Genomic DNA, 55514 nt, shown 5'->3' with positions numbered 1-55514 from the left:
GCCGTGACTGCTTACATGTAATGTGTTTGTCATCGCTTACTTTTTGGCGTTATATGATGGATAATGCCGGGATACAGAGAGACCCGACTCTTTTAATCTTTCAAGGAGCAAAGAATGCTGATTCTGACTCGTCGAGTTGGTGAGACCCTCATGATTGGAGATGAGGTCACCGTGACAGTTTTAGGGGTGAAGGGCAACCAGGTACGCATCGGCGTAAACGCCCCGAAAGAAGTTTCTGTCCATCGTGAAGAGATCTACCAGCGTATCCAGGCTGAAAAATCCCAGCAGTCCAGTTACTAAGGTTTCCGCGTCTCACCTGACCGGGTGAGGCGCAACCTGACGTCTTCGTAAATCCCTCTCTTTTTCGTTATGTTGTGACTCTTTTTCCCGTTCCGCGTCACTCTCCTGCAGTCGTAGGGCTTTTTCATTGTGGTAGTCAGTAGCCCCAGAGACCAATTTATCTGTTGATAAAACACTCTTTTTGCCGTTTTTGCAGACTAATTGAACGTGAAGTGTGCAAACGATAAAAGCTCAGGAAAAATTGTTTGACTTATAAGTCCCAGAAAGTAATATGTGCGCCACGCAGCGACGATGAGCAGAAACAAGTTCTTCGAAGCACTCGTAAGAGGCGTGTGGTGAGGTGGCCGAGAGGCTGAAGGCGCTCCCCTGCTAAGGGAGTATGCGGTCAAAAGCTGCATCCGGGGTTCGAATCCCCGCCTCACCGCCATTTGCATCCGTAGCTCAGCTGGATAGAGTACTCGGCTACGAACCGAGCGGTCGGAGGTTCGAATCCTCCCGGATGCACCATCTCTTACTTGATACGGCTTTAGTCGCGGTATCAAAATCTGCAGTAAAGTAAGTTTCCCGATGCATCCGTAGCTCAGCTGGATAGAGTACTCGGCTACGAACCGAGCGGTCGGAGGTTCGAATCCTCCCGGATGCACCATCTCTTACTTGATACCGCTTTTATGCAGTATCAATATCGGCAGTAAAATACGTTTTCCGATGCATCCGTAGCTCAGCTGGATAGAGTACTCGGCTACGAACCGAGCGGTCGGAGGTTCGAATCCTCCCGGATGCACCATCTATTACTCAGTATGGCGTTAACGCGATACTTGATATCAGCAGTAAATCAGCAAGTCCCGATGCATCCGTAGCTCAGCTGGATAGAGTACTCGGCTACGAACCGAGCGGTCGGAGGTTCGAATCCTCCCGGATGCACCATCTTCTCTCTTTATCCCCTCTGCATTAACACCCTGAACAATCCTCAGCATCGTCGTCAGCGACAAAATCCAGCAATTACGATAAAGTAACGTCTGTTTATTTGCCGGGTGAGAGTGCTATGTACGAACGTTATGCGGGTCTGATTTTCGATATGGATGGTACCCTTCTGGATACTGAACCGACGCACCGTAAGGCGTGGGTTGAAGTATTAGGTCGTTACGGTATGCACTTTGATCTTCAGGCGATGATTGCCCTTAACGGCTCAGCCACATGGCGGATTGCGCAGTCCATCATTGAGCTGAATCATGCGGATCTCGATCCCCACGCGTTAGCCCGTGAAAAAACCGACGCGGTAAAAATCATGCTCCTCGACAGCGTCGAGCCGCTGCCGCTGATTGAGGTGGTGAAAGCGTGGCATGGTCGTCGCCCGATGTCCGTCGGAACCGGCAGCGAAAGCGCGATCGCAGAGGCGCTGCTGGCCCATCTGGGGCTACGTCGCTATTTTGATGCCGTCGTTGCCGCCGATCATGTTCAGCACCATAAACCTGCGCCAGATACTTTCCTGCTCTGTGCAGAACGTATGGGTGTGCCCCCGGCGCAGTGCGTGGTATTCGAAGATGCTGATTTTGGTATCCAGGCCGCACGCGCCGCCGGAATGGATGCGGTGGACGTTCGACACTTGTGAGTGACGGACTGTCGCTCCTTTCATTGTTCGCCAGCAGTTTTCTCAGCGCTACGCTGTTGCCCGGCAACTCGGAAATCGTTTTGGTTGCCATGTTACTGGCCGGGCTCAGCCATCCCTGGGTCTTAGTCTTAACAGCAACAATGGGTAATAGCCTTGGAGGGTTAACTAACGTTATCCTTGGGCGTTTCTTTCCGCTGCGCAAGACATCGCGCTGGCAGGAGAAAGCCGCAGGCTGGCTTAAACGCTATGGTGCGGTCACACTATTATTAAGCTGGATGCCGGTTGTGGGTGATTTACTGTGCCTGTTAGCGGGATGGATGCGCCTCTCGTGGGGGCCGGTACTCTTTTTTTTATGCCTTGGTAAAGCGCTGCGCTATATTGTTGTCGCGGCGGCTACCGTTCAGGGCATTACCTGGTGGCACTAATTGTGCCTGGGGATTAGCCTTTAGGGTAACCACTACAATTATGCTAATTAATACGATTTTGACAGGCGGGAGGTCGATTTGATCCCGGACGTATCACAGGCACTGGCCTGGCTGGAAAAGCATCCTCAGGCATTACAGGGGATTCAGCGCGGGCTGGAGCGCGAAACATTGCGCGTGAATGCGGATGGCACGTTGGCGACAACGGGGCATCCTGAAGCGTTAGGCTCAGCGCTGACGCATAAATGGATAACCACGGATTTCGCTGAAGCGCTGCTGGAGTTTATTACGCCAGTAGACGGCGATATCCAGCATATGTTGACCTTCATGCGTGACCTGCATCGTTATACTGCCAGAAATATGGGCGATGAACGTATGTGGCCGCTGAGTATGCCTTGCTATATTGCTGAAGGTCAGGACATTGAACTGGCGCAATACGGCACCTCGAATATTGGTCGCATGAAAACGCTGTACCGTGAAGGGTTGAAAAACCGTTACGGTGCGCTGATGCAAACCATCTCCGGCGTACACTATAACTTCTCTCTGCCGATGGCATTCTGGCAGGCGAAGTGCGGCATTGTGGAAGGCGAAGAGGCAAAAGAGAAAATCTCTGCCGGCTATTTCCGCCTGATCCGCAACTATTACCGCTTCGGTTGGGTCATTCCTTATTTGTTTGGCGCGTCCCCGGCGATTTGCTCTTCCTTCCTGCAGGGTAAACCGACCACGCTGCCATTTGAGAAAACCGACTGTGGGATGTACTACCTGCCGTACGCGACCTCGTTGCGTCTGAGCGATCTGGGTTATACCAATAAGTCGCAAAGCAATCTCGGTATTACGTTTAACGATCTCTACGAATATGTGGCAGGATTGAAGCGGGCGATTAAAACGCCTTCTGAAGAGTATGCGGCGGTCGGGCTGGAAAAAGACGGTAAGCGTTTGCAAATCAACAGCAACGTGCTGCAGATTGAAAATGAGCTGTACGCGCCAATTCGTCCGAAACGTGTTACGCGTAGCGGTGAGTCGCCTTCAGATGCGCTTCTGCGCGGCGGTATCGAGTACATCGAAGTCCGCTCGCTGGATATCAACCCGTTCTCGCCAATCGGCGTGGACGAGCAGCAGGTGCGCTTCCTTGACCTGTTTATGGTCTGGTGCGTGCTGGCCGATGCGCCGGAAATGAGCAGCAGCGAGCTATTGTGTACGCGTACCAACTGGAATCGAGTGATTCTGGAAGGGCGTAAGCCGGGTCTGACGTTAGGCATCGGTTGTGAAACCGCGCAGTTCCCGTTGCCTGAAGTGGGCAAAGATTTGTTCCGCGATCTGAAACGCGTGGCGCAAACGCTGGACAGTATCCACGGGGGAGAGGATTATCAGAAAGTCTGCGACGAACTGGTCGCCTGTTTTGATAATCCGGAATTGACGTTCTCTGCACGTATTCTGCGGTCTATGCTTGATACAGGCATTGGCGGTACGGGCAAGGCGCTGGGCGAAGCTTATCGCAATCTGTTGCGTGAAGAGCCGCTGGAAATATTGCAGGAAGAAGACTTTGTGGCTGAATGTGACGCTTCAAAACGTCGCCAGCGTGAGGTTGAAGCAGCGGACACCGAGCCGTTTGACCGCTGGCTGGAAAAACAGGCCTGACAGAAAAGAAAAAGGCCACTCGTGAGTGGCCAAAATTTCATCTCTGAAAACAGGGATGATGATAACAAATGCGCGTCTTTCATATACTCAGACTCGCACCGGAACGAAGAGTTCAGTTTATTTTAAAAAAATTATCGGAGGTGGCTAAATGCCGTTGTTAGATAGCTTCACTGTCGATCATACCCGGATGGAAGCACCTGCAGTGCGCGTGGCGAAAACGATGAACACCCCGCATGGCGACGCCATTACCGTGTTTGATCTGCGTTTCTGCATTCCAAACAAAGAAGTGATGCCGGAAAAAGGGATTCACACGCTGGAGCATCTGTTCGCAGGCTTTATGCGTAATCACCTCAACGGCAATGGTGTCGAGATTATCGATATCTCCCCAATGGGTTGCCGTACCGGTTTCTATATGAGCCTGATTGGGACGCCTGACGAGCAGCGTGTAGCCGATGCCTGGAAAGCGGCGATGGCTGACGTGCTAAAAGTTCAGGACCAGAATCAGATCCCGGAACTGAACGTCTACCAGTGCGGCACTTATCAGATGCACTCACTGAGCGAAGCACAGGACATTGCGCGTCATATCCTGGAACACGACGTTCGCGTCAACAGCAATGAAGAGCTGGCGCTGCCGAAAGAGAAGTTGCAGGAACTGCACATTTAGTTGTGTGATGACTGACAAAAAAAGCCCGTTCAGTTGAACGGGCTTTTTTATCACTATTACCTAGTGCGCGCCACCGCCGCCGCCACCCGCACCAAACGGGGGTTTAGCGAACCAGACCAGACCGAGCAGTACGAGGAAGATCCCCGCCGACATCCAGAAGATCTCGTTAGCCGAAATAATCAGCCCCTGATTGGTGATCTGCTGGGCTATCCAGCCTGACGCCTGCTGCTGCGTCATGCCCAGTCCCTGTAGCTGATCGTACATTGCCTGCGCGTTCGGGTTATACGGATTCACCGACTCGGTTAACTGCGCGTGGTGCATCGACTCCCGGTTGGTCCACATGGTGGTCGTAATCGATGTCCCGATTGACCCCGCCAGCGTTCGTGTAAAGTTAGACAAGCTCGATGCTGCCGCCAGGCGTTCAGGCGGTAAGCCAGACAGCGTGATGGTCGTCAGCGGCATAAAGAAGCACGCCACCGCAAAGCCCTGAATAAACTGCGGCCAGGCAGACGCGCCGAAGTCCATTCCCGGTTCAAACGTCCACGCACGCCAGTAAAAGCAGACGGCGTACATAATAAAGCTGAACGTCACCAGCCTGCGCATATCCAGCTTATGGGCAAAGCGGCCAATAATCGGCGACAGGATCACCGGAATGATCCCCACCGGTGCGGACGCCAGACCTGCCCACGTCGCGGTATAGCCGTAGACCTCCTGCAAGAGCTGCGGCAGCAGAACAATCGCCCCGAAGTACAGCATATAGGCCAGACTGATACACAAACAGCCGATGGTAAAGTTTCGCGACTTAAAGAGCGAGAGATCGACAATGGGGTTGTCGTCGGTGAGCTCCCAGACAATCAGGAAGCTAATGGCGACCACCGCCACCACGGTCAGAATGACGATTTCCTGCGAGGCGAACCAGTCCAGCTCTTTCCCCCGGTCGAGCATAATCTGCAAGCTACCAATACCAATCACCAGCAGCGCCAGCCCGATGGCATCAATCCGTCGCTGTTCGGTACGCGTTTCGCGACCGCGCAGGGTTTGCAGCGTCATCAAAACCACCACAATACCGATCGGCACGTTGATAAAGAAGATCCAGCCCCAGTGATAGTTATCGCTGATATAGCCGCCCAGAATCGGGCCGCAAATCGGCGCGACGATCACCGTCATTGACCACAGCGCCAGCGCAATGGAGCGCTTCGCGGGCGGGTAGTTATTGAGCAGCAGACTTTGCGAAAGCGGGATCAGCGGCCCGGCGACCACCCCCTGAACGACACGGAAGAAGATCAGCATGTTCAGGCTGTTGGAGACGCCGCACGCCCATGAGGCAATGGCAAACGCCACCGTTGACCACATGAACAGCTTCACTTCCCCGACGCGCTTTGCCAGCCAACCGGTGATGGGAATCGAGATGGCGTTCGCCACCCCGAAAGAGGTGATCACCCACGTCCCCTGGCTCAGCGATGAGCCGAGGTTCCCGGCGATAGTGGGGATCGCCACGTTAGCAATGGTGGAGTCCAGCACCTGCATGAATGTCGCCAGCGACAGCGCAATCGTCATAATGACGAGCTGCGCGCCCTCCAGCGGTTTTTGCTGTTGCATCACACGCACCTCAGATTAGCCTGCGTTGGCCTGCACAATCTCTTCGATCAGCTTGTTGACCGGGGCAAGGCTGATTTCACGGGCGTTACTCTCAGACACCGGCGTGGTGCGAACCTGGCTGGCCAGCACCTGACCGTCGCGATTCGCAGTATCGACGGTGACGAGCGTCGATAAACCAATCCGCAGCGGATGCTGCGCCAACTGCTGGGCGTCCAGTTCGATACGCACGGGCAGTCGCTGAACCACTTTGATCCAGTTACCGGTCGCGTTCTGTGCGGGCAGCAGGGAGAAGGCGCTGCCGGTCCCCATATCAAGACCCACCACTTTACCGGTGTATTTAACGTCATCGCCGTAGATATCACTGATGACCGTGGCCGGTTGGCCGATACGCATATGGGCAAGCTGCGTCTCTTTGAAGTTGGCATCAACCCACAGATTGGTGGCCGGAACCACGGCCATCAGCGGCGTCGTGGGGCTGATCTGTGCGCCAGGCTGCACGGCGCGACGAGAAACGTAGCCGGTCATCGGACTGACGATTTTGGTTCGTTCCAGCGCCAGCCAGGCGTTACGCACTTCGGTGGCGGCCTGTTGGACGGCAGGCTGATCTTCGAGTTTGCTGTCCAGAATCATCGCCTGATTCGCGTTGTATTGCTGAATGGCAACATCAAGCTGTGCCTGCGCGCTGGCCACGGCATCACGCGCGTGTTGCAGTTCTTCGCGGCCGATCAGGTTAGCGTTGCCGAGCGGTACGCGACGGTTAAAATCGCTTTGCGCCTGGGCGAGGGCAGTTTTCTGCACCTCAATGTTCGCCTGCAACTGTTTGCTGTTGATCATTAACTGATGCGTCTGACGAACGCTGGAGGCCAGCGCGGTCTTCGCTTTTTCAAATGCCTGTCTGGCATCCGTCTGATCGAGCGTGACGAGAACGTCACCCTGTTTAACAAAGTCAGTGTTATCCGCCCAGACTTTCGTCACGCTGCCGGATACCTGTGCCATGATTTGAACCTGGTTCCCTGCCACGTACGCATCATCGGTCTCTTCGACATGACGCAGTACCAAAAACCAATAGATCCCATATGCCACGGCAATAATGATAAAGAGCAAGGTCAGGAGGAGTAGCGTACTTTTACGTTTGCTTTTCTTCTTAACCGGTTGCTGCGGGGTTTGAGTCTCCGCATTTGCGCTCATGTTGTTCTCCACGATCTTATTTTTTCGTCGGCTGGGCCGAGCTGTTTACCAGAAAGGCCAGCACGTTCAGGTGCTGGCCAGTCAGTTTTCTTTCTTAATCTGGATTATTGAGCGAGTCGACGCGTTAGCTCAGCGCCTCAAGGATAGCACCATCCTGGTCCATCTGATCGAGACGCGTCAGAAGCTTACGGGTGATGTGCTCAAGCTGTTCTTTTTCTGCAGTGCTAAGAGAGGACCACAGTTGATGCAGGCAGTTATGCTGCGGCGGTAATACCTCGCGCAAAAAAGCATGGCCTTTATCGGTTAACTGCAGATGCAGGCAACGACGATCGTTGTCGCTTTCACGGCGCTCGATCCAACCGCGCTTTTCCAGCTCATCAGCGATACGTGTCGCGTTAGTACGCGATGACCCCAGGGCACAGCTCAGTTCAGAAGGCTGAATGCTGTGGTTTTCCTGAGACTCCAGCGTAATCAACGCCATAAACAACGTCTCGTTAATCCCTTGAGCTTTCAGCATTTTATTGCGATTATCCAGCAGCTTTCCTTGCATATGCATGCAAAGACGAGTCAGCAGAATTTCCTGATAAGGAAAATCCTCGTGGCGGCTGGCGCGAAATTTTAGCATTTGTTCAATGGGCGTAAACGAACTATCCATTTGGGCATGACCTCATTAATTTCAGCCGATATAGTAACGACAGTGACAAATAAAGTAAATGTATTATTAAATTAAAATGATTCTTGTATCCTATAAAACCGCCAACATTTTCCACGCTAATCCATAGGCCAGAGCACTTAATAGCGTGGGAACAATGATGCTGCGCGTTTTATAAAAACTTGCACCCAGTACAGCAAAACCCGCGAGCGTCGGCACGAAGCGACTGGCGTCGTGCATTACCTCAGGGGCGGTTGACACAACCAGCAGGGCGCAAATTGATGCTATGCCGATGGTGTCGAGTAGTACGCCGGTTGCGCCTCGCTTGCCCGGACGAGTATTTCCCATCTTCAGACGCAGCGGTAAATAGCGAAACCCATAATTCACACAGCCGACCAGCAACCCGAGTAGCAGTACCTCATAGCGCATCGGGAACCCCTTGCCAGAAAGCCTGGATCAGCGCGGTCAGACAGCCGCACACAATCCCCGCAAGAATCGCGGCGGGGATGGAAAATAGCGTCACGCCCGCCAGTGCGCCAGCGAGTGCGGCGGTCACGCACAGGGACTGTTTGCGCTGGAATGACGCCAGCAGAAAACTCATAAACAGCGCGGGCAGCATAAACCCGAGCGCCGCTTCGACCGCCGGGAATCCTTTCAATAAACCGCTGCCGGAAAAGGCACCGATTACTGTTCCCAGCACCCATGAAGCCCAGGAGCAAAATGCAATGCCGATCATCCAGTTTTCGCTCCAGCGACGGTTATCCCGTACCAGCTTTGCGGTGGCCGCGGCAAAGACTTCGTCAGTGAGGCCAAAAGCCCATAAGGCGGTTTTCGGTTTACTGAGTTTTTGGGCGATACGACTGCGCAGGGAAGGGCCGTATAAGACATGGCGTACATCCATCGCCATGACGGTCAGGGCGGCAACCCATAATGTGCTGCCTGCGGCGAGCATGGTTGTGATAACGAACTGACTGGCACCAGCATAAATAATGCAGGAAAAAAATACGCTTTCAAGCGGGCTAAACCCGAGACGGGTGGCATTGAGACCAAATGCAAAGGCAACAGGAATATAACTGATGACGATGGGTAAACTGTCTTTGAATCCTTCCGCACAGGTCGCCGGAGGGGTATTGGGCAGAGAAGCGGGCCTTTCCATAGAATTTTGCGCGTTATCACCAATGTTAAAATTATCAGGGCTAATAATCCCTATCACCTTAACAGACTGGGGGGCTCCTTAACACCCTCAGGAGCCCAAACGAGCGCAAACGCTTGCTGAGCGTTTAAATTGCGGCTTCTTGTCGGTGAAATCCTCGCCACCAGACCAGCAGGTTCAGTACGGCAACGGTCGACCCTGCCAGACAAACGCCCAGCCATCCGGCATGCTGCCAGGCCGAGGCGGAGATTAACGACCCTGCGGCCCCGCCGATAAAGTAACTGGTCATATACCCTGCGGTCAGGCGGTTTCGCGCCTGCGGATAAAGACGATAAATCACCGTCTGGTTAGTGATGTGAACCCCCTGAACGGTAAGGTCCAGTACCAGGATCCCGACAATCAGCGCCAGTACCGAGGCGTGTCCCAACCAGATAGCTAACCAGGAGAGCAGTAGCAGCAGCAGGCCCCAGGTCGTGGTGAGATGAGAATGCCCTTTATCCGCAAGACCGCCAGCCGGACGTGCGCCGAGCGCGCCAGCGGCACCCGCCAGCCCAAACAGGCCAATCATCCCTTCGGAATAGTTAAACGGCGGGGCGGCGAGTAAAAAGGCCATTGAGGTCCAGAGAATGCTGAAGTTGGCGAAGGTCAGGCAGCCCAGTAGCGCACGTGTGCGCAGCAGTTTATCGCGGGTAAACAGACTGAATACGGAACCCAGCAGTTGCGGGTAGTTCAGATGGGTGTCGGACTTCACCTTTGGCAAGCCGCGCCACAGGGCGATAGCCATCAGCGCCATCAATATGGAGGCGACCCAAAAGACGGTACGCCAGCCGCCGAGATTCGCCAGCAGGCCCGCCACGGTACGCGCCAGTAGAATGCCCAGCAGCAGTCCGCTCATGATGGTTCCGACCACTTTGCCGCGTTTATCGGGTGTGGCAAGCGTCGCCGCCAGCGGCACCAGTATCTGTGCTACCACGGAAAAGAGCCCGGTCAGCGCCGTGCCGAGGAGCATCATCGCCAGCGACTGACTGCTGGCGGTAATGAGCATCCCGCCCGCCGCCAGCAGCGTCATGGAGACGATCAGCGTCCGGCGTTCAAACATATCGCCAAGTGGAACCAGCAACAGCAAACCGGCGGCGTAGCCCAGTTGCGCTGCGGTGACGATAAACCCGGCCGAGCTGGCGGAAAGCGAGAAGTTGCGTGCGATGGTATCGAGCAGCGGTTGTGCATAGTAGTTGCTGGCGACGGCCAGACCGGTTGCCACAGACATAAGAACGATCAGTGCTGGGCTCAGCCCGTGAGAGGTTTTTGTCATTATGTTCGCAATCGTGAGTCAGGTGATGATTTCTTAGGGAATCAATCATAGCGGACATTTATGAATGCGGGGGATTTGTTGCGTGCCGGATTGTGCGGTCAAGTGGGAGTAGGGAGTAGGGAGTAGGGAGTAGGGAGTAGGGAGTAGGGAGTAGGCCGGATAAGCGCATCGCGCGCCATCCGGCATTCAGGAGGGGATTACTTCTGCGCAGCCAGCGCGTCGTTCACCCAACCGTCGAACTGCTGCTGGTGGGCTTTGATCCAGCCGTCAACGTGACCCTGTACGTCAGCTTCCGACGCTTTACCGTCATGCATCATCGCGTTCTGCGCGTTGATATCCGCCAGCGGCAGTTTCATGATGGCAAACAGTTTCGCCGCCGCCGGGTTTTTCTCAGCCCAGGCTTTGTTGGCAACGATGTGCATGGTGTTTACCGGGAAGCCATAGTTCGCGCCATTCGGCAGTTTGGTATCGATATCTTTCTGTTCGCCCGGCAGCGAGGAGAACGGCACCTGCAACCAGACCACATCTTTGCCCGGCTTCATCACGTCGCTCACCCAGTAAGGCGTCCAGGTGTAATAGAGGATTGGTTTGCCTTCTTTAAAGCGGGTGATGGTATCGGCCATCATCGCTGCATAGTTACCGTGGCTGACGTCGACGGTTTTTTCCAGATCAAACGCTTTGTTCTGGTGGTTAATCACCGCTTCACAACCCCATCCCGGCGAGCAGCCCATCATATCCGCTTTACCGTCGCCATTGGTGTCGAAGATTTTGGCGATTTTGGGGTCTTTCAACTGGGCGATATTGGTGATTTTGTACTGCTCAGCGGTTTTCTTATCGATCAGATAACCTTGCGCGGCGCCGGTGACAAACGTGCCTTCGCGCCAGAACTTTTTGTCCCCGCCTGCCGCAGAATACATATCATCGTGCAGCGGCTGCCAGTTCACGGCGGTAAAGGTGGCATCGCCGGAAGCAATAGAGGTGTAGCCCACGTTATAATCGACTTCGCTCGGTTTGTTTACGGTATAACCCAGTTTCTCCAGTGCGCGGCTCACCAGCAGCGTCTGGAAGGTTTCTTCGGTGATGGTGCTCTGTACCGGTTGGACGGTAATGCCTTTGCCTGGCAGGTCGGCAGCGAAAGCGCTGGTAGAGACAAGGGTGGCAAACGCTGTGGCAATAATCATCTTCTGTCGCATCGTTGTTCCTTATTACACTTCATCCTTCAGGTTGCTTCTTTGTTGGCTGCACTCATGCACCCCAGTCACGTACTGCGTGTACGTTCCTGGGGATACCTTCGTTTGCCGCCTCGATGCAACATGAATGATTTTGTGTAAGTTCATGAGTGTAGGCCCGGTAAGCGCAGCGCCACCGGGCAACAGGTGAATTATTTAGTGAAAGGGCGCGTGATGAGCCCAATGGGGCCGGTGGTGTACCAGCGACGATTACCCCGACTACGGGAGTCGCGACCCACGGCCTGAGTCAGACGGTCCAGAATGATAGCGAGGATCACAATGCCGACCCCACCAACGGTAGCCAGTCCCATGTCGAGACGACCGATACCGCGCAATACCATCTGGCCCAGGCCACCGACGGCAATCATGGAGGCGATCACGACCATCGAGAGGGCAAGCATGAGTGTCTGGTTGACCCCTGCCATAATGGTTGGCATCGCCAGCGGTAGCTGAACTTTGAACAGCATTTGACGCGGGCTGGCCCCGAACGAACGTGACGCTTCGATCAGATCGGCTGGAACCTGGTTAATCCCGAGGATCGTCAGACGCACAATCGGCGGTAGCGCAAAGATGATCGTCACGACTACTCCCGGCACGTTACCGATGCCGAACAGCATCACAATCGGTACCAGATAGACGAACGCTGGCGTCGTCTGCATGGCGTCGAGCAGCGGACGAACGATCTTCGCCGCCCGTGGACTGCGTGCCAGCCAGATCCCCATCGGCAAACCGATCACCACGCAAAACAGCAGGGCGGTCAACACCAGTGCCAGCGTAATCATCGCCTGCGACCAGGCACCGATAGCGCCGATTGCAATCAGGGAAATCAGCGTCGCTACGCCCATTCCGACGCCGGAAATCTGCCAGGCGATCAGCGCGAAAATGAGAATCGCCACCGGAGCCGGCATTCCCAGCAGCAGTTGCTGGAAACCGTTAAGGATGTAATCCACCGGCACACGAATGCCCTGGAAGAGGGGACGAAAATGGGTGACTACCCAGTCAATTCCTTCGGTAACCCAACTGTCGAGCGGGATCAGCGTTTTATGGAACGGATCCATAATATTGAAATGCTCTGGTGCAGGCGCTGGCGCGCTGGTCAGCCAGTCTGCGCTGCCGCTATCGGCAGGCGTCCCTGACGGCGTGCCCCAGGCGTCAGCGGATTGTGCGGCGCTATCGGCCGCCGGTGCGGTATCCCACGGATTGGATTGATCAGCCATTGTTTGTCCCCTCGCGATCTAAAGCCTGTAGCAGCATGCGTTTTGAAATAATGCCGACATACTGTTGTTCCTCATCGACAACCGGCACCGCGCACGGCGCCTGTCCGACATGAGAGAGCAACTCGCTAAGCGGGGTTTGCGCATCCACGGCCAATGGCTCGTCGATCAGCGCCCCTTCCATGCCCTGGGCCTGGGCTAATGCCGCCTTTAATGAGTCGATGGAGACCACACCAACAAACTTATTGCCGCGTTCGATGACGTAACCGTATTCCCGGTCTTCATCCTGCAATAATTTCAGGGCAGAACGGGGGCCAAAGCCCGGCGTTTTACGAATCAGTCCGACCGGGCTACGGCGGGCAATATCTTTCGCGCTAAAGACCTGGCTAATATCGACGCCACGGAAGAAGGTGCGGACATAATCGTTCGCCGGATTATTCAAAATTTCATCCGGTGTACCGACCTGAACCACTTCACCATTCTGCATAATGGCAATTCGGTCGCCAATACGCATCGCTTCATCGAGATCGTGGGAAATAAAGACCACGGTTCGCTGATGTTTTGCCTGCAGTTTTACCAGTTCATCCTGCATCTCGGTACGAATTAAGGGATCAAGCGCGGAGAAGGCTTCATCCATTAATAAGATGTCAGGGTTAATGGCTAATGCACGGGCGAGCCCGACACGCTGACGCATCCCGCCGGAAAGTTCATCCGGATAGCCGTGGGCGTAATTCTCAAGTCCCACCTGACGCAGGGCGTCCAGCGCTTTTTCGCGACGTTCCTCAGCGCTTACGCCGGCTAATTCCATGCCGAATGCCGTATTGTCCAGAACGGTCATGTGCGGCATGAGCGCAAATGACTGGAAAACCATCGCAATCTTTTTTCTGCGCACCTCGCGGAGTTCGGCATCCGATATTTTTGCGATATCAACGCCGTCGATCAGTACCTGTCCACGGGTGGGTTCAATCAGGCGATTGAGAAGGCGTACCATTGTGGATTTACCCGAACCGGATAATCCCATGATGACAAATATCTCGCCTTCTTCAATGGCCAGACTGGCGTCTTTAACGCCAAGCGATAGCCCTGTTTTTTCCAGAATTTGTTCTTTTGAAAGTCCTTTTTCAATATATTTGAAGGCGCGCTGCGGATGCTCTCCAAATACTTTATATAGATTCTTAACTTCTAATTTAATTGCCATGCAATAGAAAGATTCCTGTTATTTATATATGTCGATATGTTACCTGATAGAAATAGTCACCTTTTTCTACCCTAACATACTGAGAATCTGAGACAACCCTGAATGTGAAATGAGGCTAAATAGGGTAGAAGGCAAATTGCCGGGACTTCCCATGATATAAGGGCTGAGAGCAAACCACGGCCGGTGAATATTTTTTGTAAGGACCACTGGAAAGGCGCCTGAATTTAGAAAATTCAGGCGAATATGGCAACAGCTATTGAGTGTAGATCACCCTGAAATAGTTGGGTGATAAAAACGTGATCTGCTTAAAATATTAACTTCATTATTGTAGTGATATTCCCCATATTAATTTGCGTTAAAAATTCCAGTCTTCGTCTTCCGTTTCGACGGCTTTACCCATCACGTATGACGACCCCGAGCCAGAGAAAAAGTCGTGGTTTTCGTCGGCATTGGGCGAAAGCGCAGCCAGGATCGCCGGGTTCACCTCCGCCATTTCCGCCGGGAACAGCGCCTCGTAGCCCAGGTTCATTAACGCCTTGTTGGCGTTGTAACAGAGGAACGCGTTAACATCCTCAGCCCAACCGGTGTTGGCATACAGTTCTTCGGTATAACGGACTTCGTTATCGTACAGCTCCATCAGCAGTTCGAGAGTAAAATCCTTCAGCTCATCACGCCTGGATTGAGACAATTTTTCCAGTCCTTTCTGGTACTTATAACCAATGTAATAACCATGAACCGCTTCATCACGAATGATCAACCGGATCAGATCGGCGGTGTTGGTGAGCTTGCCACGGCTGGAGAAATACATCGGCAGCCAGAAACCGGAATAAAACAGGAAGGATTCCAGAAACACGCTGGCAATCTTTTTCTTTAAGGGGTCGTCGCTGGCGTAATGTGCGAGGATAATTTGTGCCTTCTGCTGTAACGGCGCATTTTCCTCACTCCAGGCGTAGGCGGCGTCGACATCTTTAGTCTGGCACAGCGTAGAGAAGATGGAACTGTAGGAACGGGCGTGCACCGCTTCCATAAAACAGATGTTCGACAGCACCGCCTCCTCGTGCGGCGTCAGCGAATCCGCCATCAGCGACGGAGCGCCGGCGATGTTCTGGATGGTGTCGAGCAGCGTCAACCCGGTAAAGACGCGGATGGTAAGCTGCTGCTCGGCGGTGCTCAGGCCTTGCCACGCCGGAATATCGTTAGACAACGGCACTTTTTCCGGCAGCCAGAAGTTGCTGGTCAGGCGGTTCCATACTTCCAGATCCTTGTCATCCTGAATCTTATTCCAGTTGATGGCGCTCACGCGTGATAATGTCATACCGCTCTCCTTACAGTGCGCACGAGACGCAGCCTTCAATTTCAGTGCCTTCCAGCGCCAGTTGGCGCAACCGAATGTAATACAGCGACTTAATGCCTTTTCGCCAGGCGTAGATCTGCGCCTTGTTGATATCGCGGGTGGTGGCGGTATCGGGGAAAAACAGCGTCAGCGACAGGCCCTGATCGACGTGTTTAGTGGCTTCAGCGTAGGTATCAATGATTTTCTCCGCGCCGATTTCGTAGGCGTCCTGGTATATGTCCAGATTCTCATTGGTCATGAACGGGGCAGGATAATAGACGCGCCCGGTCTTGCCCTCTTTGCGAATCTCCACTTTCGAGACAATCGGGTGAATGCTCGATGTCGCATGATTGATATAAGAGATTGAACCCGTCGGCGGCACCGCCTGTAAATTCTGGTTGTAGATGCCATAGCGCATCACCTCATCGCGCAGGTACAGCCACATTTCGCGCGTCGGCAGCGTGATGCCGCTACGGGCAAATAGCGCACGGACTTTCTCGGTTTTCGGCGTCCAGCTCTGTTCCAGATACTGCGTGAAAAACTCGCCGCTGGCGTAGCGAGACTGCGCAAATCCGTCAAAGGTCTGCCCACGCTCACGCGCCAGCCGCATCGACGTATGCAGTGCATGCCAGGTAATGGTGTAAAAGTAGAGATTGGTGAAATCCAGTCCTTCTGGCGAACCATAAGCGATGCCTTCACGCGCCAGATAGCCGTGCAGGTTCATTTGTCCCAGCCCGATGGCGTGAGAGGCGGCATTGCCGGCGGCAATCGACGGGACGCTGCGAATGTGGCTCATGTCCGACACCGCCGTCAGCCCACGAATCGCCGTTTCCACCGTCCGACCAAAGTCCGGGGAATCCATGGTGTGGGCAATATTCAGCGAGCCGAGATTGCAGGAGATATCCTGTCCGGTCTGCGCGTAGTCAAGGTTCTCATCGTAGGTGGAGGCGCTGTTGACCTGCAAAATTTCCGAACACAGGTTGCTCATATTGATGCGGCCTGCAATGGGGTTGGCGCGATTCACCGTATCCTCATACATGATATAGGGATAGCCGGATTCGAACTGAATTTCTGCCAGCGTCTGGAAAAAGTCGCGGGCGTTAATGTATTTTTTGCGCACCCGCTCGTCGGCAACCAGTTCGTCGTACCGTTCGCTTATCGCGATATCGCCAAAGGGTTTACCGTAAAGACGCTCGACGTCATAGGGCGAAAACAGCGCCATCTGCGCATTCTCTTTGGCCAGACGGAAAGTGACGTCCGGGATCACCACGCCCAGGGAGAGCGTCTTGATGCGGATCTTTTCGTCGGCGTTTTCGCGTTTGGTATCGAGAAAGCGCAGAATATCCGGATGGTGCGCGTGCAAATAAACCGCCCCCGCTCCCTGACGCGCGCCAAGTTGGTTAGCATAGGAAAAGGCATCTTCCAGCATCTTCATCACCGGGATCACCCCGGAGGACTGGTTTTCGATGCGCTTGATAGGCGCGCCCGCTTCGCGCAGGTTAGAGAGTAAAAACGCCACGCCGCCGCCGCGTTTAGAAAGCTGAAGCGCGGAGTTCACCGCCCGGCCAATCGACTCCATGTTGTCTTCAATACGCAGCAGAAAACAGGAAACAAGTTCGCCGCGCTGCTGTTTTCCGCAGTTTAAGAAGGTGGGCGTGGCGGGCTGGAAACGCCCCGAGAGCATCTCATCGGTCAACTGTGACGCCAACACTTCATCGCCCTGCGCGAGCGTCAGCGCCACCATCACCACCCGGTCTTCAAAGTGTTCCAGGTAGCGTTTACCGTCAAAGGTTTTCAGCGTGTAGCTGGTGTAAAACTTCCAGGCACCGAGGAAGGTCTGGAAACGAAAACCGCTGGCGTGGGCGCGGGCAAACAGCGTCACCACGAAAGCGCGATCGTAGCGAGTCAGAACGCTTTCGTCGTAATACCCTTCGCGCATCAGCGTTTGCAGGCGTTCCTCCTGACTGCTAAACGTGACGGAGTGAGGGTGAACGTGAGCGGTAAAAAAGGCGTCAACTGCCTGCCTGTCTTTATCAAACTGAATACGACCTGCTTTATCGTACAGATTCAGCATGGCGTTCAGCGCATGGTAATCCAGCGATTCCTGCATTACGCGTTCTGCGGTTGTCGTTGCCAAAATTCGCTTACTCCTTTTCGAACGTTGTCGATGTCGGCGGGTGTTCCCATCAGCTCAAAACGATAGAGCCAGGGCACGGCGCATTTTTGGGCGATCACTTCTCCTGCGCGACCGTACGCCTCGCCGAAGTTACGATTGCCAGAGGCAATAACGCCGCGAATTAACGCCCGGTTGTGGGCATCATTTAAAAAGCGAATCACCTGTCGCGGGACCGCGCCAGCCGTGCCCCCGCCCCCGTAAGAGGGCACCACCAGAATGTAAGGTTCGTCTACCCGGATCCGTTCGCGTTCATTCAGCGGAATGCGAACGGCGGGCAGCCCCAGACGCTGCATAAAACGGTGCGTATTTTCGGAGCTGCTGGAGAAGTAGACGAGCGGGTTCATGCGCTGGCCACCCGGGATTCAGGATGCAGGCGGTTGATCATATCCGGCCGAAACCCAGACCAACTGGTCTCACCGGCAATGACGACCGGCAATTGACGAAAACCTTGTGCACGCAGGATATCCGCCGCGTCGGGCACCAGATCGACGTTCACCATCTCAAATTCAAATCCACGGCTTTCCATCGCCCGTTTGGTGGCGTGGCATTGAACACAATCATTTCGAGTGTAAATAGTAATGCGCATGATTCGTATTTCCATTTAAAATGAGAGAACGGCGCGATAAGTCGCGTCGGGTTGGGTGTGTACTGATAGAGAGAATACTAGATGTAGTTGAAAAAAGTTTCAACCATACAAGATATGGGAATTATAGATTGATTACTCCCCACCGATGAGCCCGGCGGGGAGCGGGAATTTATGGTGATAAATCGTCAGATTACATCCGCATTCCAACGGCCAGGCGGTTAAAGCAGTTCATCAGGCCGACAGCAAAGGTCAGGTCGCTAATTTCGCGAGCGCTAAAATGCGCGAGCAGCGGCAGATAAACATCATCTTCGGCATGGGTTCTGGCGATGTCGGTCACCGATTCCGCCCATGCCAGCGCCGCGTGCTCCTGCTCGCTGAAATGATGGCTGACCCGCCAACCGGCCAGCGCGTCCAGTTTACTTTGCGCGACGCCCGATTTACGCAGCGCCTTGCTGTGCATCTCCAGACAAAACGCGCAGCCGTTGATCTGCGAAATACGCAGGTAAATCAACTCCATTAGCGTGGTATCCAGCGCGCTGTTTTCCAGTGCCGTTTTCGCCTGTACCAGGGCGTTATAGACTTCAGGGCTGAGTTCATAGTAGGGCTGGCGTAACGTCGTCATTGTGCATCTCCTCGTGTTGATGGCCGGCAATGTAGCACTATAATGGACTGCATAAGAGAGCCATATTTTTATGAAAAAAGCAGACCATATGCCGCGCTATAAGCAAATTGCCCGCCAGTTAAAAATCGCCATTGAACGTGGGGAACTCAAGCCCGGTGCCAGACTGCCATCCAGCCGTACCTGGTCGCAGGAGCTGGGCATTTCGCGTTCGACGGTGGAAAACGCCTATACGGAGCTGGTGGCGCAGGGCTGGCTCGAGCGGAGAGGGCAGGCGGGAACGTTTGTCAGCGCACAGCTGCAGCCAGAACAGGCGCTTAGTGAACCGGTGGTATTTGCCGGGGAAAGTACGGTCCCTCAACCTTTTCAGATGGGGCTTCCCGCGCTGGATCTCTTTCCGCGAGACGTCTGGGCGCGGGTGATGGGGCGACGATTGCGCACACAGACGCGTTTTGATCTGGCGCTCGGTGACGTGTGCGGTGAAGCCGCGTTGCGCCAGGCGATCGTGGACTATCTGCGCGTGTCGCGCAGTATTGAATGTCTGCCTGAGCAGATTTTCATCACTTCCGGCTATGCGGCTTCAATGACCCTCATCCTGCGTTCGCTGGCTACACCGGGCGATGGCATGTGGATTGAAGATCCCGGCTTCCCGCTGATCCGTCCGGTCATTGAGCAGGAAAATGTCGCGCTGCTGCCGGTTCCGGTCGATGACGACGGGCTGAATGTGGCGGTTGGGATCCGCGACTATCCGGATGCGCGTTTTGCGCTGCTCACTCCGGCTCATCAAAGTCCGCTTGGCGTCGCGCTGTCGCTATCCCGGCGTCATCAACTCCTTGAGTGGGCATCACAGTCTCAGGCGTGGATCGTTGAGGATGATTACGACAGTGAGTTTCGTTACCACGGCAAACCGCTGCCGCCGCTGAAAAGTCTTGATGCGCCACAGCGGGTGATTTACGCCGGTACGTTCAGCAAGTCGTTGTTCCCCGCATTGCGCTGTGCGTGGCTGGTGGTGCCGATAAACCAGGTGGGATGCTTTCGTCAGCAGGCGATACGGATGGCCTGTAGCGTGCCGCTACTCTGGCAGCAAACGCTGGGGGATTTTATCCGCGATGGTCATTTCTGGCGGCACCTGAAAAAAATGCGTCAGCACTATGCGCAGCGAAGACAATGGATTGAACAGGCGCTCGGCGAACAGGGGTTTCAGGTTGTGCCCCAACAGGGCGGGATACAACTGGTGATTGCGGTTGACGGTGATGATACTGCGCCGGTGCGCAAAGCCAACGAGGCGGGTCTGGCGGTTCAGGCCTTAAGCCGCTGGCGGGTGAAATCAGCCGGGCAGGGAGGGATGCTGCTGTCGTTCACAAATATCGCTTCTGCAGAAATGGCGAGTCAGGTAGCAACGCGGTTACGGCGGGCAATTCAGGCCGATCTTTAGACGGGCATTGGTGTGCCGGATAAGCATGAGCGCCATCCGGCACGCGCTTCACAATTAGCGACGAAGGCTCAGCAGCGCGCCGACGAAGATCCCCACCGCCGCCGCCGTACCGATGCTACACCAGGGCTTGTCGCGTACAAACGTATCGGCGCAGCCTACGGCATCCCGGGCGGCTTGCTGCACGCGCGTGCGGCCATGCATTTTTGCCCGCGTCTCTTTCAGCAGCGCCTGCGCTTTACGCCGTGCGGCATCCGCTTCATCCTTCGCATCGCTGCCCCATGACTTCAGGACGGCTTCCAGACTATCGGCCAATTGATTGACGTCATTGTGAATATCCTGCACGCCATCATCTACATCGTTTCGGTTCGGTCTGTTAAACATATGATCCTCCAGTGATTTCGATGTGACTTTCAGTTTAGTCGATATTTTTAACTTCTGAGGCAGTTCACGGCGTTATTGCGCGTTTATGGACTTTTCTGAAAGCGTTGCTAATGCTGAATCAGGTAAGGTAAGCCCGCAGTAAAAGATAACGAGGAAAAAATATGTATTTACGACCTGACGAGGTAGCGCGCGTACTTGAAAAAGTGGGGTTTACCGTCGATGTGGTGACACAGAAAACGTACGGTTATCGACGTGGAGAGAATTACGTCTATGTTAATCGTGAAGCGCGTATGGGACGCACTGCGCTGGTGATCCATCCGACATTAAAAGAGCGCAGTTCATCGCTGGCAGAACCGGCAACTGATATTAAAACCTGCGACCATTATCAGCATTTTCCGCTTTATTTAGCCGGGGAAACGCACGAACACTATGGTATTCCCCACGGCTTTAGTTCGCGTATTGCGCTTGAGCGCTATTTGAATGGACTGTTTGGCGAAGCGAATTAATTAAGCGACTGGCATCGCCAGTCGCGGAGTGATTTCAGACTTTGACCTGCTGGTAGCGGCTCACTCTGAACAGGCGGCGGCAGTAATCCAGGAAATAGCCATATACCGCCCCCATTAGCATTGATATCACAATATTAGAACTGACTGCGGCGGTAATTTGATGCCAGTCAGCGCCTACCGTTAGCAGAATTGCGACATAAACCGGGGACTGGAAGGTGACATAAGCCAGCACGTCCGCCAGGTTTTTCACCCATCCCGCAGAACCCACTTTACGCGACGCCTTCATAAAGAGATCGCGATACATTCCGTAGGGCCAGGCGATCAGAATGTTGACCGGAATGGCGACCAGTCTGGAAGAAAGCGATTGCTCAAAGCTCATTCCGGAGAGGAATATCTCGATCAACATGTTCACGACAGAACAATAAACAACCATCGCGAACGTGTCTGCTACAGCATGACGCAAGCGTGACTGTGGTGAGAACATGCTAATGCTCCTTGTGAAAAGGGATAAAGTCGCCGTTAAATGAGTTTAACTTAGTGATTTAGCGTGGTGTTTTTGCTTGATGATAGAGTATATTGCTGCATTGTTACTATCAACTAGTGAAATGTTTTTATTTTTACGCTTTTTGTCGATAAAATACTCTGTAACCGCCTGATTTTTGTGCTGCATAGAGTTTTTGTTGCTGATGTAATTTAAGTGATTAAAAATCAATGTGTTATGTTTACTCGCTGGTTGGAGAACTTCCCGGTGTGGTAAGAACCTCCACTCAATGCTCAACGAACCGACATGAAGGTTATTTAGAGGGGAATGAAAAATGAGTCTGGATATTATTCAGGATTAAGTAAACTATATTCTTGCCGCAGGATGTCGGTATTCTCCTGGTTATATCACAGGGTCTGGAAAACGCTCTAATAATAGAATACACTACCCGGTGTAATACTTTTTTTTTAGCGTTAAAGGGTTTTAATTACTATGAATTTGATGTTACAGAACTTAAATAATATCCGTTCACTACGCGCCATGGCTCGCGAATTCTCCATTGACGTTCTTGAAGAAATGCTGGAGAAATTCAGGGTCGTCACTAAAGAAAGACGTGAAGAAGAAGAACGGTTACAGCGTCAGCGCGCTGAACAGCAGGAGAAAATTAATACCTTGCTGGAGATGATGAAGGCTGACGGAATTAGTCCGGAAGAGTTATTCGGTGGTGAAGTCGCGACCACGCGGACGGGTAAAAAACGCCAACCGCGTCCGGCAAAATATCGTTATACCGATCTTAATGGGGAAAGCAAAACCTGGACCGGTCAGGGGCGTACACCTAAAGCGATTGCTCAGGCACTGGCGGCTGGTAAATCTCTGGACGATTTTCTGATCTAATTATCCGGGCGGTGAGGTTGCCCTCACCGCTTATTTCCCATGGTGTTTCCCGCTTTATTGAGGACGACGGTTCCACGGCATTTTGTCGAGCAGTCGCGCCATTCCACAAAAACCTGTCAGTCCGGCAAACAGGAGTCCCGCACCCACGAACCCACTGAGCAGAAAGAAACCACTGCTAACGCTGTACCCCAGTACTACGCCCAGTAACGCCAGTCCGCCTGCCGCAATTTGTACCTGACGCATCAGTGGAAGCGGCTGTGATTTATCTTCCGCAGTGGGCAAGCCCGCCGCTTTCCAGCCGTCAATGCCCCCTTCCAGCAGCAAAGCTTCTGCTGGCGCGACAAGCACCTGTAATTTAGCCGCGTTGTTTTGCGTCCGTTTCCCGGACTGACAATGGAAGATAACGAGCTCACCCCGCAGTCTGGCAGGAAAGCCGCCTTGTTCCAGAGCAGACAGCGGCGCGAGGTGAGCCTGCGGAATATGCTCACGCAGGTATTCGTCGGCATCGCGAATATCAATCAGTCTGGCGCCTTGCTCGATACGGGCCTTTGCGTCGCGCGGGGAAATCGTCCCAATAGTCATGTTCACTCCTTATGGACAATAGACGTTTTTCAATGTGGCAATGAGTGAATTCACCGCTGCATTTTTAATGGAATAGAGGATGCGCTGGGCATCGCGCTGGCTGTCAATCAGACCTTCTTCGCGCATTTTCGCCAGATGCTGTGAGGTGGCCGACGGGCTTAGTCCGGTGGCGCGAGCCAGATCGCCCGCGCTGGTACCCGGTGAGCCGCAAAGCATACACAGGATCAGCAATCGCTTAGGATTGCTCATTGCTTTCAGCAGGGCCGCCGCCTGTTCAGCGCTGGCCTGAAGTTGTTCAAGTTCGCTCATATGTATTTTAGGTTTTGCTAAATTAAGTAAATTCTAAAATAAAAACGAAACGCATGCCAGCGTAAAGAGCGTAAAAGAGGGTAAAAGCGCGAGAGGAGACTGGCGATCTCCGCTAAGCTCACTACGCTTAGAGATAAAATCTCTTTTTAAACAATAAGTAATTTTTCTTTTTGGAGTGTGTATGGGTTTCTGGAGAATTGTTTTTACGATCGTTCTGCCCCCGCTGGGCGTCCTGTTGGGTAAAGGGTTCGGTTGGGCGTTCATCCTTAATATCATTTTGACCCTGCTGGGGTATATCCCGGGTCTGATTCACGCGTTCTGGGTGCAAACCCGTCCTTCAACGCTTTCTTAACCATCATCCGACAGCCCGATAGCGCGACGTTATCGGGCCACGCCTGTCGCCGCGCAGTCAGAATTTTAAGCGAAACTTTCTGCTACACTTCGTGAGTGTTTATTGTCAATGATCGAGGTGGTTATGGGACTTTTCAACTTTGTAAAAGACGCCGGGGAAAAACTGTGGGATGCCGTAACTGGCAATCACGATAAAGACGATTTAGCAAAAAAGGTGCAGGACCACCTGAATAAAACCGGTATTCCGGATGCCGACAAGGTCAATGTACAAATTGCTGATGGCAAGGCAACGGTGACAGGCGACGGATTAAGCCAGGAAGCAAAAGAAAAGATCCTGATTGCGGTCGGGAATATTTCCGGAATTGCCAGCGTGGAGGATCAGGTTAAAACCGACGTGCCTGCCGCCGAGAGTCAGTTTTATACGGTGAAATCCGGCGATACGCTGAGCGCTATTTCGAAACAGGTTTACGGTAATGCCAACCTGTATAATAAAATCTTTGAGGCGAATAAGCCGATGCTTAAAAGTCCGGATAAAATTTATCCCGGGCAGGTTCTGCGTATTCCGGAAGAATAAGCGTCGTCAGGATTTCTCTGCCAGCAGTTTACCGGTCATGGCCTGCTGGATAATAGGAATCGGCGTCAGCAAATGTTGACGCATCAGTTCACTGGCGCGTGCCGCATCGCGCGCCAGAATTGCCTCTGTTAGCGTCTGATGCTGAACGTGTTTATCCTCCAGCATTTCAACCGACAAGACCGTTTTTCGCAGCCAGATAAACCGATAGCGTGCCGCGAGATCGAACAGCCGTTCGCGCATTTGCAGTAGATACTGCGAACCGCATCCGGCAACGATAGCGGTGTGGTATGCCTGATGGCGTAAATCCCACTCATCCAGCAGATGTTCACTGGCGTCGCTGGCCTCAAGCTTGCTGAGCATATGGGCGCGGGCGAGGATCTCGGCTTCCCATTCGTCACCGCCGCGTTCAATCGCCAGACTCACCAGCATCGCTTCCATGTTGGCGCGGGCGTCGAAAATATCGAGCAGTTCCTGCTCTGACATAGACGCCACCCGATACCCTTTCTGATTCACGACCGTGACCAGCCGTTCCGCCACCAGATGAGAAAGCGCCTCTCTGAGCGGTCCAACGCCAAGAGAATAGCGTGAGGTTAATAAGCTCATGCGCAGTTTTTCATCAGGCTGATAAACACCGCGGATAATATCGTTCTTCAGCCAGCGGTATCCATCTATGGCCGTCGGATGGGAAATGGCGGTCATGGTCTTACTCCTGAATCCTGTTCCCGGCCTGCGCCGGGAAATCATTTAACGGGTATTTTGCAGCGGTGCCTTTTGCCACAATACCAGTTTTTTCCAGCGCGACATAATCGGCACGGTACAAATAATTCCCAGTCCCAGCAGCCCTGTGGAAATGACTTCCAGCTGTTGCGCCGGGCGAAAGAGCATCACAATCAGCACAAAACTGATAAAGCCAATGACCAGCCAGGTCAGCCACGGATAGAGCCACATTTTCAGTTTGAGCTCGCCGCCTTCCGCCAGCAGGATTTTGCGCATCCGCAACTGGGAAATGGCGATCACCAGATACACCAGCAGGGCGATGGCGCCGGAGCTGTCGATCAGGAACTTAAACACTTTTGCCGGGGCGTAATAGTTCACGACCACGGTTAAAAATGCCGCGCCGGTCGAGAGCAACACCGCCACGTAAGGCGTTTTGCTGCGATTGATTTTGCCCATAATAGCCGGCGCGTCACCACGGCGGCTCAGAGAGTAGAGCATCCGCGACGCGGTATACAGCGCGGAGTTCAGGCAGCTGGTTACCGACAGCAGGATCACACAGTCCATGATCAGTTTGGCATGCGGAATATGCAGCAGTTCCAGCACCGATTGATAGGAGCCGACCTCTTTTAGTCCCGGCATGTTCCACGGGATCAGGGCGACGACAACAAAGATCGAGCACAGATAGAAGATTGAAATACGCCAGATCACCGAGTTGGTGGCGCGGACGATATGCTTATCCGGCGTGTCGGATTCGGCGGCGGCAATGGTGACAATCTCAGCCCCCATAAATGAAAACATGGTGATAAGCATCGCGCTCAGCACGGCACCAAAACCGTTTGGCATAAAGCCGCCGTGATCCCACAAGCGCGAGATACCGCTGACTTCAGTGTAAGGGTAAACGCCGCCGATCGCCGCTGCACCGAGGGCGATAAAGGCGAGGATGGCAATCACTTTGCACAGCGCCAGCCAGAACTCAAACTCACCGTAGTTTTTGACGCTCAGCAAATTACTGCCGGTTAACGCCAGCGTGATAACCAGCGAGAACAGCCAGATCGGGACGCCGGGAAACCAGGAGTTGAGGATGATTGCGGCGATATTCGCTTCAAGCGGGATCACCAACACCCAGAACCACCAGTACAACCAGCCGATGGTGTAGCCCGCCCATCGCCCGATCGCTTTATCGGCGTAGGTGGAAAAGGAACCGGTGTCCGGCGTGGCGACGGCCATTTCGGCCAGCATCCGCATGATCATCACCACCAGTAGCCCGGCGAACAGATAGGCCAGCAGGACCGCGGGTCCGGCCTGGGCTATCGCCACGCTGGAACCCACAAACAGACTTGCGCCGATAACCCCGGCAATAGACAGCATGGTGACGTGGCGTGATTTCAGCCCGCCCCCTAAATCATGTGATTGTGACAGTTGCCCCATCTTATGACCTCTTTATTGTTATTGAGCCGTTTGCCGGATGGCGGCTGCGCCTTATCCGGTCTACAAACCACGCCGACTCTGTAGGTCGGATGGCGGCTGCGCCTTATCCGGCCCACAAATCACGCCGACTCTGTAAGCCGGATGGTGACTGCGCCTTATCCGGCCCACAAACCACGCCGACTCTGTAAGCCGGATGGCGGCTGCGCCTTATCCGGCCCACAAACCACGCCGACTCTGTAAGCCGGATGGCGGCTGCGCCTTATCCGGCCTACAAACCATGCCGACTCTGTAGGCCGGATGACGGCTGCGCCTTATCCGGCCCACAAACCACGTCGACTCTGTAGGCCGGATGACGGCTGCGCCTTATCCGGCCTACAAACCACGCCGACTCTGTAAGCCGGATGGCGGCTGCGCCTTATCCGGCCTACAAACCACGCCGACTTTGTAAGCCGGATGGCGGCTGCGCCTTATCCGGCCCACAAACCATGCCGACTCTGTAAGCTGGATGGCGGTTGCGCCTTATCCGGCCTACAAACCATGCCTACAGAGTAGGCCGGATAAGCGAAGCGCCATCCGGCAATTGGCTGCAAGGGTTAACGTTGCTTAGCCTCGTCAAAGCACTGGGCGATGATCTCCAGACCCTGACGGATTTGCGCATCTTCAATGGTGAGTGGAACAAGGATGCGCAGCACGTTGTAGTACGGCCCGCAGGAGAGCAGGATCAGCCCTTTGTCGCGGGCGCGAGCGACGATCTCTGCCGTCAGTTTCGCGTCCGGCTTGTTGTGGTCGCCGTCTTCAAACAGCTCAATAGCGATCATCGCCCCCAGCCCACGGACATCGCCGATTTCACGATGCGTTTCGGCAATCGCCAACAGGCCGTTGCGCAGGGTTTCGCCGAGCTCGTTGGCTTTTTGCAGCAGATTTTCCTGCTCGAAAATATTCAGCACCGCCAGCGCGGCGGCGCAGGCAATCGGGTTGCCGGCATAGGTGCCGCCCAGCCCACCCGGCGGGATGGCGTCCATCACCTCCGCGCGTCCGGTCACGCCCGCCAGCGGGAAGCCCCCGGCGATAGACTTGGCGAAAGTCGTGATGTCCGGCGCCACGCCCATCTGCTCCATCGCGAACAGCGTACCGGTACGACCCGCGCCGCTCTGCACTTCATCGGCAATCAGCATGATCCCGTGTTCGTCGCAAATTGCGCGCAGGCGCTGCATAAAGGCTGGCGAGGCGGCGTAAAAGCCGCCTTCGCCCTGTACCGGTTCAATCACGATGGCGGCGATATCTTCCGGCGCGGCATCATTTTTGAAGATGCGGTGAATGCTGGCGATAGCGTCGTCTTCACTAATGCCGTGCAGGGCGCAGGGGTAGAGGGCGCGATAGACGTGGCCGGGCATCAGCCCCATGCCGGCTGAGTACGGGTTCACTTTTCCGGTCAGCGACAGGGTGTAGTGGGTGCGACCGTGGTACGCGCCGCTAAAGGCGATGGTTCCCGACCGTTTGGTGGCGGCGCGGGCTATCTTCACCGCGTTTTCCACGGCTTCAGAACCGGTGGTGACCAGCAGGGTTTTCTTGGCGAAGTCGCCCGGCACCTTCTGGTTCATGATTTCGCACAGCTGTAGATACGGCTCATAGGCCAGCACCTGGAAGCAGGTATGAGACAGCTTTTTCAGCTGTTCTTCGACCGCCGAGACGATCTGCGGATGCAGGTGTCCGGTGTTCAGCACCGCGATACCGCCGGCAAAATCCAGGAACTCACGGCCTTCCACGTCCCAGACCCGACAGTTTTCCGCACGCTCGGCAAAGATAGGGTGGATCTGTCCTACGCCACGCGGAACGGCGTTGCTGCGACGCTGCATTAATTCGTTATTGGTGCTCATCAGGTGTTCTCCAGTAGGTTTTTTATTAAAGGCCGATGCACAGATATTTGATTTCTAAGTAATCTTCGATGCCGTATTTGGAACCTTCGCGGCCAAGACCGGAGGCTTTGATCCCGCCAAACGGCGCGACTTCGTTCGAGATAATGCCGGTGTTAATGCCGACGATGCCGTACTCCAGCGCCTCGCCAACGCGAAAGACGCGGCTTAAATCACGGGCATAGAAATAGGCTGCCAGACCAAATTCGGTGTCGTTGGCCTGCCTGATGACGTCGGCTTCATCACTAAAGCGAAACAGTGGCGCCAGCGGGCCGAAGGTCTCTTCTTTGGCGACCTTCGCGTTGTCAGGTACGTCCACCAGGATGGTTGGCTGGAAGAAATTGCCGCCCAGCGCGTGTGGCTTCCCACCGCTAATCACCCGGGCACCTTTTTCCAGCGCGTCGGCGATGTGCTCCTGCACTTTGGCGACTGCTTTCTCATCAATCAGCGGGCCGGTGGTCACCTCAGGAGCCAGACCGTCGCCGAGGCGCAGTTTGTTCACTGCCTGTTGCAGTTTCTCAGCGAAGCGCTCGTAAACGCCGTCCTGCACATACAGACGGTTGGCGCAGACGCAGGTCTGCCCGGCGTTGCGAAACTTTGAAGCCAGCGCGCCTTCTACTGCTTTATCCAGGTCAGCATCGTCAAAGACGATAAACGGCGCGTTACCCCCCAGCTCCAGGGAGACCTTTTTGATGTCTTTGGCGCACTGTTCCATCAACTGGCGGCCAATCTCCGTCGAGCCGGTGAACGACAGTTTGCGCACCAGTGGGTTGCCGGTCAGTTCGTTGCCAACTGCGCCCGCCGAACCGGTGACGACGCTGAATACGCCCGCCGGGATCCCGGCGCGATTTGCCAGTTCCGCCAGCGCCAGCGCGGAGAACGGCGTCTGGCTGGCGGGTTTAAGCACCATCGTGCAGCCTGCCGCCAGTGCCGGACCCGCTTTGCGGGTGATCATCGCCGAAGGAAAGTTCCACGGCGTAATGGCGGCAGTAACGCCAATGGGTTGCTTAATGACGATCAGGCGTTTGTCGGCCTGGTGTCCGGGAATGGTGTCGCCATAAATACGTTTGCCCTCTTCGGCAAACCACTCAATAAAAGAGGCGGCATAGGTGATTTCCCCTTTGGCTTCCGCCAGTGGCTTACCCTGTTCAAGGGTCATCAGGCGGGCAAGATCGTCCTGATGTTCCATCATCAGATTGAACCAGCGGCGCAGAATGTTTGCCCGTTCTTTGGCGGTGATGTCGCGCCAGGCGGGTAGCGCGCGGTTAGCGGCCTCAATGGCTTTGCGGGTCTCCGCGCTGCCCATTTTCGGTACGCTGCCCAGCGTCTCGCCGTTGGCCGGGTTGGTTACCGTAATGACGTCGCCGCTATCGGCATCGCGCCACTGGCCGTCGATCAAGGCCTGCTGACGGAACAACGTCGGATCGTTAAGTTGCATGATGGCTTCCTGTCTTAAAAAGGTGAACGGGTGAAGGCGGCGTGTAAGGTGTCCACGCTACGTGCCGCACGCAGCGTGCGTCCGGGATTGCTCTGGCTTGCCAGCAGCGTCTGTACCTGGCTGACGATGTGTGCGCCGATGGGGATCGCCGACGTCGCCGCCGGGGAGGGGGCATTGCAGGTGTGGATCGATCGCGGGGTGGTGACAAACAAAAAATCATCGATCAGCTTGCCGTCCGGCGAGACCGCCTGCGCGCGGACGCCTGCGGGCCACGGTTGCAGATCGCTTAGCGTCAGGCTCGGGCAGTACTTTTGCACCAGCCGCAGATAGCCACTTTTGCACAGCGAGTTTTTCATTTCGCTAAGGCCTGCGCACAGGTTGTTTTGCAGAACCCGACGAATGCCGGCAGAACCGAGGATCTCCAGCGTGTCGCTGAGCGAAAAGTCCTGCTTGCGATAACCTTCGCGCTTAAACGCCAGTACGGCGTTCGGCCCGACCGTGACGCTGCCATCGATCATGCGGGTAAGATGAACGCCAAGAAACGGCATTGCCGGATCGGGGATCGGGTAGATCAGATGGTTGACTATCTGGTTGTGTTCTGCGGCCAGACGGAAGTATTCGCCACGGAACGGGCAGATGATAAAACCCGGTTCGATGCCGAGCATTTTCACCAGCCGGTCGGCCATCAGCCCGGAGCAGGTAATCAGCGTTGCGCCACTAAATTCCTGCCCTTGGCGGGTATGCACCACCACGCCCGAGGCGTGTTCTTTCAGGGCGCTGACGTTGGCGTTGTAGATAATCTCGCCGCCTCTGGCCTGGAAGATTTTCGCCATTGCTTCCGTCACGTCGCGGTAGCTGACAATCCCGCTGGACGGCACAAAAATGCCGCCGAGTCCGGTAATGTTTGGTTCGCGCTCGCGCAGTTCCTGCGCATTCAGCCACTCGCGCTCCAGGCCGTTGGCCGCGGTGCGATCCCACAGGGCGCGCATCCGGCCCATTTCCTGCTCAGAGGTGGCGACCAGCATCTTGCCGCAGGTGTCGTAGCGGATGCCGTTTTGATCGCAAAAGGCTTTGGTTGCACGGTTGCCGGCGAGACAAAACTGCGCCTTCAGACTGCCGGGGGTGTAATAGACCCCGGCGTGGATCACGCCGCTGTTGTGGCCCGTCTGGTGACAGGCCGGGCCGGACTCTTTTTCCAGCAGCGCTACCCGGGCATCCGGATAAACGTCAATTAACTGCATGGCGGTCGACATGCCAATAATGCCGCCGCCAATAATCACAAAATCATACATCCGCTTGTTCCTTCACGCTTACTGGTGAGTCTGGTAGTGGTGGGTGGAATAAGCGAAGTAGCCGCGCTGGCGCATCAGTTCGCGGCGCAGGTCCGGGTGCGAGGTAAAGCGATCGCGACCGTGCAGCCAGAACAGGTTGTTAATCAGCAGGAATTTGCCCACCGATACCGGAACGGACAGGATGCTTTTGCTGGTTTCCAGCGCATCGGACAGGTCGCTCAGCCAGACGCCTTCCTCAAAATCTTTTGGTTGCACGAACTGGTCGATGTAGCGCATGACCGGGCGGCCCTGTTGGTCTACGTCAAACACCGGGTGGAACACATCATGGCTGACGTTCTTGCTGGGCGGCGCGGCGAAGCGCATTGGACGACGAGCCAGGGGATGGCTGAAGTACTTGTCGAGATGCTCCCAGTCGTCGAGATGCAGCAGCAGCGAGTTGCCGCCGGTCATGTTCTGCTCGTCGATCTTCATCATCAGCACATAATCGGTGATTTCTTCGACGTAAGTACCGTCGTTATGCAACTCCATGACGCGGTGCGGCTGGCGCAGATAGCTGTCTGAGTTATCGACATTTTTCACCACGAAGCGCGCATAGTACTGACCACTCATGGCGTCAAAGTTGGAGCGCCCAACCAGATGTGCCACTGCGGTTGCCAGTTTGACCATCTCGTCAGCCTGCGCCACGTCATCGATGCCTTCCGCGTTGATCAACAACGCGCCTTCTGCACGATCGAGCAGCGTTTTCAGCAGCAGCGGTTGCAACTGGTTGTCGCACAGACTGTCGAGGATCTGGCCCACTTTGAAGCGCAGGAACGACTTATATTCCAGCGCCTGCACCGGCCACTGCGCGACCTGCTGGAGAAAGTGTTCCGTCGTTCGGGCAGAAAAGGTCAGCTCCAGCAGACGCGGAGACTGGGCCGACGGTTTCAGCGTAAATCTGCTGTCGTGCTGGCCTGGATCTTCAGCGTTCGGTTTAACGGCAGTCAGTGCATTCATCAGAATCGATCCTCTCAGTAGATGGTCAGGGAAACATGGCGAAGCTCATTTCGTAGCCATAAATTAAAAATATCTACATTTTTAATAAACGCGCACAAAATGAACTTTTTGTTTCTTTTTTGTGATCAAAAGCAACAAATATTTAACATTGTTAAGTGCAGGGATATCGGGATGATTACCGTGAGAAAAGGGAAGAAAAGGTTGAGGAAACCGCCGCTTAGCCTACACTAACGCGGGTTGTGGTGCGTCTGATGAGCGGGGCTTGGGATAAACATGTTGATTAAAAACCTCTTTCGTCGGGTGAAGTGGGTGAGTTCCGGCCTGTTGGCGCTGGTCAAACACGTGGTGCTGACGCTGCTGGTGGTACTGATTGTTTTCCTGGGCGTGCGGGTGTATCAGACAGAGAGCGGACCGGACCTTCATCTCTGGCACACCTGGCACGGGAATGAGATGAGCGCGGCGGCGCTGGACAATGCCACGTTTGCACAGTATCAGGCGCAGGAAGAGATGCTGTTTGCCGATCTGCAAAAACAGGTGGGCGATAAGCTGAGTGCGGATGAGCAGACGCCGATCAACCGTTTCTGGTCGGGCAGCCGGGTTTATCCGGCGCAATTTACCCCCAACGGGAACCGCTCATTCGTGCTGATGCCGCAAGGTAAACCGCGCGGCGTTGCCGTGATGCTGCACGGCCTGACCGATTCGCCCTATAGCCTGAAATATTTAGCGCAGATCTACCAGCGGCAGGGATTCATCGCCGTGGTGCCGCGCCTGCCCGGACACGGTACTGCGCCTGGTGCATTAACGGCGGTCGACTGGGAAGCGTGGCTGGCCGCGACGCGGCTGGCGGTTCGTGAGGCGACGCGACTGGCGGGTACCGAAGTGCCGCTGCATCTGGTGGGGTACTCTAACGGTGGCGCGCTGGCGCTGAAATACACGCTGGACAGTCTGGACGACGACGCGCTGCGACGCCCGCGTCAGCTGGTGCTGCTATCGCCGATGATTGGCGTCACGTCATTTGCCCGTTTTGCCGGGCTGGCGGGACTGCCGGCGCTGTTCCCCGCCTTTGCCAAAGCCGCGTGGCTTAACGTCACGCCAGAATATAACCCCTTCAAATACAATTCGTTTCCGGTTAATGCGGCGCGGCAGTCTTATTTGCTGACCAAAGCGTTACAGCAGCAAATCGTACAGGATGCGCAGAATACGCGACTTCACGATCTTCCTCCGGTGCTGACCTTCCAGTCGGTGATGGATTCTACCGTCAGCACCCAGGCGGTAGTGGATTCGCTGTATCGCTATCTGGGGCCAAACGGCAGCGAACTGGTGCTGTTTGATATCAATCAGGCTGCTAACCTGCGACCACTGCTGCGTAGTGCGTCTTATACCGCCGCGGCGACGCTGTTGCCGTCTGTACCGCGTGCTTACCGCACGACGGTGGTGACCAACGCCACGGCGGAAACCGTGGCCGTGGTGGCGCGTGACACGCTCGCCGGAACGCGTGAAGTGCAGATTCAGCCGTTACGGGAAGCCTGGCCACAGGAGATGTATTCGCTGTCGCATGTGGCGGTGCCGTTTCCACTGACCGATTCTTTGTACGGGTTGAAGCCGGATGCGTTGAATCGTTATGGGGTGAGCATCGGTACGATTGCGCTGCGCGGAGAGACCGCCACGCTGCTGGTGGGGCTGGATACGTTAATGCGTGTCACCTCGAATCCGTTCTTTCCCTATCTACAGGAACGGGTTGAGGCGGTGGTCGGGGGGCAACGTTAACGCGTTTTATCGCCCCTCCGGGGATGAACGACAGCGGGTAAGTTCAGCCCGGTAAATGGGTAACAAGCAAAAAGCCGCTTACGCGGCTTTTTGCCTGATGAACGTCAGGATTATTCGCTGATTTTTTTCTCAACGGCGGCGGCGCCTTCTTTGGTCTTATTCCAGCCCTTTTCAGTCCCTTCTTTCGTGGCATTCCAGCCTTTCTCGGTGCCTTCTTTGGTTTTATTCCAGGTTTTCTGCGAACCTTCACTGACTTTACTGCGTAGACTATCGCTTTTACCTTCAGCGGTATGTTTTGCTTTCAGTCGTTGCTCTTCACCCTGATTCTGTGCCTGGTGCAGTTTTTCTTTTGCGGTATTCGCATTTTCATGCGCGGCAGCCACATCATTATCCGTTGCGTGTGTGGTTGCAGCAAAAACAGGTGAAGCCAGCAGAAGTGCAGATAATGCGATCATGGTCTTTTTCATAATATCCTCGCTTAACATTATTCGTTATTAGCGTGATTAAGCATGACAGCTGAACGAGGCGCTGGCTTTAGGAAAAAACTGTAAGCAGGAAATATCATTTTTTTTCCATGCGTTATGCTGGGAACGCATCACGCAGAATTATCCTGGCGGTGAGAAATAAATATCGTCGCGACTATGGTCAATTCTCGTTCTTTCTACCATGCTTTTTAGACTCGTGACGTTAAGCGGGTAAATGGCATTGTAATAACTTATCTCTCGTCCGGGGCTGACAATGCGTAACATTCTTCCCCCCATTATCGTTACCGTGTTGCTCTTTGTTTTTGGCGTTTTAATTCTTAACGCGCAGCTCTGGTATTCAGCCAGAGCTGACAGCCTTGCGGGTGCGCGGTATGTGGTGAGTGATGTCAATGTCATTCTTGATGAAGCGAGTCTTGCCACCCGTACGGCCAGCAATGTCGCCCTGAAAGGCTGCGACCAGGAAAGTCAGTATCTGCTTGGCATGGAGGCGGCGTTACAGCCCCATCTCAGGACTATCTTTATCTTTCGCCAGGGAGAGATATGGTGTTCGTCGCTACCGGGTAATCGCATGTTGCTTACGCATCTTCCGCAGGTTCCCGACAGCACACTGTTGCTCGCGTCGGCAAAAAATACCGTCAACAAACAACCTGTTCTGTTGTACCAGACGCCGCTCGCCGAAAAGCGAATTGTAGTCACCATCAGCGATCAACATATTCGTGACACATTGCGTACGCCGCTGAAAGGGGTGAGCTACGCGCTTAGGGTCGGCAGCGTGGTGCTGGGATTGTCGGGGGATGTGGTTAAGGTAAGTGAGTCAGAGCGGAATTTTGGCTACGTAAAGTCTGGCCATTATCCCTTCGCGGTAAGATATAACCAACCTTCGCTATTTAGTTTGCACAGACTCATCAGCCAGGGAATGGGCATTATCGTTTTTATTGCGCTGATATCGTGTCTCGCAGGGTATGCTCTCGAACGGTATTTAAACAGAAGCACCACCCCGGAAGAAACGCTGCGCAGGGCCATAAATAAAGGGGAAATTGTTCCTTTTTACCAGCCGGTGGTGAATGGCAGAGAAGGAACGCTGCGAGGGGTAGAAGTACTGGCAAGATGGAAACATCCCACTGCGGGATATATTTCCCCGGCATCCTTTATCCCGGTGGCAGAAAAATCGGGGCTGATTATTCCGCTCACCCAGGGGTTGATGAGCCAGGTTGCCGCGAATATGAACGCGATTGCCAGTAAACTGCCGGAAGGTTTTCATGTCGGAATTAACGTGAGTGCTTCCCATATTTCTTCTCCGTCATTTGTAGCAGAATGCCTGAAATACAAGGAAAGTTTCAGGCGAAAAGATCTGAACCTGGTCATTGAGGTGACGGAGCGCGAACCTTTGCATGTTGATGAACACCTGGTACAAACGCTTAATGTTCTTCATGAAAATGGTTTTGTTATCGCACTGGATGATTTTGGTACCGGGTATTCGGGGCTTTCATATCTTCACGATTTGCACATTGATTATATCAAGATCGATCAAAGCTTTGTTGCACGGGTTAACACAGAAGAAGATTCAACCCGGATCCTGGATTGTGTGCTGGATCTGGCGCGAAAACTGTCGTTAAGTATTGTTGCCGAGGGGGTGGAAACGAAAGAGCAGGTTGACTACCTGAACCGCAACAATATTACCTTCCAGCAGGGGTACTATTTCTTTAAACCGGTCAACTTCACTGAACTGATAAAAATTATCTTATCAAAACCTAAAGTAAAGGTAATCGTTGAGTAGGTGGAATATTTCAATTTGAATGACGTGTATCGGAAGCATTCACCTCCTGCATCCCTTTTTGCGGGTCAAGAAAATAGCATTTTGTTTTTGATGAATAGGCCTGCGAAGCCGCTTCGCATTCCGAGTAATGGGTAAAGGCGCCAATGACTTCGCTTTTTGTATTGTTGCCGGTAAGCGCAAAAACCAATGCCAGAACGTACATGTTTCATCCTTAAAATAACGACGGGTTGCTATTATGGGTTGATTTGTAAATAAAGAGTTTTGTGCTTTTATTGATAATAAAAGGTAAAAATAGAATGCCTTTAATCCTTCTAATAATACGGCTGGCATCACTGAATACAAGTCAAAAACTCTGGAAAGTCCGTTTTCGGATAACTTATCTTTTATTTATGATGTAAATAAATAGCGAACCTGATTCGTATCATAGGGATACGATCAGGGAGTGAGAATGCGTCGTATCCCCGCCAGGGCCAAAGCGGAATCGGGCGTGGAAAGCCCGTCGCGTTGATACAGCGGTAAACTGACGATTTGCTCATTGCCAGAAACTGGGGCCTGGACGACATTATTCATAGGTGACTGTCATATTAACTTGTCCCGTCACCGGTCCGGTATAGCTGGCACCATTACGTTTAATGGCACCGCGCTGGACAAACCGCGCACCAAACTGCGCCGTGTCCTGACTGCTATAGCTGAGATCTTGCGTATTTGTTTTAACTTGTCCTTTGCTACCCGTACTGACAGGAAAACTAGGATAAGGTGCGATGGTAGTATTGACATCAATTCGGCTACCGTTATAAGACATCTCGATTTCTAACCCTTCAATAAACTGACCGCCACTGTCATACACGGTGATATTTCGGTTCAGTAATCCGTCTGAGCCAGCATCCTGAAAACTAAATTTCACGTTATTCACTTTTCCAGAACATTCAATATTAAGATCGATCGGCTTTATGGCGCCGTAAGCAGGTAAAACCCCTGTATTTCTGCCTGCCACATCGGTCCAGGTTCCCAGGTTTACCTGATAATTAGTTGCTCCTCGCAATCGGCAGGTAGGTTTTATCACTGTGATACCTCCGGATCCTATGATGGAGGTCGGTACTCCAGAATTTGTAGTAATGTAATTCACACCCCATACACCATATTTTGTAAAAAAATCAAATCCTGAGCTAAGTGATAAGTTAGGTGACGCCTGCACATCATTGATTTTTATTAATTCCCCTCGTACTGCGTAGGTTGCAAAATGATCGCTGCCACTAAAAGTAAATTGTTTGCTTGCAGCGTTATATATTGGTTCGAAAAAAGTAGTAATAGCGTTTTCGCCGAGAACTGAGGTGACGGGATACTCTACCCCTGTTGATGCAGGAGCAGTTGTTGTTACCACATAGTTGAATGCAGAAGATGAACTGTAACCGGTCGAAGCGGGAGTATATCCAATTGGAGTACTGCCTGAACTTACCAGCTTAACATAAAGTTTCATGCCAATGCCTGGATTGGTTGTAGAGAATGTTTGCGTTGTACTATTGAATGTGCCATACCGAAAACCAAATCCACCAGAAATACTATTTGTGAAGCCGAATGATGATATTTGATATGGTTGACCATCCAGGTAATATGGACCGCCTGCGCCACTATTGCAGCGGAAAGTAATATTTGGAATAAAATCGCCGTAATCCCAACTGTAAAGCGTTGCACCATTGGCAATATTATCGTCCACTATCAGGGTTCTGGATTGAGATAATGGTTGTTGTCCGGAAAATGAAACGCTGCAATTCGCTCTTTGCAGCGTTGTATTATTGTTCCAGTAGAAAGGTTGGGCAGGAACGATATCAGCGCTTGCCTGTTGACTTATTCCGCTAAGAACCAATATTGGCATTATATATTTGCAGATTCGTTTAGTCATAACCGTACCTCAGTCGTCAGCACGCCCGTCTCACCGCCAAAATCATTGACTGCGCTGTAGGTGAGGGTGGCAGACTTACCGATTAACCCCTTCGGTACGCTATAGCGCTGGCTGCTCATTGGCGCGGGCATTTCGGTTTTGTCTTCCAGTCGGGTTTCGTTTACGCCCCCTGCCTTCAGGGACAGTTGACCGAAGCTAATGTAATAAGGAGTGGGGTTCGTTGCTTTCAGCCAGACCGCACCGCCCTCGCGTTCAACGCTCCAGGTCAGCGACTTCACCGCCTCCGCAGCCTTACCGCTGTCCAGTCCTTTCGGGCGGACGAATATTTTTAATCGACTGCGAATCGCCAGGACCAGTTTGTTATTCTCGCTGTCTTTGGCTTTCGGTGGGATTTCCTGGATTGATAACCAGTATACCGACTCCCGGTTTTGTGGAATTTCACCCGGTAAAACGACCAGGCGCAATTTCCCTTCCTGTTTTCCGGTGAGTTTCATCACGGGCGGCGTTAACACTAAAGGCAGGTTATTATCATTGCCTTTTATATCTTCCAGCCACGACTGAACCAGATACGGTTCCTGGCTTTCATTAACGATCTCAATTGGCGTTTCTTTATCGTCGGCATAAGCCACAATACGCGTCAGTTGTGGACGAACGGCGCTCCAGCTGTGTACCGGAATTAAAAAGCTCAATGCAGCGCTGATTAACAGTGAATGTTTAATGGTCTTTAACAACATAATTCTACTCTCTTGAATAATTCATTGAACAGGTGCTGACAACGCCCTGCTTATTACTGGCAATTCACCGTGATTTTTTGGTACCACTGCGATTCAGAATTATTGGTATTTAATTTTGGTAACGTAAACTGACACTGCTTATCACGCCCCCAGTTAACAATCAGCTTTTCATCTCTGCGTGCATCCAGCCCCGTCAGATAAGCCAGTCCGTTATTACCCACAATGCCGGCTTCTTCACCTTGACCTTCAACGGTGACCACTGCGCCAACCGGAATCGTGTGCGGACTCTTAATCACCACCATTGCACGACGCCCGTTGCGTGTAGCAAAACGCAGCAGCACCACCGCACCCTCGGTCGGTACCACTTTTTTCGTTGATTCCTTAAGTTCCACGTTCGGCGCATTTTGGGTGTCTAAACTGACGGTGTTATAGCGATAAGGGCTGAGATACGTCACGACGGCACGCCCCCAGCGGTCGGTTCTGACATTGTTATTACCAGAGACGCTGATATCAGGCGCATCATCGGTTTCCACAATGCCGATAGTGTCACCCATTCTTTGGGCAAGCAGCAGACCGCCTCGGTACACCACCACACCACCGGCAATACCGGCTGAGAACTGGTCAGCATAATTACTGTGGCTGACCGACGAGTTCAGGGTGGCAAAACTGGCGTTATGGGATAATGACGCTGATTCGCTGAGGTTATTATCGGTATCCCGTTGCACATTAATGCTATAAGACAGGGGGCTGTCCTGTTGTCCGCCGGAAATCCCGACTGACTGACTGTAGCGATTATCTCTATTGCGCGTCAGGTTATAACTCACCGAGTTATAGTTCCTCTCGCGTTCGCCCCAGCGTAAGGGGATGCTGACGCCGAGATTGAGCGAGTTGTCATTGTCGCCGTTGCCATTTTTGCTGTAGGTGTATGCCAGGTTGACGCTGGCGGAACCCAGCATAAAACCATAACCGGCGGACGCTGAAGTGCTCTTTTCAGACGTGCCATAATAGCGATCCTGACTCAGCGAAAGATAAAGACTGCCATGTTCTTGCAGACCCTGGTTGATATTGACCTCAAGTCGGCTGCGACGGCGTTTATTCCACAGGCTATCTCCTCTTTCATAATCACTGTCATCGTCATACCCCGAGTGATTATTTCGGCTAGTAAACTCTGAGAAGGACAGGAAATGTTCTGAACGATATTGATAGCCTAAAATACGCAGGCCGGTATCGGTCTGGTCAAACTGTTTTGCATATAACAAACGAACCGCGCTACCGTTTTTCGTGCTGGTATCATGGGTGCTGGTGGCGTAATCATAGCGATAACGCGCCTGGGCGAGATCTAACGAAAACGCGCCGATATTACCGATATTCCACGCCGCCCCCATCGCCAGAGACTGATACTGCTCTGACCCGAGGCTTGAGACATTCAGCGTAAGCGCTTCAAATCCACGCTCAATGCTCAGCGCTGCCATTAATGGCTTATCAGACTGGCTGTCAGGATATTCCCCCATCGACAGGCTATAACGAAAGGCGCCGGGGCGGATCATATTTGGCAGTGCGGTATACGGTACGGTGAATTTCTGCTCTGTACCGTCGGTTTCTTCAACCGTGACGTCCAGATCGGCACCGATCTGTCCGGTATACAGGTCGTCAATGGCAAAAGCACCGGGCGTCAGGGTTTTACTGTAAATAATATTGCCACGCTGGCGCACCACGAGACGTGCGTTAGTGCGGGCTACGCCTCTGATAACCGGCGCATAGCTGAACTGTGATTCCAGCAGCATTCTTTCATTGGTTCCAAGGGTGAAACCCCGCAGCGGAATAACGCCCATAATACTGCTGGGCGTATAGGTATAGATATCCCCGGCAGAGATTTTTGATTGCAATGCGATGATATTGCGTTCGGCATACAGTCTGTCGTGGTTAGTTTTCCAGCCCTCGCGGCTATTCTTATTAAATGTATCAAAACTATAAAGTCTCCAGGCTCCTGCACTGGCAATACTACTCAGACTGACAAAAGAATTATTATTATTAGAACGGCTGTCATTCCCTTCGTTATTGGTGCTTTTCTGGCGGGTATTATAAAAATAGCCATTGTAAGCGGTGCGTAATGCCGGGGTGCCATCATCCCACTCCGTCGGAGAGATCATTTGAAAGCGTGAGCGGTTTACGGCTTCCTGCGGCAGAGTCAGTCTGAGCTGCTGGTGTGCATCATCGTAAAATACAGTAGCGGCAGGAATGCGCTGCGCTAAATCTTCACAGCTCCCGTCCGATGGCGGCTCTTTTTCTGGCGTTTGCCAGTCATCATAAAGCTCTGTTTTCACGCCTAATTCGTTTAACAGATGACGACTCAGGCAGGGAACAACCAGCTTGTCTTTCGCCTGAGGGATAAAGTTGATCTCGTAAATATCCGTTACGCGATCGTTCACGACCACCTCAACCTTTTTTTTCCCGGGTGCCAGCGTATTTTTATAAAGAAATATATCGGGGGTCGCGCCATTTTTATCCTGGCGCAAAAATTCACTCTCAAATTCACTGTCGTTTTCCTCTGCATTGATACATGAGGAAAACGACAACAAAATCGAAACTGCCAGCACAGATAAAACACGATAAGCGGGGATAGAGAAATAGTAAGCTGGCATAGTCGTTTTCTTTTGTTACTTAGGTGTAATAACCACCACGGCAAATTTTGCGGTGGTGGTTTAGATAATCCAGGTCAGGCCTTATCTGACTTATCAGAAGTAAGAGATGACAAAGTCGGCAACGCCAGTGACGTTACCTGACGTCACTCCAGTGCTCAGGGATTTGTAGGCTGCGTTGTAATTCAGTGTCAGCGAGCGAGGTGAACCTGTTGGAGGCAATGCCACACCTGGATCACTTGCCGCGCCGCCGTTTACGTCGATTTGCGTCGTGCCGTTTTGTTGCAAAATGGCGATAGCCACGTTCGCTGCTGGAGTTACCAGTGCGGTGTTTTCAATAGCCCCTCCGACTGCGCTGGTTGTTGTGAACAGTGTGCGCACGTTACGCAGTGCCGCAGTTGCCTCGCATCCGGTAAGCTGGATGGAGAATGGCTTTATACCGGCGTAAGTCCCGGCTGCGGCGTTCAGGGTCGATCCAGTGACGTTATCCAGCGTCAGAACAGCGGTGCCTGGAGTCCCCGTAGCGTCGGCAGTGACGGACGCAATCGCGGTACATGCCGAACTGGTGACAAGACCGTTGAACGTAATTGTGCCGTCAGCAGCCTGGGCAATCCCGCTGCTTACACACAATGCAATAACGGATGCCAGAAGATATTTATTCATAGTAACTCCATGTTGATTTATATTTCATTCATTCCATGTTTGCCTTGTAATAGAGAATGTTGCATTTGATTATCGTCTGATGCGCGTGTGAGCACTCATCAAATGATGACCATCAAACGTAAACTCTATAAACAAGTGTCCATGTCATTTTTAAAACGATATTGGTAAAACCTTAATCCTTAATGGATTGAACTTCCCCTTATTAAATATTAATTAAGTGAAAGGTTGAGATTTCCAATACCAGAATGCTAGCGAAATTGATTTTTTTATACAAATGAGTTGCTGAAATTCATTATCCTCAGCATGAAATATTGTGTTTTCACTTTTTACAGGGATTGATGTAGGTTATGTCGGGCGGGAAGCATATCTGTTGACGTGTTTGTCTGAAAGGGCCATTTTGTGGCATGAGATATCATGTTACTGGATAACTCAGCATTTTATATTTTTTTAATTATGAATTAAGGATGAAAATATAACGATTACTTTTAACTGATATTTTACAATAAATAAACAATGCGAGCGACAGGTCATGCGCTGGCTGCTTTTATCCGTTTTCGCAATACCAGCGTGCGACTATTTAGCACAGTACAAATAGATATACTGATTGTTTCCAATCAGATATCCACCATCACCTGCCGGATAAACGGTAATGGTGTTTTTTGAGTTGTGGTAAAAGAAATAACCAGGGAGTAGATCTTTGAGTATAGGGTCAAGTTCTGAACGATTTCCAATTTCAGCATTTGAGTTGTTGTTGATATAGACTCTGGAGCCTCGCTGTTCAGCTTCATAAGAGGCCACTTTCTGTACATAGCCCAAACTCTCACCGTTTCTTTTCTTCAGTTCCCCTTCGATAGCCGTTTGGCCAGATTTACCATCAATAGAGTGGAATGCTCTCATGCTAAAGATATAGTTTTCATTTTTTACTGTGGTGTATCCCTGGCATTCGAAATGCGTCAGAACCCGGTGTTGATGATAAAGGTAGATATTGACTATCACCAGAAGGCCAATGATGAGACTCATCGCGACATTAAATACTTTCTGATTCATTGTGCCGCATCTCCCAGTATATTGTAGGTCGTACAGTCAAACGGTAAGTCACTTTCCAGTGGGTGTTTGCACAACAGCAATGATGAATGAATATTAAATTGCATGCTGGCCGTGTATAAATACACGTAGGGGGTTTGTTTACAATCAATATTGTTATCGATGATTTGTTTACTGACTTCCGTTGCCGTAAATTTATAATTGGTATGAACAGAACAACCCGATATGTTCATTTTCTGCGTGTAAATGTCGCTTAACACGGTGGGGATACCCCATAGAAATAACTGAAGTCCAGCGGCAATGGATAACGTCAGGACGCTTACCAGAAAGAAAAACCTGAGGATGGATTGATTCTTAAAGGCGCTTTTTTTCGCGATAGTGCTGGTTTGTTGAGCCGTAGAGTGGGGGATCTCAGGCAATGCAGGTTCTACATCGTCAACATCGTCGGTTAACGCTATCTCCTGAACGTTGACGTCTTTCGCAAGTAAGAACCCTTTTTTGGGAACCGTCTGGATTATCTTATCCCCATCCTCAGAAAAGGTCTTAAGCGCCTTTCGTAATAAAGAAATGTTCTGATAAAGCGTGCTCACGGGAACTGATGCGCCTTCATCTCCCCAGACATAAGGGTAAAAATCATTTTGAGGAACCAGCTCGTAGCGCCGCTCAAGTAAAAGCTGGAGGCAACGACTTGCCGGGACATTGAGGGTAACGGCGAGGTTCGAACTATGGCGGGATACTAACTGATACTTGTCTGGGTAGAACTCAATCAGATCGTCAAGAATGTACCGGTTTGGCATGGAGAGACTCTATGTATATGAAAATTATAACTTTATAAAAAATAAAAATGTAATTTAGATTTTGTTATCAATAGTATAGCCTTCCTTGAATAAGATGAAGCTGTCAATGTGGTGAAAGCCTTTCTATAGATGCTTTATGACATTAACTGAATGAAATGTATAGAAAAATTAATACTGTTCTTATCCGCAGTCAGAATGCAAACCTCTCTTACACTCTACTTTAACTCTACTTTTATCTAATTCATTTTTTTGCCTGGCAATTGACCGTTAATATAGGTCTCGCCAATAGATTGGTGGCCCGCTGTGAGAGCCTATCCTCAGGATGAAAAGTCTTAGTAGTTATAGGGTTAAAATGAAAGAAGTGAGTCTGACTAGTTGATAATGCTAAAAATACTGGCAAATAGATCAATTTTGGTTGAGTGTTTTTTTAAATGGTAAATACCTCATGGTGAGTCTCTTTGGGATTATTAACCGATCTGATCGAAATACTATTGGCCGGTTATAGCATAAAGATCTGTTATTGGGTTCTCTGGCAGCGTTTTAGCATTATGGTTTGATAAATGTCTCATTTATTTGCCAACCTAATTATTTTTAATGAGAATGCGCATAAAAAGTAAGGACATATGCTTGTCAATACATCGCTATGCGTTAATCAGTACTTAATAGAGATAGATGATATGGATAAAACTATTTTTGGCTATTATATTGAACCAGATGTCTATTTTGACATTAATAAAAGAATGCTGGTCAATGTGGATAAGAACATTCGTTCCCACAGTTATTCCCCTGTCATTCTCAGGGAAACAATGTTTCATCTGTTAGTCTACCTACTGGAAAATGCAAAAGGGAATATCATTAGCAATTCTGACATTCTGTTAAATGTCTGGGATAACCACGGATTAAGTTCATCCAATCAACGCTTGTGGCAGGTGATGAACGCATTAAAAATTAAGTTAAACGCTGTAGGCATAACCGAAGACTTCATTATGCGGGTTGAGTCTAAAGGTTATTATGTCAGGGAAAATTTAGTTAATGTTTTATACACAAACAAAAAAAATGGATTTATTGGGAAACCCAGTAATGCTGAGCAAGTCATTTCTTAATTATTTATTGTCTGCTTGGTAACAATATCAGGATAATTGACCATATCATATATCGAGGTTGAAATGTGTTATTTTTTGTTTACTGAGAATGTTTATTTACACTTTGCTTTACGTTCGTTGGGCGATTGCAAAAGGTTGATAGTATCCCCTGATGCTGGCGATTTAAACGACCTCTTTAAGGAAGAATTACCAATGACGGTTTTGTTAGACTTCAGTACGCCAGCGGTGGCTAAAACTAATATGAACACACTGTACCTGTTGAGCCATCAATACCCTGATATACCCGTGGTCGTATTAAAAGGTAATCATAAAATCCTAAGTTGCCTATCCAGGTATCCATCCTGCAATATAACCTATTCAGCAAAATATGTTATCGACTATTTGATCTCGATTTTAAAGATTGTGCAGACTGATAACGTGCGCTACGCGTTTTCTGTGCCAAAGTTAACTGACAGGCAAGCCAGCATAATGTATCTGGTCTGTCTTGGATTCAGCTTTAAACTAATCGCTACTATATTAGGTATGAAAACGAAAACGGTCTATCTGCATTACTATAATTCCTTAACTAAATTAAATGTCAGCAAGGTTTTCGAATTTGCACATTATCAGCGTTTTTTAATAAAATTCATACAGGATGAATATCCTGAATCTATGCACATGCTATCTTACTATCTGGCGCGTTCAGAAATGAATATTCCTCTCTCTCCCCAGGTGAATACCTTCGCCCAAACGAACGCTAACGCATTTGATAAACGGTTTCTGCCTGAATTAGCCGGTATGCACTGTTCCGATGACGTCCTTCTGGTGGTGTAAAATCCGCAATCAGTGTTGCCGTTACCTGAGTTTCGTTGTTTACAGGATTGTCGCAGTCAACCAAAACGGGGCGAGTGAGACGGCAGGTTTTTGCTTTGTCAGAGGTCGATGGCAACGGCCTGATGTACAGGCCGTGTGTTAGTTATACCGGTGTCACCACATACCGGGTGCCAAAACTCGTCCAGCGAGGAATGATGGCAAATATGATGGCTATCATCAGGCATGACAGGTTAAACAGCACATACGGCGCGTAATCTATCGTCGCCACGCCGAGAGTTTTCGCCATAAACATCCCCGATATCGTCCACGGAAACAGCCCTTCCAGCAGCGTGGCTCCGGACTCCATGGCGCGTGACATGTTAACCATATGGAGGTTTTTCTCCTTATAGCAGGGGTCATACATGCTCTTGACGATAAAGAAGCTGATCACCGCATTGCCGGTGCAGGCTACCAGGATAGAACTGGTCAGCATGGTCGCGAGGAGGGTGCGGGTGATGGTATTAAGCTTTTTCACCAGGCTTCTGAGAATGACCGCCAGCGCCCCCGACACGTCCAGTGCCGAGGCGAACATAAACGCGCACAGCATCACCACTATCGGACCGGTCATCGAGTACATGCCGCCCCGGTTGAGCAGTACGTTGATGTTGCGCCCCGTCGCCTCATCCAGCGCCATCCCGTGCAGGCCGGGCAGCATGTCCGATTTAAAACCGTTGATGGCGGCAGCGATAATGTCGGTGAGCGCGATCTCCTGAAACAGCACCGCCAGCACGATGCCGGACAGCGCCGAGGCAACCAGCACAATCACCGAGTCCCATTTTTTGATAGCCCCGACAAACACCAGCAACGCAGGACAAAGCAGCAGCGGGTTCAGCCAGAACAACTGCGACAACGCTGATTTCATTACCGCAATTGCCGCCATCTGTTCGCCGGTGCCGCCGTGAAGGTGACTGCCCAGGGCGTAAAATCCGCAGCAGGCAACCGCAAAAGCCGGCAGCGCGGTATAGAGCATATTGCGGATGCTCTGGTACAGGTCGGCCCCGGCAGCAATGGCGGCCATGTTGGTGGTGTCGGAGAGCGGCGAGAGTTTGTCACCGAAATAGGCCCCTGATATCACCGCTCCAGCGGTCACCGGCAGTGATACATCCATCGCCGAGGCGACTGCCATTAGCGCCACGCCGATGGTGCCCGCCGTCCCCCATGAGGTGCCGGTAAACGTGGAGATGCAGACGGTAACCAGAAATGCTGTCAGGTACAGGTATGCCGGATTGATGGCAGCCAGCCCGTAGTAAACCATCAGTGGAATGGTGCCGGAGACCATCCAGCAACCAATCAGCATTCCGATGGACAACAAGATCAGGATCGCAGGCACCGCATCCTTGATTTTCCCGACCAGCGATTTCATCACGTCTGCCCAGCTTCCGCCGTAGTAACGGGCGTAGAAACAGGTAACGATAGTGATGCAAAGTAACGTGAATTCGACCGGATAATTCAGCAGGCCGATACCGGCGGCAAAGATAAAAAATATCACCGCCAACAGGCAGAGAGCGGAGCTGAATGACGGTACTTTCCTGGCATCCATCATTCCTCTCCTTTAGGCATATCCGCGATGGCGGCGAAGGCGGCGTCCAGGTCGGCAATCAGTAGTGCCGGGCTTTCCTGGCCTATGGACAGACGTATCAGGCCAGAGGCGATATTGTCGGCAGCGAGCGCTGGCTCGTTGTAGCCCCGGTTGGGGGAGATAATCAAACTTTCGTACCCACCCCAGCTACAGCCGACCTTAAACATCCGGCAGGCGTCGATAAACCATTTCACCGTTTCGAAATTCCCGCCGCGAATTTCAAAGGCGAAGAGACCGGAGAAACCGTACATCTGCTGGCGGATAATGAACTGCTGCTCCGGGGTTGCCATGCTGGGGTGGCGGATATTTTCCACTTCGGGGCGGGTTTTCAGGTACTCAATCACCTGTAGCGTATTGTCCTGGTGGCGAGGCATCCGCACCGGCAGCGTGCGCAGTCCACGTAACAACAACCAGGCGGCGAACGGCGACAGTACCGCGCCCAGCAACTGGTGGGAGAAGTCACGGATCGCGGTCATACGTTCGTGGGAGGTAATCACCGCGCCGGCAATTAAATCGCTGTGACCGCCGAGATATTTGGTGCAGGAGTGAATGACGATATCGAAGCCGAGCGTCAATGGCTTCTGGAACAGTGGCGTGGCCCAGGTGTTATCGATAACGGTGGTGATATTATGCGCCCTGGCAAGCGCGGCGATGGCCTTCAGGTCGACAATGTTCATCGTCATGGTGCCGGGCGATTCGGTGTAAATCATCCGGGTGGCGGGGGTGATTTTGCGGGCGATACTCTCCAGCGTACCATCCAGCACAATATCGTATTTCACGCCGAATTTTTCCGCCATCTGCCGGACTAATGCCTGAGCCGGACCGTAGACGTTGTTGACCAGAATGATGTGATCAGCGCTGTTGAGGTTCGCCATCAACACCGCGCTGATGGCGCCCATTCCCGAAGCAAAGCAGCGGCAGGTCTCGCCGCGTTCGAGCTTTGCCAGCTTATCCTCCACCATCTGTACCGTCGGATTTAACCCGCGCGAATAAATATAGCGCTCGGCTTCATGCTGCATATCATCGCAGTAGGCCTGGTAGTTTTTCTGTACAAACAGGCTGGTCTGGATAATTGGCGCACTGACTGCACCAAAATAGCGTTCATGCGGCTCATCGAGCCCGGAACAGGCCAGATTATCGTCAGTGATAACATCATCGTTTTTGAGAAACATTTTACTGATTTCCATCGTTAATTCCCTTATGTGTGATGTATGGCAGGCTGGACGACGCGAAGGAGGGGCCGCAGGCATCGTTGAACCTGTTAATTTTTGGAGCGTAATGAAACGGTGAAACGCTTAAACCGTTATTGGCTTTTGCGCGCGGGGCGTGGCGGCCCGGTTTTTACGGTGAGGGTGAAATGTATAAGACTGGTAGCAGGCGCGATTTTCAGCGGATGCCCCCCTGCTGCCGTCTGAGTGATAGACAAATGTAATTCAACAGGCATAAACAACTCTCCATGTCGGGGGGCGCGGTAATGCGTTCTGTCACGCACGGCGCGGGGCGTAATGCCCCGGCGTTACGATGCCGGTTTGGCCGCATCATGATGGGGTGTCTGGTTCTTAAAAACTGTTACTGAGTTCATATAAATTCAAGTATCCATTGAATTAGTATGGTTAAACTTGAAGATTGACCCGACAGGGAGAGCGATAATTCTGGTTTCTGAACAGAGGCTGGGTCAACGCTGTGATGGGTAAGCGATTAAAAATTGCCAGAATTAATGCAGGCCTGAAACAAGCAGAGCTCGGCGTGCGCGCCGGGCTGGATGAAGAGTCGGCAAGTGCTCGTATAAGTTCATATGAGAACGAAGTTCATGCACCCGATTTTCGGCTGGTGCGCAAGATAGCGGCGGTGCTCGATGTGCCGGAGGCCTATTTTTATGCGGTGGAAGATGACCTGGCTGAGTTGATTTTACGGCACCATCGGTACAAGAAGATACACCGAACAGTGGAGTAGGTGATTGCAGGGGCAGCGTAGTGTCGACGGGTTTGCCCTGCGTCGCTTTTCTGATTGCAGGCACGAAGTGCGACAGGACCTGATAAATACTTTCCAGAGCGACTTGCCTGGTTTTTGGCTTTGTCAGGGTCGCTGGTAACATCCTTTTTTTTCCTGTAATGAGTCATCTCTATGCGATTCAGTTAAAAAAATCAAGACAGCTTAAAAAAAGGGAATTCGTATGGGTTCCCTTTACCGATCACTAATTGGTTAGGCTCTGTTTTAAATTAATGTTAAACTTGACAAGTTTTTGATGCCATGTTACAGCAAAGGGAATGTTTACAGGTTTGGAGGAAAATTACATGAAGCCAAAGGAAATAGTTTGCCAATGGGTTGACGCATTTAATAATGCAGATATAGAAATTATTTCAGAACTATATGATGATAATGCAATAAACCATCAGGTTGCCAATGAGCCCGTTATTGGGAAAGAGGCTATAAAGAAAATGTTTGAACAAGATTTTTCTTTCCCGGACATGGTTTGTATCGTTGAAAATATTTTCGAAGATGGACAATGGGCAATTTTAGAGTGGCGTGACCCATTAGGTTTGAGAGGTTGCGGTTTTTTTCACATAGTAAACAATAAAATTTTATTTCAAAGAGGCTACTGGGATAAGCTAACTTTCCTAAAACAGCACAATTTGCCTATTGAGTAAAATGAATATGTATCTTATATGAATAGCTTGCAAATTTCTTAAAATGTGCATCAAGGGAAGTATAATAACTTCCCTTAAAATGGTTATAATATCAACATGGTATTAAAACATAGCCATTGGTTAAAGTACTGATCATATCATTAACACGCTTTGGTGTTTGTCTGTCCCAGTTAGAGTCACGTACCTGAACGATTGCTTCTTTCCAGTTATTCTTTTTCAATGCCGCAATCACTTTCTTGAACTGCTTTGCTTTGGTGATACCTAATTGAAATATCATGAGGATCATAAAATCAGTCCAGTCAGTGGGAAGGGCAATATTCATCTTATAGAAATCTAGCAAGGGAATTCAGAAAGAGCGGGTACAAGGATGAATGTAGTTATTTCATGGGGTATTCATTCATCAATAAGCCAACATTTGAATATAAAGAAATCGTTCAATGGGAACTGGATGGTGATGTACTGGATTTGGTACATCTACATGCTGAATACAAGTTCATTAAAGGCAAATCAGTATGGTTATGTCATGGAAGTATATTAAACAACGAAGTAAGGAAACGATATGAATAGATATGATTATCCTGGATTACTACTGAAATTTATCAGTACTATATTCAGGAGAAACAACAAATGATTAAGCTAATGATCACGATTGTGAATGCACTATTGGGTATTGCACCAAAGTGAGAAGCTGCCACATTAAACAGGCACCTGGTTGACAGATTAATGCTGGTAGTTCGCATCGTCTGCATCAGTTGCGGTAACGGAACTGCCAGAGCTTACTGCCGCTGGACTTGATTAACAGAGTAAGCCCGTCACCATCATATAGCTGGTAATCGGCATCTTTAGGTTTGGCGGCTTTGATTTCTGTATCGGTTAACGGCTTGGTTTTCTTGCCATGGGGAGTCTCCATGCGTTTAGGCCCAACGAAAACAATAGTTCTTTTCGTTGGGCCTATCAATGGGCCTAAAAGGTTCGGATTTAATTAGTTCTCTTCGGACTTCGCGGGACAAATTCAAGGCACAAAAAAGCCCGCAGGGCTTGCGCCGTGCGGGCTTTTAGGACTTCATCGGATGACTCTGGTAATCACCGATGGAGAATTTTGGTGGGCTGGCGGGAGTTGAACCCGCGTCCGAAATTCCTACATACCATTTTTGCAATAGTAAAAACAGTTATTTGCGTTTTAAAACAGTGTGTTAGTATTTTCTGGTGTTTGGCGGTTTTATGCGTTTTCAATGCTCTGCCGCCAAACTGCCGCCATTGTCAACCGTAGGAATGTGGAAGCACAAGAGGGAATATTTTTGCACTGCCATAGCCGTAATCAGGTATGACATCCCATAATCCTTTAGGTGTTTGGAAGAACTCTGGATTTAGCCCGATGAGTGTATATACGTGAACTAGTAGATCTCTCAATCCGGTAACCATCTGTTTTATTTGCTTTTCGTCAGAAAAAGATATGCTCGTCCCTTCATTCATAATTGGATTGAAAATGATGAATTCATGTTTTTCATACCTATAGTCTATACCTAACTCTCGACATAGTTGGATGATATTTATTTCCAGTTTTTTTAGATATATTATTTGATTGTCATGTGAAACTTCCTTTTCATAACAATTTTTTATCGAGAGGCTTATTTCTTTATAGTAATTTTGAACGCGACCTATAAAATTCTGGCTTATCGTTTTATTATAACCATCTTCAACAGAAGATTTAGTGAAGATATTCATGTACAGAATATATGGATGTGAGATCGATAATTCTACATATTTTTTTGAGACGTCTGTTTCAGTGAAATCTCGACTTACTATAAATGACGGAACGGTTTTAAAAATATCAGCATAGCTTTTCTGATGCGCATAAAATGAATCAGATTTGTTTTTTTCTTTAACAAGTTCAATCTGATTCTCCGTTCTTTCGAGTTGCTTTTCAGTCTGAATAGTTCGATGCACATTGTTGACGATTGCACCAAGTGGAACAGCGCTCGCCAGCAGCATTAAAGGGAATTTACTAATTTCATAAAATCGAGCATATCCATGAGCGCTTAGTACCGGTGTTTTCCCCCACCATGCGAAAATTCCAAAGTAAAAGAAAGAAATAACAGGGAAGATTATAGTCACCCAAAATAATTTTTGTTTGAGGAGACTGTTTTCATTCAATTTGTACCATTTACGAGTGTAAATAGCATGTAATACTAATAAAAATATTACTACGTAAAAACTGATTCCAAGTCCTGAGATGAAAGTCATGATTGTTTCCATGCAAGAGAATATAGAGGGTTTTTGGTTACAGCATCTTCCAAATGATCAGGGGCAAAGTGGGCATAAATCATCGTCATTTTTATATCGGCATGTCCCAAAATATCTCGTAGCACTAAGATGTTTCCGCCGTTCATCATAAAATGGCTGGCGAATGTATGACGCAGTACGTGGGTGCACTGGCCTTCAGGCAGGTCGATACCAGCGCGTTTCACTGCTCGTTCAAAAGCTTTTCTGCATGGCGTGAATAATTTCCCTCTGTTTTTGGGAAGTTCGTCATACAGATCCTGAGATATGGGTACGGTCCGGTTTTTCTTGCCTTTGGTTTTGGTGTAAGTGATTCGGTATTTTGATAACTGATGGCCCTGCAGGTTTTCGGCTTCACTCCAGCGCGCGCCAGTGGCAAGGCATATTTTTGCTATCATCAGCAGGCTGGGGCTTTGAGAATCAGCGCAAGCATCTAGCAGGCGCTTAATTTCTTCAGGTGCCAGGAACGCCAGTTCACCTTCTGCGATTTTAAATGTTGGCAAACCGGCGAGTGGGTTGGGAGCTGACCAGTGGCCCAATTTTTTCAGTGTGCCAAAAACTGATGATAGGTTACGTTGTTCAAGGTTTACCGTGCGAGGCTTAACTGGCGACATAAGCGCACCATCTTCATTTCGCACTTCACCTTTTAGCCGTGCTTCGCGGTATTTCGTAAAGTCTCCAGCTGTCAGCTCTGAGGCGATGGGATCACCTAGGCCGTTACAAATAATGTTGAGTTTCGCCATCAAGCGCTTGGGGTCTGCAAGAGTCTGCCCATAGAGTGAGTGCCATTGCTCAATTACTTCTGACAAGCGCCGCCGATCTTCCTTCTCACCAAGCCATGGCTTTTTGTTCACTTCATCCATGGTGAAGTTTTCGAATGCTATGGCCTCGCCCTTCGTCGCAAATTGCTTGCGAACACGCTTACCGTCGCGCCCCTTTGGGTAGCATTCACACAACCATTTTCCGTTTGGCTGCTTTCTGATGGTCATATCAAAGGCTCTTAATTATTTTTAAAGCGCGGCCTACTACCTCGATATCATCAAGGCTGCACTCAAAGGATGATTCGTCTTGATGGACCACCAATCTGTTCCCTGGTAGCCGTGTTAACTTCACGATGATTTTTATTCCGTCGATATCTACCAACCACATACCGTTAACTGGAGGCGTTTGGCTGCGGTCCACTAAATAAGAATCGCCAGAAGTATTCACCAGTAATAGGTTTCTTGAGTCTGAGGGGAGCAGACTGCTATCAATGATTGCTTTTCCAGCATCGACTAATAAGCCACCGTTGAGAGTTGCCTTGTCAATTTCGGGGGAAACAAGCTCAGAAAGGGGTTTAACTTTGCCTGAGTTCACGAAATTAATATCTTTTTTGTGTTCAATATTTGAACCTGTATCGCCCTGTCCAGTAGTGAGCCACAATAAAGAAACCCCTGTCTCCAAAGCACACTGAATCACCCATTCTGCTGGAAAACTATCTCTTAAGTATCTGTTTGCCATGGTGCTTTTTGATGCGCCCAGGTGATCACACAGTTGCTGTCTGGACTTGAAATCATAGGCGGCCATTAGCCTATGGATAGCCTCTCTTCCCCCGGTATTCTCGCCAGCTTTCACTTGTATCATTTTTTAATCCTATTGATGTATCAAATATTGGATCGTAGTATCTCGATGTATCAATTATTGAATCAAATAAAACAAGATAAGACGACGTAAACCAAACCTTAACCGAGAGATATTGCACTATGAGCACTGATATTTCAATTCGTGTACCAAAAGAGATGGCTACGCCTGCAGAGTTCGCTGAATGGGAAGGTATCTCCCGTGGCTCTGTTTACCAGAAAATTCACCATGGTCATCTTGCTAAGTACATGGTCAAAAAAGAAAAAAACAAAGGTCGCGTAAGCCTGCGTTACCTGATGTACAAAACCGACCAGGTTCGTGAATCCCTCGGTCATTCCAACTTTCGCGTCATTGTTGGTCAGTAAGTTCAATTATGAGAACTTTTTGAGAGGGGCGCATGTTTGATTATAAGATTTCCAAACATCCACACTTTGACGAAGCCTGCCGGGCTTTCGCGCTGCGTCACAACATGGCGAAGCTGGCAGAACGCGCAGGAATGAATGTCCAGACGCTGCGCAATAAGCTGAACCCGGATCAACCGCATCAACTTACGCCGCCGGAGATCTGGCTGCTGACTGATATCACAGAAGACTCAACGCTGGTTGACGGTTTTCTGGCTCAAATCCATTGCCTGCCGTGTGTGCCATTGAATGAAGTGGCAAAAGAGAACCTGCCGCATTACGTCATGAGTGCAACTGCGGAAATTGGGCGAGTAGCTGCAGGCGCAGTATCCGGTGATGTAAAAACCAGTGCGGGCCGCCGCGATGTTATCAACAGCATCAACTCTGTCACGCGCCTGATGGCACTGACCGCAGTTTCATTACATGCGCGTTTGCAGGCGAATCCGGCGATGGCAAGCGCAGTAGATACCGTGACGGGCCTCGGCGCTTCGTTCGGTCTGATCTGAGGTGGTTATGCTGACTAAAGAACCATCTTTTGCATCACTGCTTGTTAAGCAAAGTCCTGCAATGCACTGCGGTCATGGCTGGATTATGGGGAAGGATGGCAAGCGCTGGCATCCGTGCCGCTCTCAGGATGCGTTGCTGGCTGAGCTGTCCACTAAAAAGCAGGGGAAACCATGGCTATTGAAGGCGATGCTGCGACTGTTCCGCTAAGCGCTGGCCTCCGCCTTAATGGGTTAAACCACATCGCGGAATTAAGGGCGAAAGTGTTTGGCTTAAATATTGATTCAGAACTGGAGCGCTTTATTAGCGATATGCGGGACCAACGGGATATTAACCATGAGCAGAATAAACGCGCACTAAATAGCTGTGCCTAATACCGCTACACTTTTGCCTGACCATGTTTTCCTCCGGGGAATGGGCTGGCGGTTTCCATAAAATGGCGGACCTTTTTCAGTAACTGCCACATTGAGCGGCACTGATGATTACGGGTTATCGTGTCATGAAGTGCCTGCCATAGCCGTTCCACATGATT

58 protein-coding genes, 5 tRNA genes and 3 pseudogenes are annotated in these 55514 nt (G+C 51.3%); 25 read left to right on the top strand and 41 right to left on the bottom strand.

The window, feature by feature from the left end; genetic code table 11:
- Positions 1–114: 114 nt before the first annotated feature.
- From csrA to luxS, 10 genes are all read left to right on the top strand, one after another.
- Positions 115–300, top strand: coding sequence for a carbon storage regulator CsrA (csrA, locus tag QQZ17_RS00325; RefSeq protein ID WP_000906486.1), 186 nt, complete (start codon positions 115–117; stop codon positions 298–300).
- A 334-nt stretch (positions 301–634) separates the two neighbouring features.
- Positions 635–727 (top strand) — tRNA-Ser (locus tag QQZ17_RS00320).
- Positions 728–730: 3 nt separating this feature from the next.
- Positions 731–807, top strand: a tRNA-Arg gene (locus tag QQZ17_RS00315).
- Between the two features lie 62 nt (positions 808–869).
- A tRNA-Arg gene (locus QQZ17_RS00310) sits at positions 870–946 on the top strand.
- Positions 947–1007: 61 nt separating this feature from the next.
- Positions 1008–1084, top strand: a tRNA-Arg gene (locus tag QQZ17_RS00305).
- Positions 1085–1147: 63 nt separating this feature from the next.
- Positions 1148–1224: transfer RNA gene (locus QQZ17_RS00300), tRNA-Arg, on the top strand.
- A 118-nt stretch (positions 1225–1342) separates the two neighbouring features.
- Positions 1343–1909 (top strand): fructose-1-phosphate/6-phosphogluconate phosphatase, encoded by a 567-nt coding sequence (gene yqaB, locus QQZ17_RS00295; RefSeq protein ID WP_046485594.1) that lies wholly within the window; start codon positions 1343–1345, stop codon positions 1907–1909.
- Positions 1906–2334, top strand: a complete 429-nt coding sequence (locus tag QQZ17_RS00290) for a YqaA family protein (protein ID WP_152402564.1) — start codon at positions 1906–1908, stop codon at positions 2332–2334. Before yqaB ends, QQZ17_RS00290 begins: the two co-directional genes overlap by 4 nt.
- 78 nt (positions 2335–2412) lie before the next feature.
- On the top strand, positions 2413–3969 hold the full coding sequence (gene gshA, locus QQZ17_RS00285; RefSeq protein ID WP_152402566.1) for a glutamate--cysteine ligase: 1557 nt from the start codon (positions 2413–2415) through the stop codon (positions 3967–3969).
- A gap of 148 nt (positions 3970–4117) precedes the next feature.
- Complete coding sequence (luxS, locus tag QQZ17_RS00280; protein WP_016154160.1) at positions 4118–4633, top strand: S-ribosylhomocysteine lyase; 516 nt, start codon at positions 4118–4120, stop codon at positions 4631–4633.
- 60 nt (positions 4634–4693) lie between these two features.
- Here the strand turns inward: luxS and emrB are convergent, their stop codons facing one another.
- The 14 genes from emrB to QQZ17_RS00210 all read right to left on the bottom strand — a co-directional run bounded on the left by emrB (position 4694) and on the right by QQZ17_RS00210 (position 18895).
- The gene (gene emrB, locus QQZ17_RS00275) at positions 4694–6232 is read right to left on the bottom strand and encodes a multidrug efflux MFS transporter permease subunit EmrB (protein ID WP_152402568.1); all 1539 of its coding nucleotides are present in this window, start codon (positions 6230–6232) and stop codon (positions 4694–4696) included.
- 15 nt (positions 6233–6247) lie between these two features.
- On the bottom strand, positions 6248–7420 hold the full coding sequence (gene emrA, locus QQZ17_RS00270; protein ID WP_042326041.1) for a multidrug efflux MFS transporter periplasmic adaptor subunit EmrA: 1173 nt from the start codon (positions 7418–7420) through the stop codon (positions 6248–6250).
- A 124-nt stretch (positions 7421–7544) separates the two neighbouring features.
- Complete coding sequence (mprA, locus tag QQZ17_RS00265) at positions 7545–8075, bottom strand: transcriptional repressor MprA (RefSeq protein ID WP_061075061.1); 531 nt, start codon at positions 8073–8075, stop codon at positions 7545–7547.
- A gap of 90 nt (positions 8076–8165) precedes the next feature.
- Positions 8166–8501, bottom strand: coding sequence for an L-valine transporter subunit YgaH (gene ygaH / locus QQZ17_RS00260; RefSeq protein ID WP_152402570.1), 336 nt, complete (start codon positions 8499–8501; stop codon positions 8166–8168).
- Entirely contained in the window at positions 8491–9228 is a 738-nt protein-coding gene (locus QQZ17_RS00255; RefSeq protein WP_152402572.1) for an AzlC family ABC transporter permease, read from the bottom strand. Before QQZ17_RS00255 ends, ygaH begins: the two co-directional genes overlap by 11 nt.
- 124 nt (positions 9229–9352) lie before the next feature.
- Positions 9353–10537: an MFS transporter gene (locus QQZ17_RS00250; RefSeq protein ID WP_152402574.1), complete on the bottom strand. Its 1185-nt coding sequence runs from the start codon at positions 10535–10537 to the stop codon at positions 9353–9355.
- Positions 10538–10734: 197 nt separating this feature from the next.
- On the bottom strand, positions 10735–11730 hold the full coding sequence (gene proX / locus QQZ17_RS00245; RefSeq protein WP_152402576.1) for a glycine betaine/L-proline ABC transporter substrate-binding protein ProX: 996 nt from the start codon (positions 11728–11730) through the stop codon (positions 10735–10737).
- Between the two features lie 188 nt (positions 11731–11918).
- A complete protein-coding gene (gene proW, locus QQZ17_RS00240; RefSeq protein ID WP_152402578.1) occupies positions 11919–12983 on the bottom strand; it encodes a glycine betaine/L-proline ABC transporter permease ProW in 1065 nt (354 codons plus the stop codon).
- Positions 12976–14178 (bottom strand): glycine betaine/L-proline ABC transporter ATP-binding protein ProV, encoded by a 1203-nt coding sequence (gene proV, locus QQZ17_RS00235; protein WP_152402580.1) that lies wholly within the window; start codon positions 14176–14178, stop codon positions 12976–12978. Before proV ends, proW begins: the two co-directional genes overlap by 8 nt.
- 355 nt (positions 14179–14533) lie before the next feature.
- Positions 14534–15493 carry a class 1b ribonucleoside-diphosphate reductase subunit beta gene (nrdF, locus tag QQZ17_RS00230; RefSeq protein WP_152402582.1) on the bottom strand — a complete coding sequence of 320 codons (960 nt, stop codon included), beginning with the start codon at positions 15491–15493 and terminating at the stop codon, positions 14534–14536.
- Positions 15494–15503: 10 nt separating this feature from the next.
- Complete coding sequence (gene nrdE, locus QQZ17_RS00225) at positions 15504–17648, bottom strand: class 1b ribonucleoside-diphosphate reductase subunit alpha (RefSeq protein WP_152402584.1); 2145 nt, start codon at positions 17646–17648, stop codon at positions 15504–15506.
- The gene (gene nrdI / locus QQZ17_RS00220; protein ID WP_152402586.1) at positions 17621–18031 is read right to left on the bottom strand and encodes a class Ib ribonucleoside-diphosphate reductase assembly flavoprotein NrdI; all 411 of its coding nucleotides are present in this window, start codon (positions 18029–18031) and stop codon (positions 17621–17623) included. The genes nrdE and nrdI overlap by 28 nt, the downstream gene beginning before the upstream one ends.
- Positions 18028–18273 carry a glutaredoxin-like protein NrdH gene (gene nrdH, locus QQZ17_RS00215; protein ID WP_152402587.1) on the bottom strand — a complete coding sequence of 82 codons (246 nt, stop codon included), beginning with the start codon at positions 18271–18273 and terminating at the stop codon, positions 18028–18030. The genes nrdI and nrdH overlap by 4 nt, the downstream gene beginning before the upstream one ends.
- 190 nt (positions 18274–18463) lie before the next feature.
- Positions 18464–18895 carry a carboxymuconolactone decarboxylase family protein gene (locus QQZ17_RS00210; RefSeq protein ID WP_152402589.1) on the bottom strand — a complete coding sequence of 144 codons (432 nt, stop codon included), beginning with the start codon at positions 18893–18895 and terminating at the stop codon, positions 18464–18466.
- Positions 18896–18983: 88 nt separating this feature from the next.
- On the opposite strand from QQZ17_RS00210, the gene pdxR reads away from it, so the two are divergent.
- The gene (gene pdxR / locus QQZ17_RS00205) at positions 18984–20327 is read left to right on the top strand and encodes a MocR-like pyridoxine biosynthesis transcription factor PdxR (protein WP_152406269.1); all 1344 of its coding nucleotides are present in this window, start codon (positions 18984–18986) and stop codon (positions 20325–20327) included.
- Between the two features lie 54 nt (positions 20328–20381).
- Here pdxR and QQZ17_RS00200 read toward each other — a convergent pair whose 3' ends face one another.
- Positions 20382–20708: a DUF883 domain-containing protein gene (locus QQZ17_RS00200; RefSeq protein WP_152402592.1), complete on the bottom strand. Its 327-nt coding sequence runs from the start codon at positions 20706–20708 to the stop codon at positions 20382–20384.
- 161 nt (positions 20709–20869) lie between these two features.
- Between QQZ17_RS00200 and QQZ17_RS00195 the strand changes: the two genes are divergently transcribed.
- Entirely contained in the window at positions 20870–21214 is a 345-nt protein-coding gene (locus QQZ17_RS00195; RefSeq protein WP_152402594.1) for a DUF2002 family protein, read from the top strand.
- A gap of 34 nt (positions 21215–21248) precedes the next feature.
- Here QQZ17_RS00195 and alaE read toward each other — a convergent pair whose 3' ends face one another.
- Positions 21249–21698 carry an L-alanine exporter AlaE gene (alaE, locus tag QQZ17_RS00190; RefSeq protein ID WP_152402596.1) on the bottom strand — a complete coding sequence of 150 codons (450 nt, stop codon included), beginning with the start codon at positions 21696–21698 and terminating at the stop codon, positions 21249–21251.
- A gap of 489 nt (positions 21699–22187) precedes the next feature.
- Between alaE and stpA the strand changes: the two genes are divergently transcribed.
- Positions 22188–22589 carry a DNA-binding protein StpA gene (gene stpA / locus QQZ17_RS00185; RefSeq protein WP_152402599.1) on the top strand — a complete coding sequence of 134 codons (402 nt, stop codon included), beginning with the start codon at positions 22188–22190 and terminating at the stop codon, positions 22587–22589.
- A 54-nt stretch (positions 22590–22643) separates the two neighbouring features.
- Here the strand turns inward: stpA and QQZ17_RS00180 are convergent, their stop codons facing one another.
- Positions 22644–23171 (bottom strand): rhodanese family protein, encoded by a 528-nt coding sequence (locus QQZ17_RS00180; protein ID WP_152402601.1) that lies wholly within the window; start codon positions 23169–23171, stop codon positions 22644–22646.
- Between the two features lie 9 nt (positions 23172–23180).
- Positions 23181–23480: an ArsR/SmtB family transcription factor gene (locus tag QQZ17_RS00175; RefSeq protein ID WP_152402603.1), complete on the bottom strand. Its 300-nt coding sequence runs from the start codon at positions 23478–23480 to the stop codon at positions 23181–23183.
- A 181-nt stretch (positions 23481–23661) separates the two neighbouring features.
- Between QQZ17_RS00175 and QQZ17_RS00170 the strand changes: the two genes are divergently transcribed.
- Positions 23662–23832, top strand: coding sequence for a YqaE/Pmp3 family membrane protein (locus QQZ17_RS00170; RefSeq protein ID WP_042326004.1), 171 nt, complete (start codon positions 23662–23664; stop codon positions 23830–23832).
- A 123-nt stretch (positions 23833–23955) separates the two neighbouring features.
- Complete coding sequence (lysM, locus tag QQZ17_RS00165) at positions 23956–24405, top strand: peptidoglycan-binding protein LysM (RefSeq protein ID WP_152402605.1); 450 nt, start codon at positions 23956–23958, stop codon at positions 24403–24405.
- A gap of 6 nt (positions 24406–24411) precedes the next feature.
- Here the strand turns inward: lysM and csiR are convergent, their stop codons facing one another.
- The 6 genes from csiR to glaH form a co-directional block, all read right to left on the bottom strand.
- The gene (csiR, locus tag QQZ17_RS00160; RefSeq protein WP_152402607.1) at positions 24412–25104 is read right to left on the bottom strand and encodes a DNA-binding transcriptional regulator CsiR; all 693 of its coding nucleotides are present in this window, start codon (positions 25102–25104) and stop codon (positions 24412–24414) included.
- A 45-nt stretch (positions 25105–25149) separates the two neighbouring features.
- On the bottom strand, positions 25150–26550 hold the full coding sequence (gene gabP / locus QQZ17_RS00155; protein ID WP_152402609.1) for a GABA permease: 1401 nt from the start codon (positions 26548–26550) through the stop codon (positions 25150–25152).
- 593 nt (positions 26551–27143) lie between these two features.
- Positions 27144–28427, bottom strand: coding sequence for a 4-aminobutyrate--2-oxoglutarate transaminase (gabT, locus tag QQZ17_RS00150; RefSeq protein WP_152402611.1), 1284 nt, complete (start codon positions 28425–28427; stop codon positions 27144–27146).
- Positions 28428–28452: 25 nt separating this feature from the next.
- On the bottom strand, positions 28453–29901 hold the full coding sequence (gabD, locus tag QQZ17_RS00145) for an NADP-dependent succinate-semialdehyde dehydrogenase (protein ID WP_152402613.1): 1449 nt from the start codon (positions 29899–29901) through the stop codon (positions 28453–28455).
- 14 nt (positions 29902–29915) lie between these two features.
- Positions 29916–31193 (bottom strand): L-2-hydroxyglutarate oxidase, encoded by a 1278-nt coding sequence (gene lhgO, locus QQZ17_RS00140; RefSeq protein ID WP_152402615.1) that lies wholly within the window; start codon positions 31191–31193, stop codon positions 29916–29918.
- An 18-nt stretch (positions 31194–31211) separates the two neighbouring features.
- Complete coding sequence (gene glaH / locus QQZ17_RS00135; RefSeq protein WP_152402618.1) at positions 31212–32189, bottom strand: glutarate dioxygenase GlaH; 978 nt, start codon at positions 32187–32189, stop codon at positions 31212–31214.
- 279 nt (positions 32190–32468) lie between these two features.
- On the opposite strand from glaH, the gene QQZ17_RS00130 reads away from it, so the two are divergent.
- Positions 32469–33956, top strand: coding sequence for an alpha/beta hydrolase (locus QQZ17_RS00130; RefSeq protein WP_284554110.1), 1488 nt, complete (start codon positions 32469–32471; stop codon positions 33954–33956).
- Between the two features lie 110 nt (positions 33957–34066).
- On the opposite strand, the gene QQZ17_RS00125 is transcribed toward QQZ17_RS00130, so the two are convergent.
- Complete coding sequence (locus QQZ17_RS00125) at positions 34067–34423, bottom strand: hypothetical protein (RefSeq protein ID WP_152402622.1); 357 nt, start codon at positions 34421–34423, stop codon at positions 34067–34069.
- A 271-nt stretch (positions 34424–34694) separates the two neighbouring features.
- On the opposite strand from QQZ17_RS00125, the gene QQZ17_RS00120 reads away from it, so the two are divergent.
- On the top strand, positions 34695–36218 hold the full coding sequence (locus tag QQZ17_RS00120) for an EAL domain-containing protein (RefSeq protein ID WP_152402624.1): 1524 nt from the start codon (positions 34695–34697) through the stop codon (positions 36216–36218).
- Positions 36219–36228: 10 nt separating this feature from the next.
- On the opposite strand, the gene QQZ17_RS00115 is transcribed toward QQZ17_RS00120, so the two are convergent.
- From QQZ17_RS00115 to QQZ17_RS00085, 8 genes are all read right to left on the bottom strand, one after another.
- Positions 36229–36420: a hypothetical protein gene (locus QQZ17_RS00115; protein WP_152402626.1), complete on the bottom strand. Its 192-nt coding sequence runs from the start codon at positions 36418–36420 to the stop codon at positions 36229–36231.
- Positions 36421–36601: 181 nt separating this feature from the next.
- Entirely contained in the window at positions 36602–36781 is a 180-nt protein-coding gene (locus QQZ17_RS26345) for an AlpA family phage regulatory protein (protein ID WP_152402628.1), read from the bottom strand.
- Positions 36781–38118, bottom strand: coding sequence for a hypothetical protein (locus QQZ17_RS00110; protein ID WP_152402629.1), 1338 nt, complete (start codon positions 38116–38118; stop codon positions 36781–36783). The genes QQZ17_RS26345 and QQZ17_RS00110 overlap by 1 nt, the downstream gene beginning before the upstream one ends.
- The gene (locus QQZ17_RS00105) at positions 38115–38852 is read right to left on the bottom strand and encodes a fimbrial biogenesis chaperone (RefSeq protein WP_152402631.1); all 738 of its coding nucleotides are present in this window, start codon (positions 38850–38852) and stop codon (positions 38115–38117) included. Before QQZ17_RS00105 ends, QQZ17_RS00110 begins: the two co-directional genes overlap by 4 nt.
- Before the next feature lie 53 nt (positions 38853–38905).
- Positions 38906–41494 (bottom strand): fimbria/pilus outer membrane usher protein, encoded by a 2589-nt coding sequence (locus QQZ17_RS00100; RefSeq protein WP_152402633.1) that lies wholly within the window; start codon positions 41492–41494, stop codon positions 38906–38908.
- A 93-nt stretch (positions 41495–41587) separates the two neighbouring features.
- A complete protein-coding gene (locus tag QQZ17_RS00095) occupies positions 41588–42154 on the bottom strand; it encodes a fimbrial protein (protein WP_152402635.1) in 567 nt (188 codons plus the stop codon).
- A gap of 573 nt (positions 42155–42727) precedes the next feature.
- Entirely contained in the window at positions 42728–43201 is a 474-nt protein-coding gene (locus QQZ17_RS00090) for a hypothetical protein (protein WP_152402637.1), read from the bottom strand.
- Positions 43198–43995 (bottom strand): transcriptional regulator, encoded by a 798-nt coding sequence (locus QQZ17_RS00085; RefSeq protein ID WP_152402638.1) that lies wholly within the window; start codon positions 43993–43995, stop codon positions 43198–43200. The genes QQZ17_RS00090 and QQZ17_RS00085 overlap by 4 nt, the downstream gene beginning before the upstream one ends.
- Positions 43996–44672: 677 nt before the next feature.
- Here QQZ17_RS00085 and QQZ17_RS00080 point away from each other — a divergent pair.
- Both QQZ17_RS00080 and QQZ17_RS00075 read left to right on the top strand, forming a co-directional pair.
- Positions 44673–45098 (top strand): winged helix-turn-helix domain-containing protein, encoded by a 426-nt coding sequence (locus tag QQZ17_RS00080; RefSeq protein ID WP_235922354.1) that lies wholly within the window; start codon positions 44673–44675, stop codon positions 45096–45098.
- 75 nt (positions 45099–45173) lie between these two features.
- Positions 45174–45911 (top strand): helix-turn-helix transcriptional regulator, encoded by a 738-nt coding sequence (locus QQZ17_RS00075; protein WP_187696610.1) that lies wholly within the window; start codon positions 45174–45176, stop codon positions 45909–45911.
- Positions 45912–46053: 142 nt separating this feature from the next.
- On the opposite strand, the gene nhaC is transcribed toward QQZ17_RS00075, so the two are convergent.
- Positions 46054–47493: a Na+/H+ antiporter NhaC gene (gene nhaC, locus QQZ17_RS00070; RefSeq protein WP_152402642.1), complete on the bottom strand. Its 1440-nt coding sequence runs from the start codon at positions 47491–47493 to the stop codon at positions 46054–46056.
- A complete protein-coding gene (locus QQZ17_RS00065) occupies positions 47490–48716 on the bottom strand; it encodes a trans-sulfuration enzyme family protein (protein ID WP_152402644.1) in 1227 nt (408 codons plus the stop codon). Before QQZ17_RS00065 ends, nhaC begins: the two co-directional genes overlap by 4 nt.
- A gap of 499 nt (positions 48717–49215) precedes the next feature.
- On the opposite strand from QQZ17_RS00065, the gene QQZ17_RS00060 reads away from it, so the two are divergent.
- Both QQZ17_RS00060 and QQZ17_RS00055 read left to right on the top strand, forming a co-directional pair.
- On the top strand, positions 49216–49482 hold the full coding sequence (locus tag QQZ17_RS00060) for a helix-turn-helix domain-containing protein (protein WP_152406271.1): 267 nt from the start codon (positions 49216–49218) through the stop codon (positions 49480–49482).
- 341 nt (positions 49483–49823) lie between these two features.
- The gene (locus tag QQZ17_RS00055) at positions 49824–50177 is read left to right on the top strand and encodes an ester cyclase (protein ID WP_152402646.1); all 354 of its coding nucleotides are present in this window, start codon (positions 49824–49826) and stop codon (positions 50175–50177) included.
- Between the two features lie 91 nt (positions 50178–50268).
- Here the strand turns inward: QQZ17_RS00055 and QQZ17_RS00050 are convergent, their stop codons facing one another.
- The 5 genes and pseudogenes from QQZ17_RS00050 to QQZ17_RS00030 form a co-directional block, all read right to left on the bottom strand.
- Positions 50269–50499: a hypothetical protein gene (locus tag QQZ17_RS00050; protein WP_152402648.1), complete on the bottom strand. Its 231-nt coding sequence runs from the start codon at positions 50497–50499 to the stop codon at positions 50269–50271.
- Between the two features lie 435 nt (positions 50500–50934).
- A pseudogene (locus QQZ17_RS00045) lies at positions 50935–51087 on the bottom strand (integrase arm-type DNA-binding domain-containing protein); the annotation flags it as partial.
- A gap of 350 nt (positions 51088–51437) precedes the next feature.
- Positions 51438–52421 carry a hypothetical protein gene (locus QQZ17_RS00040; protein WP_152402650.1) on the bottom strand — a complete coding sequence of 328 codons (984 nt, stop codon included), beginning with the start codon at positions 52419–52421 and terminating at the stop codon, positions 51438–51440.
- Positions 52418–53446, bottom strand: coding sequence for a site-specific integrase (locus QQZ17_RS00035; RefSeq protein ID WP_152402653.1), 1029 nt, complete (start codon positions 53444–53446; stop codon positions 52418–52420). The genes QQZ17_RS00040 and QQZ17_RS00035 overlap by 4 nt, the downstream gene beginning before the upstream one ends.
- 1 nt (position 53447) lies before the next feature.
- Positions 53448–54080, bottom strand: a complete 633-nt coding sequence (locus tag QQZ17_RS00030) for a phage repressor protein CI (protein ID WP_152402655.1) — start codon at positions 54078–54080, stop codon at positions 53448–53450.
- A 119-nt stretch (positions 54081–54199) separates the two neighbouring features.
- Here QQZ17_RS00030 and QQZ17_RS00025 point away from each other — a divergent pair, with 119 nt between their 5' ends.
- The 4 genes and pseudogenes from QQZ17_RS00025 to QQZ17_RS00010 form a co-directional block, all read left to right on the top strand.
- Complete coding sequence (locus QQZ17_RS00025) at positions 54200–54442, top strand: hypothetical protein (protein WP_001397669.1); 243 nt, start codon at positions 54200–54202, stop codon at positions 54440–54442.
- A 32-nt stretch (positions 54443–54474) separates the two neighbouring features.
- A complete protein-coding gene (locus QQZ17_RS00020) occupies positions 54475–54984 on the top strand; it encodes a phage regulatory CII family protein (protein ID WP_040233348.1) in 510 nt (169 codons plus the stop codon).
- Positions 54985–54991: 7 nt separating this feature from the next.
- Positions 54992–55192, top strand: coding sequence for a phage filamentation protein Fil family protein (locus tag QQZ17_RS00015; protein ID WP_000956168.1), 201 nt, complete (start codon positions 54992–54994; stop codon positions 55190–55192).
- Positions 55156–55341 (top strand): annotated as a pseudogene (locus tag QQZ17_RS00010) (DUF5347 family protein); the annotation flags it as partial. The gene QQZ17_RS00015 and the pseudogene QQZ17_RS00010, both read left to right, overlap by 37 nt.
- A 20-nt stretch (positions 55342–55361) precedes the next feature.
- Here QQZ17_RS00010 and QQZ17_RS00005 read toward each other — a convergent pair.
- Positions 55362–55514, bottom strand: a pseudogene (locus tag QQZ17_RS00005) (IS630 family transposase); the annotation flags it as partial.

The sequence above is a fragment of the Citrobacter sp. T1.2D-1 genome, assembly GCF_950098555.1.
Taxonomy (GTDB): domain Bacteria; phylum Pseudomonadota; class Gammaproteobacteria; order Enterobacterales; family Enterobacteriaceae; genus Citrobacter_A; species Citrobacter_A telavivensis.
This window is presented reverse-complemented; position numbering and strand designations above follow the sequence as displayed.

Excerpts from the sequence above, each read along its gene's own strand:
- csrA (WP_000906486.1), top strand. The coding sequence starts at position 115 with ATGCTGATTCTGACTCGTCGAGTTGGTGAGACCCTCATGATTGGAGAT.
- yqaB (WP_046485594.1), top strand. The coding sequence starts at position 1,343 with ATGTACGAACGTTATGCGGGTCTGATTTTCGATATGGATGGTACCCTT.
- luxS (WP_016154160.1), top strand. The coding sequence starts at position 4,118 with ATGCCGTTGTTAGATAGCTTCACTGTCGATCATACCCGGATGGAAGCA.
- emrB (WP_152402568.1), bottom strand. The coding sequence starts at position 6,232 with ATGCAACAGCAAAAACCGCTGGAGGGCGCGCAGCTCGTCATTATGACG.
- emrA (WP_042326041.1), bottom strand. The coding sequence starts at position 7,420 with ATGAGCGCAAATGCGGAGACTCAAACCCCGCAGCAACCGGTTAAGAAG.
- mprA (WP_061075061.1), bottom strand. The coding sequence starts at position 8,075 with ATGGATAGTTCGTTTACGCCCATTGAACAAATGCTAAAATTTCGCGCC.
- ygaH (WP_152402570.1), bottom strand. The coding sequence starts at position 8,501 with ATGCGCTATGAGGTACTGCTACTCGGGTTGCTGGTCGGCTGTGTGAAT.
- QQZ17_RS00255 (WP_152402572.1), bottom strand. The coding sequence starts at position 9,228 with ATGGAAAGGCCCGCTTCTCTGCCCAATACCCCTCCGGCGACCTGTGCG.
- QQZ17_RS00250 (WP_152402574.1), bottom strand. The coding sequence starts at position 10,537 with ATGACAAAAACCTCTCACGGGCTGAGCCCAGCACTGATCGTTCTTATG.
- proX (WP_152402576.1), bottom strand. The coding sequence starts at position 11,730 with ATGCGACAGAAGATGATTATTGCCACAGCGTTTGCCACCCTTGTCTCT.
- proW (WP_152402578.1), bottom strand. The coding sequence starts at position 12,983 with ATGGCTGATCAATCCAATCCGTGGGATACCGCACCGGCGGCCGATAGC.
- proV (WP_152402580.1), bottom strand. The coding sequence starts at position 14,178 with ATGGCAATTAAATTAGAAGTTAAGAATCTATATAAAGTATTTGGAGAG.
- nrdF (WP_152402582.1), bottom strand. The coding sequence starts at position 15,493 with ATGACATTATCACGCGTGAGCGCCATCAACTGGAATAAGATTCAGGAT.
- nrdI (WP_152402586.1), bottom strand. The coding sequence starts at position 18,031 with ATGAACCCGCTCGTCTACTTCTCCAGCAGCTCCGAAAATACGCACCGT.
- nrdH (WP_152402587.1), bottom strand. The coding sequence starts at position 18,273 with ATGCGCATTACTATTTACACTCGAAATGATTGTGTTCAATGCCACGCC.
- QQZ17_RS00210 (WP_152402589.1), bottom strand. The coding sequence starts at position 18,895 with ATGACGACGTTACGCCAGCCCTACTATGAACTCAGCCCTGAAGTCTAT.
- pdxR (WP_152406269.1), top strand. The coding sequence starts at position 18,984 with ATGCCGCGCTATAAGCAAATTGCCCGCCAGTTAAAAATCGCCATTGAA.
- QQZ17_RS00200 (WP_152402592.1), bottom strand. The coding sequence starts at position 20,708 with ATGTTTAACAGACCGAACCGAAACGATGTAGATGATGGCGTGCAGGAT.
- QQZ17_RS00195 (WP_152402594.1), top strand. The coding sequence starts at position 20,870 with ATGTATTTACGACCTGACGAGGTAGCGCGCGTACTTGAAAAAGTGGGG.
- alaE (WP_152402596.1), bottom strand. The coding sequence starts at position 21,698 with ATGTTCTCACCACAGTCACGCTTGCGTCATGCTGTAGCAGACACGTTC.
- stpA (WP_152402599.1), top strand. The coding sequence starts at position 22,188 with ATGAATTTGATGTTACAGAACTTAAATAATATCCGTTCACTACGCGCC.
- QQZ17_RS00180 (WP_152402601.1), bottom strand. The coding sequence starts at position 23,171 with ATGACTATTGGGACGATTTCCCCGCGCGACGCAAAGGCCCGTATCGAG.
- QQZ17_RS00175 (WP_152402603.1), bottom strand. The coding sequence starts at position 23,480 with ATGAGCGAACTTGAACAACTTCAGGCCAGCGCTGAACAGGCGGCGGCC.
- QQZ17_RS00170 (WP_042326004.1), top strand. The coding sequence starts at position 23,662 with ATGGGTTTCTGGAGAATTGTTTTTACGATCGTTCTGCCCCCGCTGGGC.
- lysM (WP_152402605.1), top strand. The coding sequence starts at position 23,956 with ATGGGACTTTTCAACTTTGTAAAAGACGCCGGGGAAAAACTGTGGGAT.
- csiR (WP_152402607.1), bottom strand. The coding sequence starts at position 25,104 with ATGACCGCCATTTCCCATCCGACGGCCATAGATGGATACCGCTGGCTG.
- gabP (WP_152402609.1), bottom strand. The coding sequence starts at position 26,550 with ATGGGGCAACTGTCACAATCACATGATTTAGGGGGCGGGCTGAAATCA.
- gabT (WP_152402611.1), bottom strand. The coding sequence starts at position 28,427 with ATGAGCACCAATAACGAATTAATGCAGCGTCGCAGCAACGCCGTTCCG.
- gabD (WP_152402613.1), bottom strand. The coding sequence starts at position 29,901 with ATGCAACTTAACGATCCGACGTTGTTCCGTCAGCAGGCCTTGATCGAC.
- lhgO (WP_152402615.1), bottom strand. The coding sequence starts at position 31,193 with ATGTATGATTTTGTGATTATTGGCGGCGGCATTATTGGCATGTCGACC.
- glaH (WP_152402618.1), bottom strand. The coding sequence starts at position 32,189 with ATGAATGCACTGACTGCCGTTAAACCGAACGCTGAAGATCCAGGCCAG.
- QQZ17_RS00125 (WP_152402622.1), bottom strand. The coding sequence starts at position 34,423 with ATGAAAAAGACCATGATCGCATTATCTGCACTTCTGCTGGCTTCACCT.
- QQZ17_RS00120 (WP_152402624.1), top strand. The coding sequence starts at position 34,695 with ATGCGTAACATTCTTCCCCCCATTATCGTTACCGTGTTGCTCTTTGTT.
- QQZ17_RS00115 (WP_152402626.1), bottom strand. The coding sequence starts at position 36,420 with ATGTACGTTCTGGCATTGGTTTTTGCGCTTACCGGCAACAATACAAAA.
- QQZ17_RS26345 (WP_152402628.1), bottom strand. The coding sequence starts at position 36,781 with ATGTCGTCCAGGCCCCAGTTTCTGGCAATGAGCAAATCGTCAGTTTAC.
- QQZ17_RS00110 (WP_152402629.1), bottom strand. The coding sequence starts at position 38,118 with ATGACTAAACGAATCTGCAAATATATAATGCCAATATTGGTTCTTAGC.
- QQZ17_RS00105 (WP_152402631.1), bottom strand. The coding sequence starts at position 38,852 with ATGTTGTTAAAGACCATTAAACATTCACTGTTAATCAGCGCTGCATTG.
- QQZ17_RS00100 (WP_152402633.1), bottom strand. The coding sequence starts at position 41,494 with ATGCCAGCTTACTATTTCTCTATCCCCGCTTATCGTGTTTTATCTGTG.
- QQZ17_RS00095 (WP_152402635.1), bottom strand. The coding sequence starts at position 42,154 with ATGAATAAATATCTTCTGGCATCCGTTATTGCATTGTGTGTAAGCAGC.
- QQZ17_RS00090 (WP_152402637.1), bottom strand. The coding sequence starts at position 43,201 with ATGAATCAGAAAGTATTTAATGTCGCGATGAGTCTCATCATTGGCCTT.
- QQZ17_RS00085 (WP_152402638.1), bottom strand. The coding sequence starts at position 43,995 with ATGCCAAACCGGTACATTCTTGACGATCTGATTGAGTTCTACCCAGAC.
- QQZ17_RS00080 (WP_235922354.1), top strand. The coding sequence starts at position 44,673 with ATGGATAAAACTATTTTTGGCTATTATATTGAACCAGATGTCTATTTT.
- nhaC (WP_152402642.1), bottom strand. The coding sequence starts at position 47,493 with ATGATGGATGCCAGGAAAGTACCGTCATTCAGCTCCGCTCTCTGCCTG.
- QQZ17_RS00065 (WP_152402644.1), bottom strand. The coding sequence starts at position 48,716 with ATGGAAATCAGTAAAATGTTTCTCAAAAACGATGATGTTATCACTGAC.
- QQZ17_RS00060 (WP_152406271.1), top strand. The coding sequence starts at position 49,216 with ATGGGTAAGCGATTAAAAATTGCCAGAATTAATGCAGGCCTGAAACAA.
- QQZ17_RS00055 (WP_152402646.1), top strand. The coding sequence starts at position 49,824 with ATGAAGCCAAAGGAAATAGTTTGCCAATGGGTTGACGCATTTAATAAT.
- QQZ17_RS00050 (WP_152402648.1), bottom strand. The coding sequence starts at position 50,499 with ATGAATATTGCCCTTCCCACTGACTGGACTGATTTTATGATCCTCATG.
- QQZ17_RS00040 (WP_152402650.1), bottom strand. The coding sequence starts at position 52,421 with ATGACTTTCATCTCAGGACTTGGAATCAGTTTTTACGTAGTAATATTT.
- QQZ17_RS00035 (WP_152402653.1), bottom strand. The coding sequence starts at position 53,446 with ATGACCATCAGAAAGCAGCCAAACGGAAAATGGTTGTGTGAATGCTAC.
- QQZ17_RS00030 (WP_152402655.1), bottom strand. The coding sequence starts at position 54,080 with ATGATACAAGTGAAAGCTGGCGAGAATACCGGGGGAAGAGAGGCTATC.
- QQZ17_RS00025 (WP_001397669.1), top strand. The coding sequence starts at position 54,200 with ATGAGCACTGATATTTCAATTCGTGTACCAAAAGAGATGGCTACGCCT.
- QQZ17_RS00020 (WP_040233348.1), top strand. The coding sequence starts at position 54,475 with ATGTTTGATTATAAGATTTCCAAACATCCACACTTTGACGAAGCCTGC.
- QQZ17_RS00015 (WP_000956168.1), top strand. The coding sequence starts at position 54,992 with ATGCTGACTAAAGAACCATCTTTTGCATCACTGCTTGTTAAGCAAAGT.